Genomic DNA, 53,819 nt, shown 5'->3' with positions numbered 1-53,819 from the left:
GACTACACGCCAGGCTTCGCGGCCACCGTGGGCAAGGGCGACCTGCTGATCGGGGGCCACAACTTCGGCTACGGCCATCCGCACTACCCGGCCATGCGCGCCATGCGGCACCTGGGCGTTGCCGCGGTGATCGCCGAATCGTTCTCGCCCGGGTTCTTTCGCGGCGAGACGAGCATGGGATTCCCGCTGGTCAGTTGCCCGGGCATCCGCGCGGCCACCGCGCGCGGCGACGAGCTCACGGTCGACTGGGCCACCAACGAAGTGAAGAACCTGCGTTCGGGCCAGACGCTGATGCTGCAGCCCTTCTCCGATTCCGAGCGCGGCATGCTGGACGCGGGCGGGCTCATTCCCTATCTGAAGCGCCGCATGGGCGGCGCAGGCGGTGCGGCGGCGCACGCGGCCTGAAGCCCCGGATTCCCAGCCTTTGCTTTTTCTTGCAGCGAGTTCATGGCGCAGTGCCCACGTCGGGCCGCAGCGCCCCTTTTTCAGGAGACCTTCGATGACCTCAACACGCCAGGCGCTGCGCCAGCGCATCACCCACGGCCCGACCCTCTGGTGCGGCGGCGCGCAAGACGCGCTGTCGGCACTGCTGGTGGACCAGTCGGACTTCGACGGCATCTTCAGCACGGGCTTCGGCATCTCCGCCGCGTTGCTGGGCCAGCCCGACATGGAGCTGTACACGCTCAGCGAGAACGTCGCCACCGTGAACCGCATGGCCAACGTCGTTCGCAAGCCGATCTTCGTCGACGCGGACACGGGCTACGGCAGCGTGCTCAACGTGAGCCGGGCCGTGCGCGAGTTCGAGAAGGCCGGTGCCGCGGCGCTGCAGCTGGAAGACCAGGTCAGTCCCAAGCGCTGCCCTGCCGCCGCGCCGACGTCCACGCTGGTGTCGATGGACGACGCGATCGCGCGCATCAAGGCCGCGCTCGATGCGCGCACCGACCCCGACCTCTTGATCGTCGCGCGCACGGATGCCCAGAACCCCGCCGAAGCGCTGGAGCGCGCCGCCCGCTACGCCGAGGCCGGTGCCGACCTGATCCAGCCCATCTCGCGCACCTTCAACAGCTACGAGCAGCTCGTGCAGCTGCGCGAAACCTGCGGGCGCAGGCTCTCGCTGATGCTGATGGCCGGCACCTGGATGACCGCGCTGACCCGCGAGCAGATCGAAAGCGTGGCGGCGATCGCGAGCTATCCGATTGCGGGCCTCTTGACCACCGTGCACACGGTGCAGGCCAACCTGCGCGAACTGGCGCGCCGCCGCTCGGGCGATTTCGCCGACCTGCCTTTCGCGCAGACGCCGATGGCCGATTTCAAGGACCTCATCGGCTGGCATGCGCTCGAAGAACGGCAGGCCCGGTACGAGACCGGCGGCTCCCGCTGAGTGCGCCCCCCCTTTTCGTTTCCCCTAGAAAAACCAGGAGCAAAACCGTGCGTACTCTCACCCTCATCGGCCGCGCCGCCGCGGCAGCAACACTGGCCCTGGGCCTGGGCACTTTCGCCATGGCGCAAGACGGCGCCGGCGCCTACCCGACCAAGCCGATCCGCCTGGTCGTGCCCTACCCGCCGGGCGGCGCCACCGACGTGGCCGCGCGCATGCTGAGCCCGCGCCTTCAGGAAGAGCTGGGGCAGACCGTCGTGGTCGAGAACCGGCCCGGCGCGGGCGGGAACATCGCCATGATCAACGTGGCGCAGAGCAGTCCGGACGGCCACACCCTGGCGGTGACGCTCACGGGCATGCTGTCAATCAACCCGGTCATCTACAAGAAGGCGGGCTTCCAGGCCTCGGACTTCGTGCCCGTGTCGCGTGTTTCGCTGGCGCCGCTCTTGCTGGTGGTGCCCGAAAAATCTCCGTACAAGAACGTGCAGGAGCTGCTGGCCGCAGGCAAGAAGGCCGGCAAGGGCGGCATGCCGTACGGATCGGCCGGCGCGGGAGGCCTCTCGCACCTGGCGTCTGAAGCCTTCAATGCCAACGCCGACGGCAACTTCACGCATGTGCCCTACAAGGGCGGTGCGCCGCTGGTGCAGGCATTGATGGCCAACGAAGTGACCTGGGGCCTGCTGGGGACCGGCGACGTGCGCAGCTTCATCCAGTCGGGCAAGCTCAAGGCGATCGGCCAGCTGCGAAACGGCCGCTCCGAACTGTGGCCCGACGTGGCGACCCTGACCGAACAGGGCGTGCCCGGCGGCGTGGACTTCGATGTGTGGTTCGGCGTGGTGGCCCCCGCGAAGACGCCCGCCCCGGTCGTCAAGCTGCTGGGCGAGAAGATCGCCAAGATCACAGCCGAGCCGGCTTTCCGCAAGCGGCTCAACGAGCTGGGCGGCGTGGCGCCGGCGACCGGCAACACGCCCGAGGCTTTTGCCGAGGTGCTCAAGCGCGAACTGGCCGTGCTGCCCAAGGCGGCGCAGGACGCTGGATTGCAGCTCGACTGAGCCCTGGCCGATCCCTGGTTCGCGCTATCGCCTATCGCTTGGGCAATGCATAGGCAATCACATGGTCCCCGGTCCGCGTGCCGAGGGACCCGTGGCCCCCAGCCGCCACCAGCACGTATTGCCGCCCATCCCTGCCGCGATAGGTCATCGGCGTGGCCTGCCCCCCGGCCGGCAGGCGGCTGCGCCACAGTTCCTTCCCATTGCCGACGTCATACCCGCGCACGTACTGGTCGAGCGTTCCAGAAAGAAAAGCCACGCCGCCGGCCGTCATGACGGGGCCACCCAGGTTGGGCACGCCCATCGCGAAGGGCAGCGGCAGCGGCGAGCTGTCGCGCACCGTGCCGTTCTTGTGCTTCCAGATGACCTTGCCGCTGCGCAGGTCCGCAGCCGCCACATGCCCCCAGGGCGGCGCCTGGCACGGCAGGCCGAAGACCGAAGTGAATGCGCTGAGCTTGACCGCGAACGGCGCGCCGAAGTTCTCGTTGAGCGCGGGCAGGCTGTCGTTCGGCCGGCTCTTGCCCTGCACATACAGCGAGGTGGCGTCCGCGCGCGGCACGAGCTTGGACACGAAGGCCAGCGACGCCGGCGTGGTGAAGGCGATCTGCCGCTGCGGATCGACCGCGATGCTGCCCCAGTTGAAGACGCCGAAGTTGCCCGGATAGATGAGCGAGCCCTGTGTCGACGGCGGCGTGAAGCGGCCTTCGTAGCGCAGCCGGTGGAAGGCAATGCGGCAGGCGAGCTGGTCGAAGATCGTGCCGCCCCACATGTCGGATGGCTTCAACGCGGGCGGATCGAAAGACAGGCCCGACACCGGTTGCGTCGGCGCGGTGCGGTCGCCCGCGGCCGCGCCCTGCGGCGCGGGCCGCTCGTTCACCGGCACGATGGGCCGGCCGTTGCGGCGGTCCAGCACGAAGAGCTCGCCCTGCTTGGTCGGCTGCACGAGCGCGGGAATGGTCTCGCTGCCCACGCGCAGGTCGATGAGGCTGGGCTGCGAAGGAACGTCGTAGTCCCAGAGATCGTGGTGCACCGTCTGGAAGCTCCAGCGCACGCGGCCGCTCGCCAGATCGAGCGCCACCACCGACGACGAATAGCGCTCCGCGCCCTCGGTGCGCTTGCCGCCCCATTGGTCGGGCGGCTGGTTGCCCGTGGGCACGTAGACCAGGCCCAGCGCCTCGTCCACGCTCGAGATGGACCAGCTGTTCGGCGAGTTGACGGTGTAGGTGCGGTCGGCCGCGATGGGGGCGGTCTCTTCGGGGTTGCCCGAATCCCAGTTCCATACCAGCGCGCCGGTGTTCACGTCGAAGGCGCGGATCACGCCCGAGGTTTCCTGGGTCGAGACGTTGTCGAGCACCGTACCGCCCACCACGATGAGCGAGCGCGTCACCACGACCGGCGAGGTGGAGTAGTAGGAGCCCGGCTTCACGTTGGGCATGTTCTTCCACAGGTCGATCTGGCCAGTGCCGCCGCCGAAGGCCATGCATGGCTTGCCGGTGTCGGGGTTGAGCGCGAGGATGCGGCCGTCGGCGGTGGGCATGAAGAGCTTCGCATTGCAGTCGCCGCCGACCGGCGCGGCCGGCTGTCCGGACGCAGGCGCCGGAACAGCCGATGCGGTCACCGGTGCGGCTGATGCCGCCGCGCCGCCCGCGTGGTACGAAAGGCCCCGGCAGGTCAGGTGCTGCAGCGCGAGCGATTTCCGGACCTCGGGCGTGTAGCGCCAGATCTGCGCGCCCGTGGTCGCGTCGAGTGCGATCACCGCCTGGTGCGGTGTGCAGAGGAAGAGCCGCTCGCCAATCTTGAGCGGTGTGACTTCGAAGGTGGTTTCCTCCGGATCGCCAGGTTGGCCGCGCACGTCGCCGGTGCGGAAATGCCACGCCTCCTCGAGTTGGGCGACGTTGGCCGGCGTGATCTGGTCCAGGGCCGAGTAGCGCTGGCCGAATGCGGTGCCGCCATAGGCGGTCCAGTCGTCCTTCGGGGGTGGCGGACTCGCGAGTGCGGCGGCTGCATTGACCTGCGCCCCAACCGGTGCGTCAGCCAGCGGTGCGATGCCTTCGATGCGGCCCGGCTCGCGCGTCCACGAGAACACCGCGGCCACCAGGAAGGCCGCGAGCACCACGCCGAGCACAGCGCGCGTGCCGCCGATGCCTGTTGCATCGCGGCGCGCGAGCGCACGCGCCACCCAGGGCGAGAGCAGGAACAGGCCGAACACGAAGAACACATCGCCGCGCGCGGCCAGCGGCCACCAGTCGAAACCCACTTCCCACAGTGCCCACACCAGCGTGAGCAGGACCACCGCCGCATAGAACAGCAAACCGATGCCGCCGCCACGCCTGAGCAGCAAGGCCGAGGCGATGAGCCCGAGCCCCGCGACAAGGTAGTACCACGAGCCGCCGAGCGCGATGAGCCAAGCGCCCGCGATGGCGAGCGCAAGGCCCGCGAGACCGAGCACCACGGCGGTGACGACAAGCAATACGGAGGGCGACGACGAAGATTCGGCCGGCTGGGTGAAGGAACGCTGCATGACTGGACTCCGGGGTCGGAGTCCAGACGTTAGGCCATCAACGGCGCGCCGCGCGTAGGCCGATGGCTCAGGCCGCGGCGAAAACTTGTGCAGCGCGCGCCCGGCGCGTCCTCGCATCGGGTTGCAGCGGCCTTAAGTATTCGTGCAATGCCAGCGCCGCGGCGCCGACCGCGGGTGCGAGCGCTTCATAGCGCGCGATGCGCAGCGCGGGCGCCGGCATGCCGGCGCCATCGGCATGGCGCTTGACCGCTTCGAACGCGGCCTGCACGAAGCCGCGATGCGCCGCGCACGACTTGCCGCCCAGCACGATCGCTCGCGGATTGAAAGTCACCCAGAGGTTCTGCAGCAGCACGCCGAAGAAAGCCGAGGCGCGCCGCATGTCCACGCCCTCGCGCTCCAGCGTGCGCGAGCCGAAGAAGGCCTCGGCGCAACCGCGCCGGCCGCAGGAACACAGCGGCCCGTCGAGTTCGAGGATGGTGTGGCCGATCTCGCCGGCCATGCCCTGCGCGCCGGTGAAGAGGCGATCGTTGAGCACCACGCCCGCGCCCACGCCGACGTCGCAGCTCACGAAGATCAAGGGGTCTTCGCCCTCGCCCGCGGCGAATTCGTATTCGCCGAGCACGGCCGCATCGGCATCGTTCTGCAGTTGCACCGTGACGCCGGGCAGGCCCGCGGCGGCGAAGGCCTCCTCGAGCGCCGGCAGCAGGCTCACGTTGCGCCAGCCGAGGTTGGGCGCGAAGCGGACCACGCCGGTGCAGTCGTCCACCGCGCCCGGCACGCAGACGCCGATGCTCGAGAGGCGCAGGCCCAATGCTTCGAGCTGCCTGTGCGCGGCCGAGGCCATGCGCGCGACCTGCGCGCACACGCCGGCGGGCGAGCCGTCGGTGAGCGCATGGGTGTTGGAGTACAGCACCTCGCCCTGCAGCGAGACGCACACGAGGCGCACGGTCTCCACCGCGATCTCCACGCCCATCAACGCGCGCACGCCGACGTTGATCTGCAGCGGTGTCGAAGGCCGGCCGAGGCCGTCGTTCACCGCCGCATCGGATTCCTTCAGCCAACCTTCGTCGAGCAGTTCGCGCACCAGCAGGCTCACGGTGGATTTCGTGAGGCCGCTTTCGATGGCCAGGCGCGCACGCGACAGGCCGGGCTGCGCGCGCAGCAGCCGCAGCAGCACGCTGCGGTTCATGCGCTTGAGCAGCTGCTGGTCGCCGATGGTTTTCATGTGGCGCGCAGCGTCAGGCGGCCACTGCGGCGGTCGCGGCGTGATGCGCCTGCGCTTTGCCTTCGGGGCGCTTGCCCGCGATGATCATCCCGAGCACTTCGTCTTCGGTCACGTCTTCGGTGCGGTAGGTGCCCACGAGCTTGCCGTTCTTCATCACCGCGACACGGTCGCTCAGCGAGAACACGTCGGGCATGTCGTGCGTGATCAGGAAGATGCCCACGCCATCGGCCTTGAGCTGCTTCACGAGGCCGCCGACCATCGCGGTTTCTTCGGGACCGAGCGCGGCGCAGGGCTCGTCCATGATGAGGATGCGCGCGTTGAAATACAGCGCACGCGAGATCGCCACCACCTGCCGCTGGCCGCCCGAGAGACGGCGCACCGGCACGCGGATGTTGGTGAAGTTCTTGTTGAGGCGGTGGAACACCTTGCGCGCCTGCACTTCCATGAAGTGGTCGTCCAGCGTGTTCCAGCGCGTCATCTTCTCGCGACCAAGGAAGAGGTTGGACACCGAGTCGAGGTTATCGGCGAGCGCGAGCGTCTGGTAGATGGTCTCGATGCCCTGCGCCTGCGCTTCGGCGGGCGTGCGGATGTTGACCTTCTCGCCCGCGATCAGCGTGTCGCCCGAATCGATGGGGTAGGCGCCCGCGAGCATCTTCATGAGCGTGGACTTGCCCGCGCCGTTGTGGCCGAGCAGCGCGACCACTTCGCCGGGGTAGAGGTTGACGCTCACGCCATCGACCGCTTTCACGCCGCCGAAGGACTTGCGGATTTCCTTCAGTTCGACAAGGGGTTTGGAGGTGTCGATGGTCATCTCAGTTCTCTCCGAACTTGCGGCGGTAGAGCACGTCGAACACCACCGCCACGATCAGCACCTGGCCGATGATGACCATGCGCTTGCCGATGGGCACATCGAGCAGCAGCATGCCGCTGTCGAGCGACTGCATGATGAGCGCGCCCAGCACCGAGCCGAAGATCGAGCCGCTGCCGCCTGCGAGTGCGGTGCCGCCGATGACGGCCGCCGCGATCACGTAGAGCTCCATGCCGGTGCCCAGCGAATTGGTGCCCGCGTTGAGCCGCGCGATCGACACGATGGCCGCGATGGTGACCAGCACCGCGAGCAGCGCGAACAGCATCAGCGTCACGCGCTTGACCGGAATGCCCACGAGCGCCGCCGCATCGGGGTTTCCGCCCATCGCGAACACATAGCGCCCGAAGCGGGTGCGGTGCACGATGAACGACAGCACGATCGCCACCACCGCCCAGATCAGCACCGGGATCGGAATGCCCTGCGGCTCCGACTTGGAGGAGATCTGGTAGTTGTTCATGACCGCCGCGAAACCGAACACCACCGCCACGGGCACGGCCGTGATGAGCACGTCGAGCCAGAGCGGCTCGGTGGGCATCTCGTAGCGCTGGCGCGCGCGGCGCTTCTGCACCATGCGCCCGAAGAGCACGATCGCCACCAGCGCCGCGATCACCCAGCTCGCGGTGGTGCCGACGCCGCCGTCGTAGCCGCCGCCCAGGCGCTGGAAGAATTCGTCGTTCACCGGCTGCGTCTTGCCGTCGGCCACGAGAAAGGCCGCGCCGCGGAACGACATCAGGCCGCCGAGCGTGACCACGAACGAGGGCACGCCGAGCACCGCGGTGAGCCACCCCTGGTAGATCGACACCAGCAGCGCCACCGCCAGGCCAGCGAGGCAGGCCGTGGGCCACGACCAGCCCGAGGTGTATTGCAGGTACGCGATGAGCACGCCCACGAAGCCCATCACCGAGCCGACCGAAAGATCGATGTGGCGCGCCACGATGATCAGCACCATCACGGTGGAGACGATGCCCACCACGGCGGTCTGCTGCGCGACGTTGTAGAGATTCTCGGGCGAGAGAAACACGCCGCCCGACATGATGCTGAAGGCCACCGCCATGGCGACCAGCAGCACGCACATCAGGATCAGGCGCAGGTCGACGCCCGTGCGGCGCCACCATCCCGGAGTTTGGTTGCTCATTTTCTGGATACCCCTCGAAGCGGGTGCGCGACCGCGCCCCGGCCGGGCCTGCAAAGGCCGGCCTGGCGCAGCATCGCGCGGATGGACGACTGTCGGCTGGCTTGCTTACTTGCAGGCCGCGGGCGCGCTGGCGGCCTGGACGCCCTTGCAGAGCTCGTCCTTCTTGATCCAGCCGGCCTTGACGATCACGTCGAGGTTGTCGCGCGTGATCGGCACCGGCGTGAGCAGGCGCGAGGAGAGCGAGATCTTCTTGGCGCCGCCGGCCCACGGTGCGGCCTTGTCGACCGGCTTGCCGCCCGCGAGTGCGACGGCGGCGCTGGCGGCTTCGCGGCCGAGTTCGCGCGAGTCCTTCCAGATGGTGGCGGTCTGCGTGCCGAGCGCCACGCGGTTGAGCGCGGCGAAGTCGGCGTCCTGGCCCGACACCGGCACGCCGCGCAGGCCCTTGGCCGTGAGCGCAGCGACCGCGCCGCCGGCGGTGCCGTCGTTGGCAGCCACCACCGCGTCGACCTTGTTGGCGTTCTTGGTGAGGATCTGCTCCATGTTCTTCTGCGCGACCTCGGGCTTCCAGCCTTCGGTGTATTCGTCGCCGACGATCTTGATGTCGCCCTTCTTGATGGAGGCCTCCAGCACTTCCTGCTGGCCCGCGCGCAGGAAGTCGGCATTCGGGTCGCTCGGCGAGCCCTTGATGATCACGTAGTTGCCCTTGGGCTTGACCTTGAGCACCTCGCGTGCCTCCATGCGGCCGACCTCGACGTTGTCGAAGGTGATGTAGAAGACGCCGGGCGCCTCGATCAGGCGGTCGTAGGCGACGACGGGCACCTTCTGGCGCGTGGCCTTGGTGACGGCCGGCAGGATCGCGTCCTTGTCCATCGCAAGCACGATGAGCGCCTTGGCGCCCTTGGACATCAGGCCCTCGATGTCGCCCAGCTGCTTCTCGGGCGAACCGCCCGCGTCGGCGCTGATGTACTTGGCGCCCAGCTTTTCGAGTTGCGCCTTGATGGCGGCTTCGTCGGTCTTCCAGCGTTCTTCCTGGAAGTTCGACCAGCTCACGCCGACCACGGTCTGGGCCAGAGCGCTCACGGCGGTCAGGCCGAAGGCCATGGCGGCCAGTGTGTGTTTGAGTTGCATCGGTGTCTCTCCTGCCGTGTAAGAAATTAGTTAGTTTGAAAGGCGAACTAACTATCCCATCTGGCACAGAGGATTGGCATCGGGGAATTCCCCGAGCGCCGGAATGCAGCGAATCAGTGCGGAGCAGGCGTCGATGGCGGGGCGGTGGCCACCCGGAGCCAGCCCAGTGCGCGGCCCGCCACCGTCCAGCGGCCATCGATGCTCTCCAGCGCAAAGCGGGCCCGGCTGCCCGAGAACGGGCCGGGGTTCTGCTGGACGATCTCGAGTTCGCGCTCGTTCACTCCGGCCACGATGGCGACGTGGCCGTACGGGTTGAAGAGCGTGGGCGGAAACACGATGAGGTCGTCCACCTGCGGCTTCTCCGATCCGGCGTTGCGGTACTGCACGAGCGCCCGCTTCGGATTCAGCGCGCCCTGCGCCGTGTCGGCGTCGAAGAAGTCCCTGGCGTTGCCGAAGGCGTCCGGCATGCGGTGGCCAAAGCGCTCGAAGTAGTAGCGTTTGACGAACTCCACGCACTGGTACTTGATGCCCAGGTTGTAGCCGTCGCGCGAGAGGTTGCGGCCTTCGGAGTTGTTGACGCCGCCGTTGTAGTAGACCTTCACGCCGTTGAACTCGTCGACCACCGCGCCCACCTCCTGGCCGGGGTTGAGGTTGGTGTAGGTCGCGACGCGGTAACCGGCAACGGCCAGCACGGCGGCCCCGGCGAGGGAAAGAACAAGAGTGCGCAGGCGAATCATGGGGCCCGAGGTTAGCGCCCCGCGGCAGCGGGTATCGTCCCATGGACTGCCTCGCCGCCGGTCCTCGGGCATGATCGCGTGCACAAAAAAGAGCACTGGAGACAACCGATGGACCCGAGCATTCCCCCCGGCGCCGGCGAGGCGCTGTACCGGACGATGGTGCGCATCCGCGCCTTCGAGAACGCCGCCGAAACGGCGAGCCAGGGCGGCGTGAGCGCCTATGGCCAGCAGGCCGGCGGCGCCGCCAAAGTGCGCGGCCCGCTGCACCTGTCGACCGGGCAGGAAGCCGTGCCCGCCGGCGTGTGCGCGCACCTGCGCACCAGCGACTACCTCACCTCCACCCATCGCGGCCACGGCCACACGCTGGCCAAGGGCGCGGACCTCACCCGCATGATGTGCGAGCTGTTCGGCAAGGCCACGGGCTTCAACGGCGGCAAGGGCGGCTCGATGCACATCGCCGATTTCTCGGTCGGCATGCTGGGTGCCAACGGCGTGGTGGCGGCAGGGCTGCCGATTGCAGTAGGCGCGGCGCATGCGCAGAAGCTGCTCAAGAAAAGTGACGACATCACGGTTTGCTTCTTCGGTGATGGCGCGATCAACCGCGGGCCCTTTCTCGAAGCACTGAACTGGGCGCGCGTGTACGAACTGCCGGTGCTCTTCGTCTGCGAAGACAACCGCTGGAGCGCCACCACGGCGAGCGGGCCGATGACGGCGGGCGAGGGCGCATCGGCGCGCGCCATGTCGACGGACATCGCGGCCACGCAGGTTGACGGCAACGACGTGTTCGCGGTGCACGAGGCCGCCGCGCGCCTCGTGAAGGAAGTGCGCGGCGGCGCCGGACCGCGCCTGCTGCATGCGCTGACGTATCGCGTGAAGGGGCATGTGTCGGTCGATCTCGCGGCGTACCGCGACCCGGCCGAACTGGCCGCGGCGCTGGAGACCGACCCGATCGCGCGCACGCGCGGCCACCTGCTCTCCATCGGTGTGACCGCGGCCACGCTCGATGCCATCGAGAACGCGGCGCGCGACGAAGTCGACACCGCATTGGCAGTTGCCGACGCGGCGCCCTGGCCCGATGCCGGCGCCGCATTCACCGACGTGCAGACCATCGGAGCAGGCCAATGGCATTGAGCAAGGAACTGAGTTACGCCGAAGCCGCCGTGCTCGCCGTGCAGCGCGAGATGGAAGCCGATGCGCGCGTGGTCGTGCTCGGCGAAGACGTGGGCCGCGGCGGCATCTTCGGCCAGTACAAGGGACTGCAGCAGACCTTCGGTGAAGAGCGCGTGATCGACACGCCGATCAGCGAGGCCGCGATCATGGGCGCGGGCGTGGGCATGGCGCTCGCAGGGCTGCGCCCCGTGGTCGAGATGCGCGTGGTGGACTTCGCGCTCTGCGGCATGGACGAGCTGGTGAACCAGGCCGCCAAGAACCGCTTCATGTTCGGCGGCCAGGGCCGCGTGCCGCTGGTGGCGCGCATGCCGGGCGGCATCTGGGACGCCTCGGCCGCGCAGCATTCGCAGTCGCTCGAAGCCTGGTTCGCGCACCTGCCGGGCGTGGTGGTGGTGAGCCCGTCGACGCCGCAGGACAACTACGGCCTGCTGCGCGCCGCGCTGCAATGCGGCGACCCGGTGGTCTACATCGAGCACAAGACGCTGTGGGGGCTGCGCGGTGAGGTCGATGAAGACATCGCGGTGCCGCTCGGCAAGGCGGCGCGCGTGCGCGAAGGCAATGCGCTCACGCTCGTGAGCTGGAGCCGGCAGATGCAGGCGTGTACCGCGGCGTGCAACGCGCTCGCGGCCGAAGGCATCGCGGTGGACCTGATAGACCTGCGCACGCTGTGGCCGTGGGATCGCGAGACGGTGCTCTCCTCATGCGCGCGCACCGGGCGATTGCTGGTGGTGCACGAGGCGGTGCAGGCCGCGGGCTTCGGCGCGGAGATCGCGGCCTGCACCGCGGAAGCGACGGGTTGCCGCATCGCGAGGCTCGGCGCGCCGCGCATTCCAGTCGGCTATTCGCCGGTGCTGGAGGCGCAGTCGCGCATCGGCGTGGAGGCCGTCGTGGCCGCCGCGAGGAAGCTGCTGGGCTGAGCCCGCGGGGCTGAGCTTGCGGGCCTGCTTTCAGGCGGCGAAGCCGCCGTCGATGTTCAGGCTCGCACCGGTCACGAAGGCCGCTTCGGGGCTGGCCAGGTACGCGACCATGCTCGCGATTTCGTCAGGATGGCCGTGGCGGGGCAGCGCCATCAGGCCGTGCATCGCAGCGGCGTTCGGGCCGTCGACCGGGTTCATGTCGGTGTTGACCGGGCCGGGCTGCACGTTGTTGACGGTGATGCCGCGCGGGCCGAGGTCGCGTGAAAGGCCTTGCACCAGGCCCTTCAATGCCGACTTGCTCATGGCGTAGGCCGCACCGCCGGGCCAGGGCATGCGCTCGGCGTTGGTGCTGCCGATGTTGATGATGCGGCCGCCCTCGCCCATGTGGCGCGAGGCGGCCTTGGCCGCGACGAACACGGCGCGCACGTTGACATTGAGCGTCTTGTCGAAGTCTTCGAGCGAGAAGTCGTCCAGGGCACCGCCGAGGAACACGCCGGCGTTGTTCACCAGGATGTCGATCTTGCCGAGCGTGCGGGCCGCTTCGTCGATGCCGGCGGTGAGGGCGGCTGCGTCGGCGCTGTCGATCTTCAGCGCGAGCGCGCGGCCGCCTTCGGACTGAATGCTGCGCACCAGTTCGTCGGCCGGAGCTGCCGCGCTGCTGTAGCTGAAGGCGACGGCGGCGCCATCGCGCACCAGGCGGCGCACGATGGCCGCGCCGATGCCGCGCGAACCGCCGGTGACGAAGGCGACCTTGCCGGCCAGGACGGGGGAAGAAGAAGTGGTGAAAGCCATGATTTTTCCGTTGTCGAGTGGAGGAATGACTTCAGTGTCGGGATTCCACTCCTTGTCCGGTAGCCATCAATAGGCCCAATCAAATTCAACCCGAAGTTGAAGATGAGATCGAAAATGTGCGCATGGAACCGCTCAATCACCTCGAATCCTTCGTGCAAAGCGCCGAAAGCGGCAGTTTCTCGGCGGCCGCGCGGCGCCTCGGGCTCACGCCGGCGGCGGTCAGCAAGAACGTCGCGCGGCTGGAGGCCCGGCTGGGCGTGCGGCTGTTCCAGCGCAGCACGCGGCGCCTCACGCTCACCGAGGGCGGGGAGCGCTTCCTGGCGCAGATCGGCGGCCCGCTCGCCACGCTGCAGGAGGCGGTGGCAGGCTTGGCCAAGGACGACGGCCAGCCCGCCGGCACGCTGAAGATCAGCATGGGCCAGGCCTTCGGGCGCGAGCATGTGCTGCCGATGATGGGCGACTTTCTGGCGCGGTATCCGGCCATCGTTCCCGACTGGCATTTCGACAACCAGCAGGTCGACCTGGTCGGCGAGGGCTTCGATGCGGCCATCGGCGGCGGCATCGAGCTGTCGCCAGGCGTGGTGGCGCGGGAGCTGTCGCGCATCCATGTGGTGGCGGTTGCATCGCCGGCCTACATGGCGGGGCGTGCGCTGCCCGTGCAGCCCGCCGACCTGGCACAGCTGGACGTGCTGCTGCGCCGCTCTTCGCCCACCGGGCGCCTGCGCAGCTGGACGCTACAGCATGCCAACGGCCAGCAGGCCACGGTGGAACTGCCGCGGCCGCGCGCCATCTTCAACGACCCCGAGGCGATCGCGCATGCCGCGCTGCTGGGGCTGGGCGCGGCGATGCTGCCGATGCCTTTCGTCGAGCGCGGCCTGCGCAGCGGCGGGCTGGTGCGGCTCCTGCCCGAATGGCATTTCGATGCGGGGGTGGTGTGGCTCTACTACCCGAGCAAGAAGCTGCTGCCGCCCAAGACGCGCGTGTTCATCGACTTCGTGCTGGAGCGCTTTCGCAGCGAGCGGTTCGCCGAGCGGATGCAGGTGGCTTGAAAGCGGCGATTCCCGGGGTTTTCACTCGCGGCGGCGGGTGCGGTTCGCCTGTAAAAAGACGCGCATGAACTTATCTTTCAAAACGAATCGCCGGGCCGCGCTGACGGCGTCCGCCGCGGCTGCCATTGCGCTGATGGCGCCCACCGCGTGGGCCCAGGGCACTTGGCCGACCAAGCCTGTGCGCATCGTCGTGCCCTTCGCGGCCGGCGGCACTACCGACATCCTGGCGCGCGCGGTCGCGCCCGAACTCTCCAAGGCCTTCGGCCAGCAGTTCATCGTGGACAACCGCGCGGGCGCGGGTGGCAACGTCGGCGCCGAGCTCGTGGCGCGCGCGCCGAACGACGGCTACACGCTCCTCATGGGCACGGTGGGCACGCACGGCATCAACCGCGCGCTGTATCCCAAGCTGCCCTTCGATCCGATCAAGGACTTCGTACCGATCACGCTGGTGGCAGCGGTGCCGAACGTGATGGAAATGAACGCAGAGAAGGCCAAGGCGCTGAACATCCACAACGTGCAGGACTTCATCAAGTACGCCAAGGCGAACCCCGGCAAGCTGAACATGGCATCGAGCGGCAGCGGCACCTCGATCCACCTGGCGGGCGAGCTCTTCAAGAGCATGACGGGCACCTTCATGGCGCACATCCCGTACAAGGGCTCGGGCCCGGCGCTGCTGGACATGGTGGGCGGCAATGCCGACGTGATGTTCGACAACCTGCCTTCGTCGATGGCGCAGATCAAGGGCGGCAAGCTCACCGCGCTGGCGGTGACCAGCGCGCAGCGCTCGCCTGCGCTGCCCGACCTTCCGACGGTGGAAGAAGCGGGCGGGCCAACGCTCAAGGGTTTCGAGGCGAGCTCATGGTTCGGGCTGTTGGCGCCGGCCGGCACCTCGCCGGAGATCGTGAACCGGATTCAGCAGGAAGTGGCCAAGTCGCTCGGCACGCCCGCCATCAAGGAGAAGATGCTTGCCCAGGGTGCGATCCCGAGCGGCAATTCGCCGGCCGACTTCACGAAGCTCATCGCGAGCGAGCACGTGAAGTGGGCGAAGGTCGTGAAAGACTCCGGCGCAAAGGTGGACTGATGACGACCTGCTTCAGGTGCTCCAGGTCACGTCCTTGCCGTCGGCCTGCGAGTCCTTGAGCATGTGAAGCAGGGGGGCTGCACGCTGGTGCAGTCCGACATGCTGCTTCTCGGCATCGCTGGTGTGGCCTTCGACGGCGTAGTCGTCGTTGTTGTGGGCATTGCTGCCCTCGCGCGCCAATGCGGCCTCCAGCGCGGCAATGGCGCTGGGAATCTGCTCGACCGTGATGATGCCTTGCGGCGCCGGGGATTTGCCGACGATGTCGAGCAGCTGGCGCGCATGGATTTCGAGCATCACGAAATCAGGAGCGGCCCGGGACTTGAAACGATAGAGCATGGTTTTTTTCACTCACTTGTAGATGTAGTCACGGGCAAAAGGGTACACCGATTGCGCGCCGCGCAAGACGCCCGCGCGCCCTACATTGCCGTCAGGCTTTGTCGACAACATCTGGTGCAGGGAGATCCATCCCTGCTCGAAACTCATGGCCGAGCCGGCGAGGTACAGGCGGTAGGCGCGCAGCACGCGCTCGGCGTTCTCGGCCTGGCGGCCGCCGTTGCGCTGCAGCACTTCGAGCGCCGCGTCGAGCTGCGCTTCGAGCGCGTCGGACCAGGCCCAGAGCGTGCGCGCATAGTGCGGGCGCAGGCTCTCGGTATCGACCATCTCCAGGCCGGCCGCCGCCGTCTCGCGCAGCACGTGCGTGACGTGCAGCAACTCGCCGCCGGGAAAGATGTACTTCTCGATGAAGTCGCCCATGCCCGCGCCGAGCTGGCGGTAGTTGAGCTCGCCCGAGGTGATGCCGTGGTTCATGACCAGGCCGCCGGGCTTGAGCAGCGCATGGATCTTGCGGAAGTAGGTCGGCATGTTGGCCGCGCCCACATGCTCGAACATGCCGACCGAGGAGATCTTGTCGAAGGGCTGGTCGGCCGAGAGCTCGCGGTAGTCGCGCAGCTCGACGCGCACGCGGCCCTGCAGGCCCTTCTCTTCGATGAGACGCTGCACGTATGCATGCTGGTTCTTCGACAGCGTGATGCCGGTGGCATCGACCCCGTAGTGCTCCGCAGCCCACAGGAGCAGCGCGCCCCAGCCGGAGCCAATGTCGAGATAGCGCTCGCCCGGCTGCAGCATCAACTTGCGGCAAATGTGGTCAAGCTTGGCTTCCTGCGCCTCTGCCAACGTGAGGTCGGGCGTGCGGAAGTAGGCGCATGAATAGACGCGGCGCGCATCGAGCCACAGCGCGTAGAAGTCGTCGGAGACGTCGTAGTGGAACTCGATCTGCGCCGCATCCTTGCGCAGCGAATGCGCGCCATGCGACTTGGCGCGGTGCTGCAGGCGGCTCCACCAGCCGGTGTCGGTTTCGGCCGGGTTGCCGGGCAGCATGCCGACGGTGGCGTCGATCAGGTCGCGCATGGCGCCTTCGATCTGCACCTTGCCCTCGACATAGGCCTCTCCGATGGCCCCCACCTGCCGGGCGGCCAGCTTGGCCAGCACCGCCCACTCCTTGAAAGCCAGCGTGACGCGGGCCCCCGCCTGGGCAACGCGCCGGCCATCCGGCAGTTCCAGCGCGATGGGGACAGGCAGCGAAGCCAGCTGCGACTCGATCTTGGGTATCAAGTTTTGCATGGGGCCCATGGTATTGATTTTTGCAAGTGTTTGCATCACTACCGGCACCAGCCCCCTCGGGCCCCGTTACGAAACCAGCATTGACAGTAGATTGTTTATGTCTAAACTATTCAACCATGAACAGCATCAGCCCGGCCAAATCCGCTCCCGCCTCGGACCTCCAGCGCATCCTGTGCATCGGCGGCGGTCCGGCAGGCCTGTATTTCGCGCTCTTGATGAAGGCGCGCAACCCCGCGCTACAGATCACGGTGGTGGAGCGCAACCGGCCGTTCGACACCTTCGGCTGGGGCGTGGTGCTGAGCGACCAGACGCTGGGCAACCTCAAGGCCGCCGATGCCGACACCGCGGCGCTGATCGGCAACGAGTTCCATCACTGGGACGACATCCAGGTCTTCTTCAAGGGCCGCCAGGTGCGCTCGGGCGGCCACGGCTTCTGCGGCATCGGACGCAAGCGCCTCCTGAACATCCTGCAGGAGCGCTGCCTCGCGCTCGGCGTGGACCTCGTGTTCGAAACCGACGCGACGGATGACCAAGCGATCGCCGCGCAATACAAGGCCGACCTCGTGATCGCGAGCGACGGTCTCAACAGCCGCATCCGCCAGCGCTACGCCGATGTGTTCAAGCCCGACGTCGACCTGCGCAACTGCCGCTTCGTGTGGCTGGGCACGCATCAGACCTTCGACGCCTTCACCTTCGCCTTCGAACAGACCGAGCACGGCTGGTTCCAGGCGCACGCCTACCAGTTCGACGACAAGACCTCGACCTTCATCGTCGAGACGCCCGAAGCCGTGTGGAAGGCCCACGGCCTCGACCAGATGGAGCAGCCAGAAGCCATCGCCTTCTGCGAGAAGCTGTTCGCCAGGTACCTGGGCGGCCACGCGCTGATCAGCAACGCCACGCACCTGCGCGGCTCGGCCAACTGGATCCGCTTTCCGCGCGTGGTGTGCGAACGCTGGACGCACCGCATCGACGTCGAAGGCCGTTCGGTGCCCGTGGTGTTGATGGGCGATGCGGCGCACACGGCGCACTTCTCCATCGGCTCGGGCACCAAGCTCGCGCTCGAAGACGCGATCGACCTCGCGAACGAATTCGAGCAGGGCGGCACGCTCGACCATGTGCTCGAAGGTTATGAAGCACGCCGCAGCGTCGAGGTGCTGAAGATCCAGAATGCCGCGCGCAATTCCACCGAGTGGTTCGAGAACGTGCCGCGCTACACCGGCATGCAGATCGAGCAGTTCGCCTACTCGCTGCTCACCCGCTCGCAGCGCATCAGCCACGAGAACCTGCGCGTGCGCGACACGCAATGGCTCGGCGGCTACGAGCAATGGCTCGCGGGCGGCAAGGCGATGGCGCCGATGCTCATGCCCTACAAGGTGCGCGGCCTCACGCTGAAGAACCGCATCCTGGTCTCGCCGATGGCGACCTACAGTGCGGTCGACGGCGTGCCGCAGGATTTCCTGCTGGTCCACCTGGGCGCACGCGCGCTCGGCGGCGCGGCGATGGTGTTCGTCGAAATGACGAGCCCGACGCCCGAAGGCCGCATCACCCCCGCCTGCACCGGCCTCTACAACGACACGCAGCAAGCGGCCTTCAAGCGCATCGTCGATTTCGTGCACACCCAGTCGAGCGCGAAGATCGCGATGCAACTCGGCCACAGCGGACCCAAGGGCTCCACGCGCGTGGGCTGGGAGGGCACCGACGAGCCGCTCGAAGACGGCAACTGGCCGGTGCTCGGCGCCAGCGCATTGCCCTACGGCGAGCAGAACCAGCTGCCGGCCGCAATCACGCGCGACCAGATGGACACGCTGCGCGACCAGTTCGTGGACTCCACCCGCCGCGCCGCCGAATGCGGCTTCGACTGGGTCGAACTGCACTGCGCGCACGGCTACCTGCTGTCGGCCTTCATCAGCCCGCTCACGAACCAGCGCACCGACGAATACGGCGGCGATATCGAGGCGCGCTGCCGCTATCCGCTGGAAGTGTTCCGCGCGATGCGCGCCGTGTGGCCGCAGGACAAGCCGATGAGCGTGCGCATCTCCGCGCACGACTGGGCACCCGGCGGCAACACCGACGCGGATGCCGTCATCGTCGCGCGACTCTTCAAGGAAGCCGGTGCCGATTTCATCGACGTGTCGTCAGGACAGACCACGCGCGCCGCCAAGCCGGTGTATGGCCGCATGTACCAGACGCCGTTCTCCGACCGCATCCGCAACGAGGTCGGCATCGCGACCATCGCGGTGGGCGCGATCACCGAGGCGGACCAGGCCAACAGCATCATCGCGGCCGGCCGCGCCGACCTCTGCGCCATCGCGCGCCCGCACCTCGCGGACCCCGCATGGACGCTGCACGAAGCGGCCAAGCTGCAGAGCCGCGATGTCGACTGGCCCAAGCAATACCTGAGCGGCCGCGACCAGATGTACCGCGAGATCGCCAAGCAGCAGCAGATCGCCGCGGCCAACGCCGCGATGGCCGCCGCACCGAACCCCGAGGAGACACACTGACATGGACCTCGAAGCGCGCGCGCACAGCGAACACCCCGAAGCCTTGAGGCTCTGGCTGCGGTTGCTCACCTGCACCCAGCTGATCGAGAAGCAGGTGCGCAATGAATTGCGCGCCCAGTTCGCCACCACGCTGCCGCGCTTCGACCTGATGTCGCAACTCGAGCGCTCGCCCGACGGGTTGAAGATGAACGAACTCTCGCGCCGGATGATGGTGACGGGCGGCAACGTCACGGGCATCACCGACCAGCTCGTGACCGAAGGGCTGGTCGAGCGCATCAACGTCGAAGGCGATCGCCGCGCCTGGCGCGTGCGGCTCACCGCGCGCGGCCGCAAGCTCTTCCACGAGATGGCGCAGCAGCACGAAGACTGGATCGTCGGGGCCTTCGCGGGCCTCAGCAGCAAAGAGATCGCGCAGCTGCACAAGCTGCTCGGCAAGGTCAAGCAACACTCACACAACCAATCGATGGCGGAGACCGAATGAAGCACTACATCGGCGCAGGCAATCCCATGCGCGCGCAATTCGAAGCGAAGGCAACCTACAAGGCCGAGCACTTCGCATGGAGCTACGAGGCCGGGGTCGGCACCGTCACGCTGAACCGTCCCGAACGCAAGAATCCGCTGACCTTCGACTCGTACGCCGAACTGCGCGACCTGTTCCGCGCGTTGAACTACGCAACCGACGTGAAGGCGATCGTGGTCACCGGCGCGGGCGGCAACTTCTGCTCGGGCGGTGACGTGCACGAAATCATCGGCCCGCTCACTGGCATGCGCATGCCCGAGCTGCTCGAGTTCACGCGCATGACGGGCGACCTGGTGAAGGCGATTCGCGCGTGCCCGCAACCGATCGTGGGCGCCATCGACGGTGTGTGCGCCGGTGCCGGCGCGATGATCGCGCTGGCTTGCGACCTGCGCTACGGCTCGCCGGCCACGCGCACCGCATTCCTCTTCACCCGTGTGGGCCTCGCTGGTGCGGACATGGGTGCGTGCGCACTGCTGCCGCGCGTGATCGGGCAGGGCCGTGCATCGGAGCTGCTTTTCACCGGCCGCGCGATGACGGCGCAGGAAGGCCACGCCTGGGGCTTCTTCAATGCGCTGCACGAAAGCGATGCACTGCTCGAAGCCGCCACCAGGATGGCGCGCGAACTGGCCGAAGGCCCGAGCTTCGCGCACGGCATGACCAAGACGATGCTGGCGCAGGAATGGTCGATGACCATCGACCAGGCGATCGAGGCCGAAGCGCAGGCGCAGGCGATCTGCATGCAGACCGAGGACTTCAAGCGCGCCTACGAAGCCTTCGCGGCCAAGCGCAAGCCCGTGTTCGGTGGGGACTGAAGTCATGATGACGAAGATCCCCGCACCGCCTTCGACGGCGCACCTCGCGCTGCCGTTCTTCGACGAAGCCCATCGCTCGCTCGCGCGTGACCTGCTGCCCTGGTGCGCAGCGCAGGAGATCGACGAGCGCGATGACCGCGCGGCTTGCCGCGAATGGGTGCGGCGCCTCGGCGACGGCGGCTGGCTGCGTTACGCCGTGCCCGGCAGCGCGGGCGGTGCGCTGGAGCGCCTCGATTCGCGCGCGCTGGTGCTGCTGCGCGAGACGCTCGGCTACCACTCGCCGCTGGCCGACTTCGCCTTTGCGATGCAGGGCCTGGGCAGCGGTGCGATCACGCTCGCGGGCACGCCGGAGCAGCAATCGCAGTATCTGAATGCAGTCGGCAAGGGCGACAAGATCGCAGCCTTCGCGTTGAGCGAACCCGACGCGGGCTCGGACGTGGCCGCGATGGCCATGCGCGCCGAGCCGACGGCCGATGGCTGGCTGCTGAATGGCCAGAAGACCTGGATCAGCAACGGCGGCATCGCCGACTTCTATTGCGTGTTTGCAAAGACCGATCCGACGGGCGGCACGCGCGGCATCACGGTGTTCATCGTCGATGCGACCACGCCCGGCCTCGACACTTCCGAGCACATCGACGTGATGGCCCCTCACCCGCTGGCCACGCTGCGCTTCGAGAACTGCGTGGTGCCGCGCACTGCGCAGCTCGGCGAACTCCACGGCGGCTTCAAGCTTGCGATGCGCACGCTAGACATCTTTCGCGCCTCGGTCGCCGCGGCTGCACTCGGCATGGGACGCCGCGCACTGGCCGAAGCCATCGCGCAGGCGAAGAGCCGCCGCATGTTCGGCCAGACGCTCGCGGACTTCCAGCTCACGCAAGCCAAGCTCGGCGAGATGGCCGCGCTGATCGACAGCGCCGCACTGCTCACCTACCGCGCCGCATGGATGCGCGACGACGCCGAGCAACGTGGCGCAGCAGCCGTGGGCGATGTATCCGCAGCCGCGGCGATGGCCAAGATGTGCGCCACCGAGAACGCGAGCCGCGTGATCGACATGGCATTGCAGATGCATGGCGGCCTCGGCGTGAAGGTTGGCACGAAGATTGAAAGCCTCTACCGCGACATCCGCTCGCTGCGCATCTACGAAGGCGCGACGGAAGTCCAACAACTGATCATTGGCAAATCCGTTCTGCGGGGATAAATACCGTGTCTGCCCAAGTCGACCGCTTCGTTCACGACCGCCTGCCGCCCGCCGAGCAGTTGCCGGTGTTTCGCTATGACCTGCCCGAGTTGCAGCTGCCCGACCAGTTGAACCTCGTGGAGGAACTGCTGGACAAGGCCGACGCCAAGGGTTTTGGCGACAAGCCGATGCTGCGCTCGCCGGGCGGCACGCTCACGTACAACCAGGCCGTTGTCGAGGTCAACCGCATCGCGCAGGTGCTGATCGAAGACCTCGGCCTCGTGCCGGGCAACCGCGTGCTGCTGCGCGGCGGCAACTCGGTGGCGATGGCGCTCGCTTGGCTCGCAGTGGTGAAGGCCGGCTTGATCGCGGTGGCGACGATGCCGCTGCTGCGTGCGAAGGAGCTCGGCGAGATCATCGAGAAGGCGCGCCCCGTGGCCGCGCTGTGCGACGGTCGTCTGCTCGACGAATTGGCGACGGCGCAAAAGGAGCATCCGGTGCTTGCGACGGTGATCGCATTCAACAAGCCGGACGCAAAGGATTCGCTCTCCGCACGCGCGGCCGGCAAGAGCGGCGTGTTCGCTGCATGCCCCACCGCAGCCGACGACATCGCGTTGCTCGCATTCACATCGGGCACGACGGGCAAACCCAAGGCTCCCGTCACCACGCACCGCGACGTGCTCGCGATGTGCGAGACCTGGCCGCGCCACGTGCTCAAGGCGCGCAGCGACGACATCGTGGTGGGCTCGCCGCCGCTGGCCTTCACCTTCGGGCTTGGCGGGCTGCTCGTGTTTCCGATGTGGGCCGGCGCGTCCGTGTATTTCGCCGATGCGCCGTTCACCCCCGAAGGCCTCGTGAAGCTCATCAACGAGATCGGCGCGACCATCTGCTACACCGCGCCCACGTTCTATCGCCAGATGGCGCCTTTCGTGCGGCAGCACGGCATGCCGAGCCTGCGCATCAGCGTGAGTGCGGGCGAGGCGCTGCCGGATGCGACGCGCCAGCTGTGGAAGGAAGCAGCCGGCATCGAGATGCTCGACGGCATCGGCGGCACCGAGGTGTTTCACATCTACATCTCCGCCGCGGGCGACGATGTGCGCAAGGGCGCGGTTGGCAAGGCGGTGCCGGGCTTCACCGCGAAGGTGGTGGACGACAAGGGCAACGAGGTGCCGCACGGCACAGTCGGCAAGCTGGCCTTGCAAGGACCTGTCGGCTGCCGCTACCTCGACGATCCGCGCCAGACCGACTACGTGAAGAACGGCTGGAACTACCCCGGCGATTCCTTCGTGCAGGACGACGACGGCTACTTCTTCTACCAGGCGCGCGCCGACGACATGATCATCACCGCCGGCTACAACGTCGGTGGGCCGGAGGTCGAGGACGCGCTGCTCAAGCACCCCGCGGTGGCTGAATGCGGCGTGATCGGCAAGCCCGACGCCGACCGCGGCATGATCGTGAAGGCCTTCTGCGTGCTCAAGCCCGGCAACGAAGGCGACGCAGCCCTCGTGAAGGCGCTGCAGGACCATGTGAAGGCCACCATCGCGCCCTTCAAATACCCGCGGGAGATCGAGTTCGTGACGGTGCTTCCGCGCACCGAGACCGGCAAGCTCCAGCGATTCAGACTGAGACAACTCAACAGCACACCATGATCAACAAACTCCTGCAGCCCGAGGGCTGGTTGCCTCCCAAGGGCTATGCGAACGGCGTGGCCGCGCGCGGCACCATGCTGTTCGTCGGTGGCCAGATCGGCTGGAATGCGCAGCAGCAATTCGAGTCGGACGACTTCATCGAGCAGTGCGGCTTGGCGCTGCGCAACATCGCCGAGGTGCTTCGCGCGGGCGGCGCGGGCCCGGAGCACATGGTCCGCATGACCTGGTATGTGACTGACCGCGACGAATACAGCCGCCGGTTGGCCGAGCTGGGTCCGGTCTATCGCGATGCGATGGGGCGCAACTTTCCAGCGATGACCTGCGTGCAGGTGGCGGCGCTGGTCGAGCATCGGGCGAAGGTCGAGATCGAGGTCACGGCGGTCATTCCGGACTGATCGCTTTCTTCGCCGTGCCGTCAGCCGACGGCGTGCGCGTAGCGCTTGCGGTACTCCGCCGGCGTGATGCCGACCTGGCGCTGGAATGCGCGCCGCAGCGTGTCGGCATCGGCAAATCCGCATTGGGCTGCCACCTGTTTCGGTGCGGCATCGCCGGCCTCGAGCAGACGGCGTGCGGCGGAGACGCGGATGCCTTCCACCCAGGCCGCGGGTGTGGCCCCGACCTCTTGTGCGAACAGCCGTGCGAAGTGGCGTGGGCTCAGGCTCATGCGCCCGGCAAGGTGGGCGACGCTGTGGTCTTCCGCGGGGTTTGCCACGATCCAGCGCTGAACCTCCTGCAAGGCCGATCGACCGGTGGGCGCGGCTTCGCCCTTGCGGCTGAACTGCATCTGGCCACCCGGGCGCTTGAAGAACATCACGAGCTGGGCGGCGACCTTCATGGCGATTTCCCGGCCAAGGTCTTCCTCCACCAGCGCCAGCGAAAGGTCGAGGCCCGCGGTCACGCCGGCTGCGGTGCGCAGGCGGCCGTCTCGCACGTGGATGGCATCGGCATCGACGTGCACCGCAGGGAAAGCCTGCGCCAACTGATCGGCCACCGCCCAGTGCGTCGTGACTCGCCTGCCGCTGAGCAACCCCGCCTGCGCCAGCACGAAGGCGCCGCTGCAGACCGAGCCGAAACGGCGCGTCTTGGGAGCGAGCTTGCGCAGCCATGCGGTCACGTCGAGGTTGGTCGCCGCGGTCGCGGCATGCGGCATGCCGGCCACGAGAAGCGTGTGGATTGGCTCGCCGATGTCCTCGCCGATGACGGCGTCAGGCATGAGCCGCACACCCGATGAACTGCGGATCGCGCCCGGCTGGCTCGCGATGACGCGCAGCCTGTAAGCCTCGGTACGCGCCTGCACATTCGCTTCAGCGAACACGTCGAGTGGGCCGGAGACGTCCAGCAACTGGACGCCGGGCATGGCAAGGATCGCGATGGTCTTCGTGGTGCGCATGACTGTTCTCAGTGTCTCTTTCAGAGTCGCAATGGCAGCATTTGCCGCATCACGTCTGTTGAAGACACTGTAGTCGACTCCTAAAGTTGTTCTCACACTCACAGGAGAAATACACATGGCTTTGACGACGATGATCGAAGGGGTCCGCATCCCCGACAGCAAGCTTGCGGGAGAGATCACTGAGTTGGTCCGGGACACGGCGCCCTCGCTGCTCTTCCACCACTCCAGCCGCGTCTACTACTTCGGCGCACTGGCCGGCAAGCACCGTGGCCTGACCTTCGACCCCGAGCTGCTCTACGCGGGCGCGATGTTCCACGACTTGGGGCTGGTGAAGGCGCACAGCAGTGCCAACGAACGCTTCGAAGTCGATGGAGCGAATGTGGCGCGAGATTTCCTGCGCAGTCGCGGGATCTCGCAGCGGGACGTCGACCTGGTCTGGACGGCGATCGCGCTGCACACAACGCCGGGGATTCCGCAGCACATGCACCCGGTCGTTGCGCTCGTGACGGCCGGCGTCGAGATGGACGTTCTGGGCCTGAGCTACCCGGAGTACAGCGACGCCGAACGCACGCAGGTCGTGCATGCACACCCGCGCACCGAACACTTCAAGGAGGACATCATCCAGGCCTTCTACGACGGCATCAAACACAAGCCGGAGACCACCTTCGGCAACGTGAAGGCCGATGTGATCGCGGACAAGGAGCCGCATTTCCATCGCGGCAATTTCTGCAGCGTGATTCGCTGCTCGGCCTGGCACGGCTGAGAAATCAGGGAAGTAAAAAAGCCCTCATTGCGAGGGCTTGATTCATTCAATTCACCGACCCAAGAAAAAAGGCCCTTTGAAATTCAAAGGGCCTTTTAAATTGGTTGCGCGAGCAAGATTTGAACTTGCGACCTTTGGGTTATGAGCCCAACGAGCTACCAGGCTGCTCCATCGCGCGGCAAGATGGAATTATACCTTATTCAGCAGCGCCTTGCTCGGCATCTGCTTCTTTAATTTCAGGACGGTCAACCAGTTCGACCAGAGCCATCGGCGCGTTGTCGCCCACGCGGAAACCCATTTTCAGGATGCGCGTGTAGCCGCCCGGACGTGCCGCGAAACGCGGGCCCAGATCGGCGAAGAGCTTGACGACGCTGTCGCGGTCGCGCAGGCGGTCGAAGGCCAGGCGCTTGTTGGCGAGCGTGGGCTTCTTGGCGAGCGTGATCATCGGTTCGATGACGCGGCGCAGTTCCTTGGCCTTGGGGACCGTGGTCTTGATGACTTCATGCTCGATGAGCGAATTCATCATGTTCTGCAGCATCGCAAGGCGGTGCGAGCTGGTGCGGTTGAGTTTGCGAAGTCCGTGTCCGTGACGCATGGTGCTTTTCCTTTACTTTATTAAACAGGCAGCCGTATCAGGTACTGCCCGGGCACGAGCCCTCAGGGGCTCAATTCAAAACAAAAATCAACGCTTGTCGAGACCGGCCGGCGGCCAGCTTTCAAGCTTCATACCCAAGGTCAGGCCGCGCGAAGCGAGGACTTCCTTGATTTCGTTGAGCGACTTGCGACCCAGATTCGGGGTCTTGAGCAGCTCGTTCTCGGTGCGCTGGATCAGGTCACCGATGTAGTAGATGTTCTCGGCCTTCAGGCAGTTGGCCGAACGCACGGTGAGCTCGAGTTCGTCGACAGGGCGCAGCAGGATCGGATCGAATTGCTGTGCGCTGCGCGGTGCGGGTGCATCGAATGCAGCCAGTTCGCCGCCTTCGAGTTGTGCAAACACTGCGAGCTGCTCGACCAGGATTTTAGCCGAGGCGCGAACCGCATCTTCAGCGGTGATGGCACCGTTGGTTTCGATTTCGACCAGCAGCTTGTCCAGGTCCGTACGCTGTTCAACACGGGCGCTTTCGACCGTGTAGCTCACGCGCTTGACGGGCGAGAACGATGCGTCGAGGACGATGCGGCCAATCGACTTGGTCGGCTCGTCGGCGTAGCGGCGCATCGTACCGGGCACGTAGCCGCGACCCTTTTCGACCTTGATCTGCATGTCGAGCTTGCCGCCTTGCGACAGGTGCGCGATCACGTGGTCAGGGTTGATGATCTCGACGTCGTGCGGGGTCTGGATGTCCGATGCCAGGACCGGGCCTTCGCCATCCTTGCGCAGGCTCAGCGTGACTTCATCGCGGTTGTGGAGCTTGAACACCACGCCCTTGAGATTCAGAAGGATGTTGACTACATCTTCCTGCACGCCGTCGATCGACGAGTACTCATGCAGAACGCCAGCGATCGTGACTTCGGTGGCCGAATAACCGACCATGGACGACAGCAGAACGCGGCGCAGCGCGTTGCCGAGCGTGTGGCCGTAGCCGCGCTCGAAAGGCTCGAGCGTCACCTTGGCCTTGTTGGCGGCAAGTTGCTCGACCTGGATGGTCTTGGGTTTCAGCAGGGTGGTTTGCATGCAGACTTCCTCTCAATACCCCCGGCTCGTTACACCGGTAAGGCTGGTGAAGCACCTGACCCGCAACAAAGCACGGGGCAGGAACGTGAACAACAAAAACTTGTTTCCCACACACGCGAGGTGTGCGGGAACAAAAAAATCAACGCGAATAGAGTTCGACGATCAGCGATTCGTTGATGTCGGCTGCGAATTCGTCGCGATCGGGCACCTTCTTGAAGGTGCCTTCGGCCTTGTCGGCATTCACTTCGACCCAAGCCGGGATACCGACTTGCTGGGCCAGCTGGAGCGCTTCGGCAATGCGGGTCTGCTTCTTCGACTTGTCGCGCACGGCGATCACGTCGCCGGTCTTGACCAGGTACGACGGGATGTTGACCGACTGGCCATTCACCGTGATCGCCTTGTGCGACACGAGTTGACGTGCTTCGGCGCGGGTCGAGCCGAAGCCCATGCGGTAGACGACGTTGTCCAGGCGCGATTCGAGAATGAACAGCAGGTTGGCGCCGGTGTTGCCACGGCGGCGGTCGGCTTCTTCGAAGTAGCGGCGGAATTGCTTTTCCAGCACGCCGTACATGCGCTTGACCTTCTGCTTTTCACGCAGTTGCAGACCGTAGTCCGACGTGCGCTGACCCGAAGTACGACCATGCTGGCCGGGCTTGGAGTCGAACTTGGCCTTGTCCTGAATGGAGCGGCGGGCGCTCTTCAGGAACAGGTCGGTGCCTTCACGGCGGGAAAGTTTGGCCTTGGGGCCGAGGTAGCGTGCCACGAGTATTCCTTTGTGTATCTGCCGCAGTTGCCTGCGGGAGCCATCAGCGGGACGCGGATGGCGGTGGGCTTAGTTAAAAAACAAATGCGCAGCCGCTCGAAAGCTGGCTGCGCCTTGCGGACTGACGATCAGATGCGGCGACGCTTCTGGGGACGGCAGCCGTTGTGCGGAACGGGCGTCACGTCGGCAATGGAATTGATCCGGATGCCGAGCGCAGCCAGTGCGCGCACCGACGATTCGCGACCGGGGCCCGGGCCCTTGATCTCGACGTCGAGGTTCTTGATACCTTGTTCGACAGCAGCACGGCCGGCCACTTCGGAAGCGACCTGCGCAGCGAACGGGGTCGACTTGCGCGAGCCCTTGAAGCCCTGGCCACCCGACGAAGCCCACGACAGGGCGTTGCCCTGGCGATCGGTGATCGTGATGATGGTGTTGTTGAACGAGGCATGCACGTGGGCGATACCGTCCGCAACGTTCTTGCGAACCTTCTTGCGAACGCGCTGTGCGGCGTTGTTTGCAGGTGCTTTAGCCATGCTGGTCTATCCTTATTTCTTCAGGGACTGCGCAGCCTTGCGCGGACCCTTGCGGGTGCGGGCATTGGTGCGCGTGCGCTGGCCGCGCATCGGCAGGCCGCGACGGTGACGGAAGCCGCGATAGCAACCGATGTCCATCAAACGCTTGATGTTCATCGTCGTCTCGCGACGCAGATCGCCTTCGATCGTGAACAGAGCGATCTGGTCGCGGATCTTCTCGAGATCGGCGTCGGTCAGATCCTTGATCTTCTTCGAATATTCGATGCCGCTCGCTTCGCAGATTTGACGGGCGCGGGTGCGACCGATACCGAAAATGGCGGTCAGGCCGATTTCAGCGTGCTTGTGCGGCGGAATGTTGATGCCAGCAATACGTGCCATGTGCGTCCTCTAATACTCTTCAATCAACCCTGGCGCTGCTTGTGGCGCGGGTCGGTGCAAATCACACGCACCACACCTTTACGGCGGATGACCTTGCAATTACGGCAGATGGTTTTGACCGAAGCCGAAACTCTCATTTCATTCTCCTAAAACTGTTTAACGTGGCGGTCTACCGCCCGATCTCAATACTGAACCACAGCCCTACGATGTCTTGAAGTTCGCCTTCTTCAGCAGCGATTCGTACTGCTGGGACATCATGTAGTTTTGCACCTGGGCCATGAAGTCCATCGTGACGACCACGATGATCAGCAGGGAGGTACCACCGAAGTAGAACGGCACGTTGTACTTCAGGATCAGGAACTCGGGCAGCAGGCAGACGAAGGTGATGTACACCGCGCCGGCCAGCGTCAAGCGAACCAGAATCTTGTCGATATAGCGAGCGGTCTGGTCACCCGGACGAATGCCCGGAATGAATGCACCACTCTTCTTCAGGTTATCGGCCGTTTCCTTGCTGTTGAACACGAGTGCCGTGTAGAAGAAGCAGAAGAAAACGATCGCAGCAGCGTACAGCAGCACGTAGATCGGCTCGCCCGGACGCAGCGCGCCGGCAATGTCCTTGATCCAGCGGAAACCACCTTCACCGGTGCTGAACCAGCCGACCACCGTTGCGGGCAGCAGGATGATCGACGAGGCGAAGATCGGCGGAATCACGCCGGCCATGTTCAGCTTCAAGGGCAGGTGCGACGACTGGCCGCCATAGACCTTGTTGCCGACCTGGCGCCGCGCATAGTTCACGAGGATCTTGCGCTGGCCGCGTTCCACGAACACCACGAAGTAGGTCACCAGGACGACGACCGCGATGATGAACAGCGCGACGATCGGGTTCATGGCACCGGTAGTCACCAGCGAACCCAGACCTGCGACGGCACTCGGCAGACCTGCCGCGATGCCTGCAAAGATCAGGATCGAGATGCCGTTGCCCAAGCCACGTTCGGTGATCTGCTCGCCGAGCCACATCAGGAACATCGAACCTGCCGTCAGGCTCACCATGGCGGTCAGGCGGAAGCCGAAACCGGGGGTGATCACCAGGCCGGCCGACGATTCGAGGGCCACCGCGATGCTGAACGACTGGAACAACGCCAAGCCAAGCGCGCCATAGCGCGTGTACTGCGTGATCTTGCGGCGACCGGCCTCGCCTTCCTTCTTCAATTGCTCGAAGGTCGGAAGCACGTAGGTCATCAGCTGCATGATGATCGACGCCGAGATGTACGGCATGATCCCCAACGCGAACACAGTGAAGCGCGACAGCGCCCCGCCCGAGAACATGTTGAACAGGCTCAGAATGCCGCCCTGCTGGCCCTGGAAGAGCGCCGCCAGCTGGTCCGGGTTGATACCCGGCACAGGAATGTGCGCGCCAATCCGGTAGACCACGAGCGCGAGCAGCAAAAAGACGAGCCGACGACGAAGGTCGCCGAACTTGCCTGTTTTTGCGATCGTTGCCGCGTTAGTTGCCACGAAGAACTTCTTTCAGTCCGATGGTGATCAGGCGACGCTGCCGCCGGCTGCTTCGATAGCAGCCTTGGCGCCAGCGGTTGCACCCACGCCCGTCAGCTTGACGGCCTTGGTGAGTTCACCGGTCTTGACGATCTTGACGACCTTGGCGAGCTGGCCCACGAGGCCGGCCTGCTTGAGCGCCAGGATGTCCACTTCGGCCAGGCCGAGCTGCTCGAGGGCAGTCAGCGTGACTTCGGCGTTGAACTTCAGCAGGTGCGACTTGAAACCACGCTTGGGCAGGCGACGTTGCAGCGGCATCTGGCCGCCTTCGAAACCAACCTTGTGGAAACCGCCTGCGCGCGACTTCTGGCCCTTGTGACCGCGACCTGCGGTCTTGCCGATGCCAGAGCCGATACCACGGCCAACGCGACGCTTGGCGTGCTTGGCGCCGGCTGCCGGCTTGATGCCATTGAGTTCCATATCAGTCTCTCTTACAGAACTTTGACCAGATAACTGATCTTGTTGATCATGCCGCGCACCGCCGGGGTGTCTTGCAGCTCGCTCACGCTGTTGAGCTTGCGCAGGCCGAGGCCACGCACGGTCGCGCGATGCGATTCCTTGGTGCCAATCGGGCTCTTGACCAATTGCACCTTGAGGGTTTGTTGTTGCGTCGTCATTTGAATACTTCTTTCAGGCTTGCGCTTAAGCGAAGATTTCTTCGACGGTCAGGCCACGCTTGGCAGCCACTGCGGACGCAGTCGTCGAGTTCTTCAACCCGTCGAGCGTGGCGCGAACCATGTTGTAGGGATTCGACGAACCATGGCTCTTGGCCACGATGTCGGTGATGCCCATGACTTCGAACACGGCGCGCATCGGGCCGCCGGCGATGATGCCGGTACCCTTCGGGGCGGGGATCATGACGACCGAAGCGGCGCCATGGTGACCCGTCACGCGGTGATGCAGCGTGCCGTTCTTGATCGAGATCTTGGCCAGGTTGCGACGGGCTTCTTCCATCGCCTTTTGCACGGCAGCAGGCACTTCCTTCGACTTGCCCTTGCCCATGCCGACGCGGCCGTCGCCGTCGCCCACGACGGTCAGTGCTGCGAAACCGAGGATACGACCACCCTTCACCACCTTGGTGACGCGGTTGATCGCGATCATCTTCTCGCGCAAACCGTCTTCAGGGCCTTCGTTCTGCGTTCTTGCTTGAATCTTTGCCATTTTGAATCTCGTGTCCGGTTAGAACTGCAGACCGGCTTCGCGAGCCGCCTCGGCCAGCGCCTTGACGCGGCCGTGGTACGCAAAACCTGCGCGGTCGAAGGCGACCTTCTCGACGCCGGCAGCCTTCGCCTTTTCAGCGATGCGCTTGCCGACGGCGGTGGCTGCAGCGGCGTTGCCGCCCTTGCCCGAGCCGCCGAGCGAGGTACGCACTTCGGCTTCGGCCGTCGATGCGGTTGCAATCACCTTGGTGCCGTCGTCGGAGATGACGGTGGCATAGATGTGCAGGTTGGTGCGGTTCACCGTCAGACGGGCCACGCCCTGCGTCGCGATGCGAATGCGGGTCTGGCGCGAGCGGCGAAGACGCTGTGCTTTTTTGGTCAACATCATTTTGCTGCCCCTTACTTCTTCTTGGTCTCTTTGATCACGATCTTCTCGTCCGAATAACGGATGCCCTTGCCCTTGTAAGGCTCAGGCGGACGAACAGCGCGGATCTCAGCGGCGATTTGACCAACGCGCTGACGGTCAGCACCCTTGATCACGATTTCGGTCGGGGTCGCGGTGGCCACCGTGATGCCTTGCGGCATGTCGATGTTGACCGGGTGCGAATAACCGACTTGCAGGTTCAACTTGTTGTTGGACGCTGCGGCCTTGTAGCCGACGCCGACCAAGTTGAGCTTCTTCTCGAAGCCCTTGGTCACGCCAACCACCATGTTGTTCACCAGCTGACGGATCGTGCCGCTCATCGCATTCGCTTCACGCGATTCGTTGGCGGGTTCGAAGTTCAGCTTGCCGTCATTGCTGACGACCTTGACCAGGGGGTTGCGTGCAAGGTTGAGCGTGCCGCCCGTGCCCTTGACGCTGATCTGGTCTTCCTTGATCGACACATCCACGCCTGCGGGGATGGTGATCGGCATTTTTCCTACTCGGGACATTTCAGTGACTCCTCGATGTCTCGGTTAGGCGACGTAGCACAGAACTTCGCCGCCGACACCGGTGGCGCGAGCCTTGCGGTCGGTCATCACGCCCTGGGGGGTCGTGACGATCGCAACGCCGAGGCCGTTCTGGACTTGCGGAATGGAAGCACTGGCCTTGTAGACACGCAGGCCAGGACGGCTCACGCGCTCGATGCGCTCGATGACGGGACGGCCAGCGTAGTACTTCAGGACGATTTCAAGTTCGCTCTTGCCGGCTTCGGTCTTGACCTGGAAGCCGTCGATGTAGCCCTCGTCCTTCAGGACTTGTGCGATCGCGATCTTCACCTTGGAAGATGGGACCGACACGGTGGGCTTCGCCACCATCTGCGCGTTACGGATACGCGTCAGCAGGTCGGCAATGGGATCACTCATGCTCATGTTGTTTGCTCCTGCCTGGCTTACCAGCTGGCCTTGGTGACACCGGGGATGTCGCCATTGAAAGCCAGTTCACGGATCTTGGCGCGAGCCAGACCGAATTGACGGAAGGTGCCACGCGGACGACCGGTGATGGCGCAACGGTTGCGCTGACGGGTCGGGTTCGCGTTGCGCGGAAGCTTCTGCAGGCCCAGACGGGCGGCTGCGCGTTCTTCGTCGCTCTTCTTCAGGTCGTTGGAGGCCGCCTTCAGTTCGGCGTGCTTCGCAGCGAACTTGGCAACCAGCTTGTCGCGCTTGAGTTCGCGCTGGATCAAAGATTGTTTAGCCATGGTTCGCCTCAGTTCTTGAACGGGAAACGGAAACCAGCGAGGAGTGCCTTGGCCTCTTCGTCGGTCTTGGCCGTCGTCGTGATGCTGATATTGAGACCGCGCAGGGCATCGACCTTGTCGTACTCGATCTCAGGGAAAATGATCTGTTCCTTGACGCCGATGTTGTAGTTGCCACGGCCGTCGAACGCACGGCCGGAGATGCCGCGGAAGTCGCGAACACGCGGCAGCGCGATGGTCACGAAACGGTCCAGGAACTCATACATCTGCACGCCACGCAGCGTGACCATGCAGCCGATGGGCTGGTTTTCGCGGATCTTGAAACCGGCGATAGCCTTCTTCGACTTGGTGACCACGGGCTTCTGGCCGGCAATCTTGGTGAGGTCGGCGACAGCGTTGTCGAGGACCTTCTTGTCGGCAACCGCTTCACCCACACCCATGTTCAGGGTGATCTTGGTGAGACGGGGGACCTGCATCGGCGACTTGTAGCCGAACTTTTCCGTCAGGTCTTTCGCGATCTTTTCGCGATAGTGTTGTTGGAGACGTGCCATGTGAGTACCTCTTAGGCGAACTTGATTTCGTCGCCGCTGGACTTGAAGACGCGAACAGCCACGCGCTTGCCGTCAGCACCCTGGGAGATCTTGATGCCCACGCGATCGGCCTTGCCGGTCGCGGCATTGAAGATCGCCACGTTGGATTGGTGAATGGGCATGGACTTCTCGACGATGCCACCGGTCGTACCCTTGAGCGGGTTCGGCTTGGTGTGCTTCTTGACGAGGTTCAGGCCTTCGATGACGACGTGCGAGTCGTCCTTGCGAAGCGAGACGGTGCCGCGCTTGCCCTTGTCACGACCGGCCAACACGATGACCTGGTCGCCTTTGCGAATCTTGTTCATGGCGTTGTTGTCCTTACAGAACTTCGGGTGCCAGCGACACGATCTTCATGAACTTCTCGGTGCGCAGCTCGCGCGTCACCGGTCCGAAGATGCGGGTGCCGATAGGCTCCAGCTTGGCGTTGAGCAACACTGCTGCGTTGCCGTCGAACTTGACGAGCGAACCGTCGGCGCGACGGATGCCCTTGGCGGTACGGACCACCACTGCACTGTAGATCTCGCCCTTCTTGACGCGACCACGTGGAGCGGCTTCCTTGATGCTGACCTTGATGACGTCGCCCACGCTGGCATAACGCCGCTTGGAGCCACCGAGCACCTTGATACACAGGACGGATTTCGCGCCCGTGTTGTCGGCCACTTCGAGCCGGGATTCAGTTTGGATCATTTCTTGATATTCCCAACTTGTACCAATGAGCCTCCAGGAGGGAGACACCGTGGTCAGTCTTGGGCCCGTCGTCGGCACCTCGAACCACTCGAGGCACTTCCGCTTTGGGCTGAAAGCTTCGCCTTTTGGAAGCGAAGCCCGCGATTATTGCAGGCACTTCTGCCGATGTCAACCGACTCATTACACCATCACGCGCTGGCACTAGACTCCGGGGCGTGCGCGTCACTGCCAGAACCCACCTTTCGCCCCCGCTTTCTACCCGTCGCAGCTTCCTTGGAGGCGCAGCGGCCGCGCTGGCACTGGGCATCGCCGGCTGCGGGAGCGCAGCGCCGATTCCGGGCACCGCGCGCCTGCGGCGCCTCGCCGAGACGAGCTGGGCGCACCGTCTTCATATAGAAGACACCACGGCGGGCGGCCTCTCCGGCATCGACTACGACCCCGCACGAGGTGAGTACCTGCTTATCAGCGACGATCGATCAGACCTTGCTCCCATTCGCTACTACATGGCCCGCTGGCCCCTGCCGCATGCCGCCCAACCGACGCCCACGGGCGTTGTTCAGCTGCAACGCCCCGGCGGCGGCCCCTGGCCCGACCGGCGGCACGCGGTCAACGGGCTCCCGGTTCCCGATCCCGAAGCCATCCGCCTGCGCCCGTCCACCGGCACCTTGCTCTGGACCAGCGAAGGCGATATCGCGCGCGGTTTCGGCCCCGCCCTGTACGAATCGGCGCGCGACGGCCGCTTTCTGCGCGAATTCGCCCTGCCAGCGATGTTCACGCCCGATCCAGCCCAGCGTCGCGGGCCGCGCGACAACCTGACTTTCGAGGGCATCGCGCTCACGCCCGACGGCCGTTTCGCGTGGTTGTCGATGGAAAACGCCCTGATCCAGGACGGCCCCATCCCCACCACCCGGGCGTCCGGTGGCCCTTGCCGCTTCACCCAGGTCGACCTGGAGACCGGCCAGGCCACCCGCCAGATCGCCTACGTTCCCGACGCCATCCCCCTGCGCCCCCTCATCCCCGGCACCTACGCCGACAACGGCGTGAGCGAGGTGCTGATGCTCGATGCGCACCGCATGCTGGTGCTCGAGCGCGCCTATGCCGCCGGCACCGGCAATTCGCTGCGCCTCTACGAAGTCGACACCCGCGCCGCCGACGACGTGCTCGCCATCGATACGCTGGCAGCAGGCAACCACCAGCCGGTCGCCAAGACCCTGGTAGCCGACTTCGCCACGCTCGGCCTCTCCCGCCTCGACAACACCGAGGGCATGTGCTGGGGGCCGCCCCTGCCCAATGGCAATCGCCTGCTGGTGGTCGTGAGCGACGACAATTTCAATCCGCTGCAAGTGACCCAGTTCGCCGCCTTCGAATACATCGACCGACCATGACCATCGCCGTGACCTTCCTGCCCCGCACCGCCCCCGCGCCGCTACCGCCTATTGCCTTCATCGGCGGCGGCAACATGGCCAGCGCCATCATCGGCGGACTGATCCAGCAGGGTACCCCCGCCGATTCGTTCGAGGTCGTCGAGCCCTTCGAGGCGGCGCGCACGAAGCTCGCGCACTCTTTCGGCATCACGGCGCAGGCGGAGGCCAGCGAGGCGCTTTCGCGCTGCGCCGTCGTGGTGTGGGCCGTCAAGCCGCAGACCTTCGCCGAAGCCGCCAAGCCGGTGCGCGCATTCGCCGGGGACGCGCTGCACCTGAGCGTGGCCGCAGGCATCCCGTCGGACAGCATCGCCCGCTGGGTCGGCACCGAACGCGTGGTGCGCGCCATGCCCAACACGCCTGCGCTGGTCGGCCAGGGCATGACCGGCCTGTTCGCGCGGCCGGACGTCAGCGGCGCCGATCGCGCACTCGTCGCGCAACTGCTGACGCCCACGGGCGAGCTGCTCTGGGTCGATACCGAACCCGCGCTCGATGCGGTCACCGCCATGTCCGGCTCGGGTCCGGCCTATGTGTTCTATTTCATCGAGGCGATGACGGAGGCCGGCATCGAGATGGGCCTCACGCCCGACCAGGCCCAGCGCCTGGCCATCGGCACCTTCACCGGCGCCTCGGCGCTGGCGCACAGCGCGACCGAGCCGCCTTCGGTATTGCGTGAACGCGTGACCTCCAAGGGCGGAACGACCTACGCGGCGATCACCTCGCTCGAAGGCGCGGACGTCAAGGCGCAGTTCAAGACCGCTATCCGCGCCGCGCAGAAGCGGGCCGCCGAGTTGGGCGAGGAATTCGGGCGCGGCTGAGCCCGATCAAGCAGGCAATGCGCGCGGTCCGAGAAAGAACAGCCACTCGGCCGCCAGCGTGACGGTGCCGTCCTCGAGTTCGAGCAGCACCTCTTCCTTCAGCAGAAAGCCATCTTCTCCCTTGGGCGTCGCGCCAAGAATGCGCACCCGCGCCCGGAAGCGCGCGCCCACCGGCATCGGCCTGACAAAGCGCAGGCGGTCGAAGCCGTAGTTCAGCGCGTGGTTCGAATCGAACGGCAGCAAGGTGCGCATCGCCTCGCCGGTCAGCCGGATCAGGTGCGAAACCTGGAAGAAGCCCGGCACGATCGTTCCGCCGTAGTTCGCCTCGCGGGCCGCGCGCTCCGGATCGAGGTGGATCCATTCGCCTTCGCCATCGCCCGAGAGCACCGCGTACTGGTCGACCATCTGCTGCGTGATGACGTGCCATTCGGACAGGCCCTCCTGGCCGATCTTCTGCGTCAGTCGTTCGAGCATGCGCGTCCTCTTTCTTTTTATCGGATGGCGTAGCCGGCCACGACACCAACGAACACCGCGAAGCCCAGCCAGTGATTTAGCCGGAATGCCTTGAAGCAACCATCGCGGGTCCGTTCGCGAATCAAGCGCCAGTGCCAGAACGCCTGCCCCGCCGCGATGGCGATCCCCGCGAAGAACAACACGCCCAGCGACCGGCTGGCACCGGCCCACGCCCAGACCGCGAGGAAGATCGCGTAGCTCAGCATCACTGCCGCCACGTCGAAACGGCCGAAAGTGATGGCCGAGGTCTTCATGCCGATCTTGAGGTCGTCGTCGCGGTCGACCATGGCGTACTCGGTGTCGTAGGCCAGCACCCAGAACAGGTTGCCGGCCAGCAGCCACGCGGCGAACACCGGGACGGTGGACTGCACCGCCGCAAAGGCCATCGGGATGCCGAAGCTGAAGGCAATGCCCAGCACCGCCTGCGGGATCGAAACGAAGCGCTTGGCAAAGGGATAGACGAGCGTGATGGCCAGCGCCGCGAACGACCACAGCACCGTCACCCGGTTGGTGGTATGCACCAGCCCGAAGGCCGCGAGCGCCAGCATGGCGCCGAGCGAGAGCGCCTCCTTGACCGAGATCGCGCCGCTGGTCACCGGCCGCTGCGCGGTGCGCTTGACGTGGCGGTCGAAGTCGCGGTCGGCCACGTCGTTGACGCAGCAGCCTGCGCTGCGCATGAGGAAGGTGCCAAGCGTGAACACCACGACCAGCTGCCAGCCCGGCCAGCCATCGGCTGCGAACCACAGCGCGCCCAGGGTGGGCCAGAGCAACAGCAGCCAGCCGGCAGGCCGGTTCCAGCGGATCAGGTCGAGGTAGAGCGCAAAACGGCGGGCGAGCATGCGGCAGCAGTAGAGACGGACGAAAAAAGAGCGGCCATTGTGCCGCTCTCGGTTTCGTGTCCCGGATTCCGGGATCGCAGCGAGCTCAGTCCTCGAGCAGCGAGCGCAGCATCCAGGCCGTCTGGTCGTGCACCGTGCAGCGCGCGGTCAGCATGTCGGCAGTCGGGTCGTCGCCGGCCTCTTCCGCCACGGGAATGAATTCGCGCGCGATGCGCGAAACCGTCTCGTGGCCCTTGACCAGGATGCGCACCATCTCCATCGCCTTGGGCGGGTTCTGGGGCACATCGGGCACGGTGGAGATCTTGCTGAACTCGGCATACGAGCCCGGCGCGTAGTGGCCGAGGGCGCGGATGCGTTCGGCGAGCACGTCGGTCGCGGTCCAGAGCTCGGTGTACTGGCCCATGAACATCGCGTGCAGCGAGTTGAAATGCGGGCCCGTCACGTTCCAGTGGAAGTTGTGCGTCGTGAGGTACAGCGTGTAGGTGTCGGCCAGCACGCGGCTCAGGCCTTCGGCGATGGCCGCGCGGTCCTGGCGCTCGATGCCGATGTTGATGATCGGCGCATTGCGGCTGCCCGACTCCTGCGCGACGACGGCGCCGCCCTTCTTGGGCACCTTGCCCGAGGAGGGCGTGGACGCTGGCTTGGTTTTCTTTGGAGCTTTGGCCATGGCGAGTGGTCTTTCTTCAAGTTGGGAGGAACGTGTCGATTCTCGAAGCCGGCGGGCGGCTTCGCAACAGCGTCACTCTATCCCAGCGATCAACGATTCAGAACAGCCGGCGCGTAGGCCAAGGTCGCGAATATCGCTATGACAGGCGCTTGACGCCCGGCAGCTCGCAGGCATAGATCGCATTGCGCAACGCGGCGATGGCCTCGTAGCGCGTGAAGGTGCGCCGCCATGCGAGCACCACGCGCCGCGTGGGCGGATCGCGGTCGTGTGCATCGCGTACGGGCAGGTAGCGCACCATCTGCTCGGAGTCCTTGCGGCCTTTGCCCTTGGGCTTGAGCGCCTCCGCCGGCACCGACAGGCGCGGCACCAGCGTCACGCCCATGCCCGAGGCCACCATGTGCTTGATGGTTTCGAGCGACGAGCCCTCGAAGCTCTTGCGGATGCCTTCGGCATTGCTGGAGAAGCGCGCGAACTCGGGGCACACCTCGAGCACGTGGTCGCGAAAACAGTGGCCGGTGCCCAGCAACAGCAGGGTCTCGTTCTGCAGCTCGTCTGAGGTGATCGACTCGCGGCTGGCGAACTTGTGATTGATGGGCAGCGCGGCCATGAAGGGCTCGTCGTACAGCGGCGCCATCGCAAGGCCCGTGTCGGGAAAGGGCTCGGCCATGATCGCGCAGTCGATCTCGCCGGCACGCAGCATCTCAAGCAGCTTGGCGGTGAAGTTCTCCTGCAGCACCAGCGGCATCTGCGGCGTGCGCGCGATCACCTGGCGCACCAGGTCGGGCAGGAGGTACGGGCCGATGGTGTAGATCACGCCCAGGTTCAGCGGGCCGGCCAGCGGGTCCTTGCCGCGCTTGGCGATCTCCTTGATGCTGGCGGCCTGATCGAGCACGCTTTGCGCCTGCTGCACGATCTGCTCGCCCAGCGGCGTGACGGTCACTTCGCCGGCGCTGCGCTCGAAGAGCTTGACCTCGAGTTCATCCTCGAGCTTCTTGATGGCCACCGAGAGGGTCGGTTGGGAGACGTAGCAGGCCTCGGCCGCCTTGCCGAAGTGCCGTTCGCGGGCTACTGCGACGATGTATTTGAGTTCTGTGAGAGTCATAGCTTGCGTCAATTATGCGCAAGCCTCCGTGACCCGGCGTCGTCAGAGGCGGGAACCCGCACGAAACGGATGGACGACGCCCGCTTTTCATCTGCCGTTCATCCAGAGGCCCGCATTGCGCCGCTAAAGTGCCGCATGTTCCGTCTTCGCCTCTCCCTCGCATTCGCCGTTCTCGTCGCGCTGGTCTGCATCCAGGCCGGTTTTGTCTACTGGGGATCGAACCGGGTCAACGACTACGCCCAGCACAGCCGCCTGGCCAGCGACATCCTGTCGGAACTGCTGGAGCTGTCGGCCAGCAAGCAAAGGCTGCGCGTCTGGGCCTCCCAGCAGCTGATGGACGCCGACGCCTCGCCCGAGGTGCGCGCCAGCCAGCTGGCGCGCATGCAGGCCAGCACCGAAACGCTCCGGCAGCTTGCGCGGCGCGACCTGTCGCTGTGGGGCGAGATCGCGGCGCGCGAAGACGTGCCCATTCCGCCCGAAATCGACCAGCTCGTCGCCGTCAGCGACCTGCTCGACGACAACATCGCCGCGGTGCGGGCCCGGCTGGTGAAACTCGCACCGCTGGAGCGCGGTGCCGAGTTCGCCAGCGTGTGGCAGGAACTGAACGAAGTGTTCGACAAGGCGCGCGGCCGCGACCTGCGCGAGCTGATCAACGGCGCCATCGAACGCCAGCGCAGCGTCGTGCCCGTGGCCCGCGCGGCGACCGAGCGCGGGCTGGACCGGCTGCGCCTGCAGACCATCGGCCTGGCGCTCGTGACACTGGCCGCGGCCGTGGTGCTCGCGCTCTACCTGAACCAGCGGCTCAAGCGCCCGCTGGACCGCCTGCTCGAAGGCACGCGGGCACTGCGGGCTGGCGCGCTCGAGCACCGCATCGCGATCGGTTCGCACGACGAGTTCGATCACGTCGCCGAGCACTTCAATGCGATGGCCGCCGAACTGCAGCGCCACCGGCGCGACGCCGACGCCGCGCGCCGCCGGCTCGAAGAGGCGGTGCTGGAGCGCACCAGCGAACTGAGCGCCGCGCACCAGACGCTGCAGCAGGTCGACCAGCGGCGGCGCCAGCTGCTGGCCGACCTGAGCCACGAACTGCGCACTCCCGCCACGGCGATCCGGGGCGAGGCAGAAATTGCCCTGCGCGGTGCGGACAAGCCGCAGGCCGAGTACCGCGAGACGCTGACCCGCATCGTGGGCGGCGTGAAGCAACTGGCCGGCGTGATCGACGATCTGCTGCTCGTCGCCCGGGCCGAGGCCGATCAGCTGGCGATGCGCTTCGGCGAGGTCGACCTGTCCGAGCTCCTTGGCGACGTCACCGACATGGCCAGCGCGCTGGGCGCGCGGCACAACGTTCGCGTGCAGCTCGACGCTGCTGGCGCCGACCAGCCTGCGGTCATGCTGCAGGCCGACGCCGACCGGCTGCGCCAGGCGCTCGTGATCGTGCTCGACAACGCGGTGCGCTATTCGCGCCACGACGGCACGGTGCGGGTGAGCTGGCAGCTGGAGATGGACGCACCGGATGGCCGCCGCGTGCAGGTGCGCGTGACCGACGAGGGCATCGGCATCGACGCGGACGAACTGCCGAAGGTGTTCGACCGCTTCGTGCGCGGCCGCCGTGCGCGTATCCACCGGGCCGACGGCACCGGCATCGGCCTGTCGATCGCGCAGGCCATCGTGCATGCGCACCATGGCAGCATCCGGATCGAGAGCACCCCGCTGCAGGGCACCACGGTCCGGGTCGAGTTGCCGTGCCATTTTTCCACCCAGACACAAGAAACATGAACATCCTGGTTGTCGAAGACGACGCGCGCGTCGCCGACTTTCTGCTGCGGGGCCTCGGCGCCGAAGGCTACCGCGTGCAGCTGGCGCGCACCGGCCCCGAAGGCCTGGCCCTCGCGCGCAACAGCGACCTTTCGCTGCTGCTGCTCGACCTGATGCTCCCCGGCCTGAGCGGCCTGGAGCTGTGCCAGACGCTGCGCGCCGAGGGCCATCAGGTGCCGGTGCTGATGCTCACCGCGCTCAGCAACACCCAGGACAAGGTGAGCGGCCTGCGCCTGGGCGCCGACGACTACCTCACCAAGCCCTTCGCCTTCGAGGAGCTGCTCGCGCGCATCGAGGCCCTGCTGCGCCGCGGCCGCGAACTGCGGCCCCGGGCCAGCACGCTGCAGGTGGCCGACCTCGTGCTCGACCGCGAGCGCATGGAGGTGACCCGCGCCGGCAAGCTCGTGGCGCTGACCGCCAAGGAGCTCGCCTTCCTGGAGCTCCTGATGACCGCGCCGGGCCGCGTCTACAGCCGCGAGCGCATCCTCTCCAACGTGTGGGGGACCAACGAAGACCCGCTGACCAACATCGTCGATGTGTACGTGCGGCGCCTGCGCGGCAAGATCGACGACGGTCATCCCGTGGCTCTGCTGAAGACGGTGCGCGGCCTGGGCTACCGGCTGGACGCCGCACCCGGCTGAGTGCGCACGTCCGTCCCTCAGGCTTTCAGGTACTCGGCCTTGGTGCCGAGCCAGCGATCGATGTGCCGCTGGGCAAGGTCGGGGTGTTTCTCGAGCATCACGGGCGCCAGCTCGCGGGCCCAGTCGAGCAACAGCGTGTCGGTGGTGAGGTCGGCGAAGCGCAGCAGCGGCGCACCCGACTGGCGCGCGCCCAGGAATTCGCCGGGGCCGCGAATCTCCAGGTCGCGCCGCGCAATCTCGAAACCGTCGCCCGTCTCGGCCATCGCCTTGAGCCGCGCGCGCGCCGCCTCGCCCACGCGGCCGCTGTCGCCCGGTGCGTAGAGCAGCACGCAGGCCGACGCCGCGGCGCCGCGCCCCACGCGGCCGCGCAGCTGGTGCAGCTGCGAGAGCCCGAAGCGCTCCGCATGCTCGATCACCATCAGCGAAGCGTTCGGCACATCGACGCCCACCTCGATCACCGTGGTGCTCACCAGCACCTGGATCTCGTTGGCGGTGAAGGCCGCCATCACCGCCTGCTTCTCGGCCGTCGGCATGCGCGAGTGCAGCAGGCCGACGTGGATGGCCTCGCCGAGCGTTTCGGCCAGCTCGTCGCGCGTCTCGGTGGCATTGCGCAGGTCGACCGCTTCGCTCTCCTCGATCAGCGGGCACACCCAGTAGACCTGCCGGCCCTGCGAGATCTGCGCCTGGATGCGGTCGATCACCTCGTCGCGCCGGTGGTCGGCCACCAGCTTGGTGACGATGGGCGTGCGGCCCGGCGGCAGTTCATCGAGCGTGGAGACGTCCAGGTCGGCGTAGTAGCTCATCGCAAGCGTGCGCGGGATGGGCGTGGCGCTCATCATCAGCAGATGCGGTTCTAGATGGCCCACGGCCTTGCCGCGCAGCGCGAGCCGCTGCGCCACGCCGAAGCGGTGCTGCTCGTCGATGATCGCGAGCGCGAGGTTCTTGAAACGCACCTTCTCCGAGATGACGGCGTGCGTGCCGATGACCAGCGCGGCCTCGCCGCTCTCGACCGCGGCCGACATCGCATCGCGCTCCTTCTTCTTCTGGCTGCCGGTGAGCCAGGCCACGCGCAAGCCGCGCGCGGCGAGCAGCGGATCGAGCCAGCCCACGAGCTTGCCGAAGTGCTGCGCCGCAAGGATTTCGGTCGGCGCCATCAGCGCGCACTGGAAGCCCGCATCGATGGCGCGCGCCGCCGCCAGCGCCGCCACCACGGTCTTGCCCGAGCCCACGTCGCCTTGCAGCAGCCGGTGCATCGGAATCTCGCGGCCGAGGTCGCGCGTGATCTCTTCGCCCACGCGCTGCTGCGCGCTGGTCAGGCCGAAGGGCAGCACGACGAGCAGCTGCGTATGCAGCGAAGTCGCCACGGGTTCCGGCGATGAAGGCAGCACCGGTGCACGCTGCGCCGCGCGTTCGAGCCGCGCCTGCAGCTGCGAAAGCTGCTGCGCGAGCAGTTCCTCGGCCTTGATGCGCTGCCAGGCCGGGTGGCTGTGGTCTTCGAGCGTCGCCATCGCCACATCGGGCGTCGGATAGTGCAGGAAGGTCAGCGAACTGCGCAGGTCCCACGCGCCCCGCAGGCCGATCTGCACGGGAATCGTCTCGTCGAGCACCGCGCGTGCAAGGCCCGAGCGCACCTCGCGCCGCAGCACCGGTTGCGCGAGACCCGCCACAGTCGAATAGACCGGCGTGAGCGCCTCCGGCAGCGAAGTGCCCGCGGCCTTGACCGTGGGATGCATGATCTGCCGCCCCACGAAGCCGCCGCGCATCTCGCCCCGCACGCGCACCCGCGCGCCGACCGCGAGCTGCTTTTGCTGCGAGGGATAGAAGTTGAAGAAGCGCAGCTGGCAGGTGTCGCTGCCGTCGTCGATGGTGGCGATCAGCTGGCGCCGCGGGCGGAACACCACCTCGCACTCGGTGACCACGCCCTCGACCTGCGCCATGTCGCCGTCGCGCGTGTCGGCGAGCTTCACGATGCGGGTCTCGTCTTCGTAGCGCATTGGGAGGTAGAGCGCGAAGTCGATGTCGCGCACGAGGCCGAGCTTGCGCAGGGCGCGCTGCACGAGGCTCAGGCCGGTGCCGGGCGGCTGCGGTGGCGACGGCGCGATGGCGGCGTCCGCGGACGTGGAGGGGGCTTTCTTGGCGGGCACGGACAAGGCTTCTATCGCGGCCGGCAAAGGTCCGTCAAGGCGCTGCGGGCGTCGGGGAACGCGAAGCGGAACCCTGTCTGCAGCAGGCGGGCCGGCACCACGCGCTGGCCTTCGAGCAGCAGGTCGGCCTGTTCGCCGAGCAGCAGCTTGACGGGCGCGGCGGGCGTCGGCATCCAGAAGGGGCGGTGCATGACGCTCGCGGCCACACGCGTGAAGTCTTCCTGGCTGAGCGCGCCGGGTGCGGTGAAGTTGACGGCCTGCGCGGTCGCGGGGCCGCCGGTTCCCGCCTGCTCGGCAGCACTCCACACATGCGCCATGGCACGGATGACGTCGTGTACGTGCACCCACGACAGCCACTGGCGCCCGCTCCCCAGTCGGCCGCCCATGCCCAACGCCACGGGCAGCAGCAGTTGCGGCAACGAGCCCTGGTGGCCGAGCACGAATCCGAAGCGCATGCAGGCCACGTGCACGCCATGCGCCGTCGCGGCCTGCGCCGCTTTCTCCCACCGCTGGCACAGCGTCGACATGAAGATGTCCTGCGGCGCCGCGTCTTCGGCCAGCTCGGCGGTATCGCCTTGCGGCTGCACGCCGTAGTAGCCGATGGCCGAGCCCGAGAGCAGCAGCCAGGGCTTGCGCGGACGGGTAGCGATCCATGCGACCAGCGTGCGGGTGAGCCCCTCACGGCTTTGCAGCAACTGCTGCTGGCGCCGCTCGCTCCAGCGCTGGCCGAGGATGCGCGCACCTGCGAGGTTGATGACCACATCGCACGGGTCGGTCTCGGGAATCTGGTCTAGCCGCTGCACGCAGCGCACCGCGCCACCGAAGCTCCATGCGGCTGAGCGCGCGTCGCGCGTCCAGACCGTCACGGCATGGCCGTCGGCCAGCAGGTGGCGCACGAGGATCTGACCGATGAAGCCGGTGCCGCCGGTCACCAGCACGCGCTGCGGCCGCGTGCCGAAATGCACCGGCGCCTCGGCGGCTCGCGTTTCTTCCTGCGCCGTGCGTCGGAACAACGCACGTGCCGCAAGCCCGTCGCGCAGCCCGGAGATGCCGACACCCACACCGCACAGCGCGAGAAAAGCGCCCAACCAGCCTTGCGGCTGCCACACCAGCGCCGTCGGCTGTGCCGCCCAGTCCACCGCGTTCATTGCCAGCAGCGCGATGAACGCGCCGGCGTTGATGGCCAGCACCGTGTGCGTGACACGCTCGGTCGGCGGCAGGAGGCGGCTGCCGTCCTCGACCACGAAGTCCCACAGCGTGAGCACGATCTCCACGCCGAACACCGCCAGCAGCACCCACGCCCACGCGCCGTGCCAGGCCCAGGAAGAGAGGCCGATGAACATCGCGCAGTAGATCGACGAGCGCACCGCATGGATCGCCAGTTCGCGCCGCGCCGTGTTGCGTTGCGCGAGCGCCTCGGTGCCCTCGTGGTGATAGAGCGTGTCGAAAGCGCCCATCAGGCCCTGCGCGGCCATGAGCTGCAGCGCGAGCAGGTGCGTGTCGATCATGCGGCCACCCCCGGGTCGGCCACTTCCTCGAACACGCCGACCTGCGTGAAGGTCGTGCCCATGAGCCAGTGCCGGATCTCGATGCGGATGTTGAAGCGCTCGGGCGTTTCGTTGTGGTGCCAGAGAAAAGTCTTGCCAGGCGTGAAGACGCCGGGCAGCGGAATGCGCCAGCCGAACACGTCCCAGAAATACCCGTCGCTCTGGAAATGCAGGCTGCCGTTCTCCACGCTCAGCACCAGCTTCATGCCGAGGCCCATGCCCACGTACTCCAGCACTTCTCCGCGCGCGCTCTCGCGCATGAAGCTGGTGAACTGGATCGGCTTGCGGCCGTGCAGGCGGTAGATGCGCTGTTTGTAGATGGCCGGGTCGTCGGGCTTGGCGTAGACCTGGATCTCGACCGGGAAGTGGCTGTCGCTGTACGGAATCAACGCGCCCTGGATCAGCGGCTGCGTCAGGTGCCCCAGCAGCTTGCCGAAGCGCGAGCAGCGCAGCTCGCTCAACGCACCCAGGTAATGCAGCGCCTTGCCGGGCGAGGGGTTCTTGTCGAAGCGCCGGCGGATGTCCGGGTGCAGGCCCTGCCAGGCGCTTCCGAGGATCTTCTTGAAGAGCTCGCCTTCGGAGGGAGGAGGCGCCAGCGGGACGCGCGCGACGGATGAATCGACCATCTGTCGATTCTGCCTCGGCAACCCCGCGCCGCAGACCGGATTCCGGGCATGGGAGAATCGCCGCCTTCCCGCGGTTTCTTCCCTTTCCCCATGCCTCCTTGGCACGGGCCCGTCCGGCCCTCAAGCACCATGCGCGCCTTCACGCTCTCCGATTTCGATTTCGACCTGCCACCCGAACTGGTGGCGCAACACCCGGCCTCCGAACGTACCTCCTCCCGCCTGCTCGACGGCACGGGCGACGCACCGGCCGACCGCATCTTCAAGGACCTGCCCTCGCTGCTGCGCGCGGGCGACCTGCTGGTCTTCAACGACACGCGCGTGGTCAAGGCGCGACTCTTCGGCGAGAAGCCGACCGGCGGCAAGCTCGAACTGCTGGTCGAGCGCGTGCTGCAGGGCCAGGAGGTCGTGGCGCACATGAAGGTCAGCAAGAAGCCGCCGGTGGGCACCACGCTGGAGATGGTCGGCGGCTTCCGCGCCACGCTGCTGGGTCGCTGGCCCGAGGAAGACGGCGCGCTGTTCCGCTTCGCCTTCGAGAGCGACACGGGCGAGAACCCCTACATGCTGATGGAGCGCTGCGGCCACGTGCCGCTGCCGCCCTACATCACCCACACCGACTCGGCCGACGACGAGAGCCGCTACCAGACCGTGTTCGCGCGCGTGCCCGGCGCGGTGGCCGCGCCGACTGCTGCATTGCACTTCGACGAAGGCCTGCTGGCCGCACTCGAAGCGCGCGGCGTTCAGCGCGCGAACGTCACGCTGCACGTGGGCGCCGGCACTTTCCAACCTGTGAAGACCGAGAACATCGCCGAGCACACGATGCATGCCGAGCGCTACGAGGTGCCCGAGGCCACGCAGCGCGCGATTGCCGAGTGCAAGGCGCGCGGCGGCCGCGTGGTCGCGGTTGGCACGACCACCGTGCGCACGCTCGAGTCGTGGGCCAGGAGCGGCGAAGCGACGGGCGACACACGCATCTTCATCACGCCGGGCTTTGCCTTCGCGCATGTCGATGTGCTGGTCACCAACTTCCATTTGCCCAAGAGCACGCTGATGATGCTGGTCTCGGCCTTCGCGGGCTATGAGCGCGTGATGGCGCTGTATGCCCACGCCATCGCGAACCACTACCGCTTCTTCAGCTATGGCGACGCCATGCTGCTGGCACGACAAAAAGATTGAAGACGACCACCATGCTGAACTTCGAACTCCTCAAGACCGACCCCGACAGCCACGCGCGCCGCGCCACGCTCACGCTCAACCACGGCAAGGTGCAGACGCCGATCTTCATGCCCGTGGGCACCTACGGCACCGTCAAGGGCGTGATGCCGCGCAGCCTGGAAGAGATGGGCGCGCAGATCATCCTGGGCAACACCTTTCACCTCTGGATGCGCCCGGGCCTCGACGTGATGCAAAGCTTCGGCGGGCTGCACCAGTTCGAGAAATGGAACAAGCCCATCCTCACCGACTCGGGCGGCTTCCAGGTGTGGTCGCTGGGCGCGATGCGCAAGATCAGCGAGGAGGGCGTGAAGTTCGCCTCGCCCGTCAACGGCGACAAGCTGTTCCTCACGCCCGAGGTCTCGATGCAGATCCAGACCACGCTGAACAGCGACATCGTGATGCAGTTCGACGAATGCACGCCCTACGACACCAAGGGCCACATCACGACCGAGGCCGAGGCGCGCACTTCGATGGAACTGAGCCTGCGCTGGGCCAAGCGCTGCCAGGCGGAATTCGCGCGGCTCGAGAACCCGAACGCCCTCTTCGGCATCGTGCAAGGCGGCATGTTCGAGAACCTGCGCGAGGAATCGCTCGCAGCGCTCGTCGACATGGACTTCCCCGGCTACGCCATCGGCGGCGTGAGCGTGGGCGAGCCCAAGGAGGAGATGCTGCACATCATGGGCCACACGCCGCACCGGCTGCCCGCGAACAAGCCGCGCTACCTCATGGGCGTGGGAACGCCCGAAGACCTGGTGCAGGGCGTGGCCGACGGCGTGGACATGTTCGATTGCGTGATGCCCACGCGCAATGCACGCAACGGCACGATGTTCACGCGCTTCGGCGACCTGAAGATGCGCAACGCCCGCCACAAGAGCGACCCGCAGCCGGTGGACCCCAGCTGCACCTGCCACGCGTGCGCGGGCACCTCGGGCGTGTCGTGGAACGATGGCGGACGCGAAGGCTTCAGCCGCGCCTACCTGCACCATCTGGACCGCTGCGGCGAAATGCTCGGGCCGATGCTGTGCACCATCCACAACCTGCACTACTACCTGAACCTGATGACCGAGATCCGTGCGGCGCTCGACGCGGGCACGTTCACGGAGTTCCGCGCGCGGTTCAAGGCCGAGCGCGCGCGCGGCGTCTAGCCGGCGGCCCTGTCCGCGCCCTACTTCGCGGCGCCCGGCGCCTTGATCGCCAAGGCCGTGGTGTACGGCTCGATGCGCAGCAGCTCGTTCTTGAACACCACGATCTGCCGCAGCGGCGCCTGCACCAGCGCGCCACCCTCGCCGTGCTGCGAGGCGTATTGCCACAGCGTGAGTTGCCCCTTTTCGGCCAGCATCGCGGCCAGGCGCTGAACGGGCGGCGTGGCGCCGGCACCCAACTGAGCCGCCTCGATGCCGACCACGACGTCGTCGTGCGGCGAGACCACCTTGAACAGCAGAATGGGCGCCGCGGCCTGGGCACGCACCTGCCGCACCACGAGGAAGGCCGGGAGAAGCGCGAAGCTGACAAGGGCGCGGCGGTTGAACGAGTTCATGGCCGCAAGGCTATCCATGCGAAGCCTTCCTGCCCACATGCCGGAAGCCATACGCCAGGTGGAAGCCCGCGTTTCCCCGATGTCGGCGGCATCCGGTACGCTCGTGCCCTGTCGCCATTGCCGTCGTCCTCATTCTCATGACCACAGCCACTCTTTCCTCTTACACCGCCCGCTATCCGTCACTCGCCGGGCGCACCGTCTTCATTTCGGGCGGTGCCAGCGGCATCGGCGAGGCGCTGGTGCGGGCCTTCCATGCGCAGGGCGCGAAGGTCGGCTTCTGCGACCTCGACACCGCCGCCGGCACGGCGCTCGCAGCCGAACTGCAGGGCGAGACGCCCGCGCTGTTCAGCGTCTGCGACGTGACCGACACGGCCGCGCTGGCCGCCACCATCGCTGGTGTACGCGCCCATTTCGGGCCCATCGGCGTGCTGCTGAACAACGCGGCCAACGACCGGCGCCACGAGATGGCCGACGTGACCAGCGAGGATTTCGACCGCCTCGTGGCCGTCAACATCAAGCACCAGTTCTTCGCCGCCCAGGCCGTGGCCGACGACATGCGCGCGCTGGGCGGAGGCTCGATCGTCAACTTCGGCTCGATCAGCTGGCTCATGAAGGGCCGCGGCTACCCGGTCTACCAGGCCTGCAAGGCGGGCGTGATCGGCCTCACGCGCTCGCTGGCGCGCGACCTGGGCAAGCAGAACATCCGGGTCAACACGATCATGCCGGGCTGGGTAATGACCGAGCGGCAGATCAAGCTGTGGGTCAAGCCCGAATCCGCTGCCGAGATCGATGCGGCCCAGTGCCTGCCGGGCCGGGTGATGGCCGAGGACATCGCGGCGATGGCGCTGTTCCTGGCCGCCGACGATTCGCGCATGTGCACCGCGCAGGACTACGTGGTGGATGCGGGCTGGACCTGAAGCCTTCCTCCTTCAGAAAGCAAAAAACCCGGCATGCCGGGTTTTTTGTTGAGCGTCGTACCGCGGATCAGTCGCGCAGTTCGGCTGGCAGCGTGCCGCCATTGGCTGCGATGCGGGTCATCACCTGCTTGTGCAGGCCGATGTTCCATTCGGCCGAACCGGGCTCGCCGTCGCTGTAGAGAATTTCGCTGGCCAGTTCCTTGCGCGCGGCGAGGCTGCTGTCCAGGCCCAGCAACTTGAGCAGGTCGACGATGGAGGTGCGCCAGTTCAGGGCGGCGGCACCGGGCATCGCGTCCAGGATGGCGGGCACGTCGCCCAGCGGGATCGAGGGCGGCGGTGCCGCAACGGCCGGTGCGCCCGGTGCAGCCGCCGGCGGTGCGGCGACGACTTCAGCGGCGTTGGCCGACGGAAAAATCTTGGAAAAAATCTTGCCGAAAAAGCTCATGGGAGGTCCTCGTCGTGCGTGGTGGAGGCCGGGCGATGCATGAAAGTGAACGCCGGCTGCGTGCGAAATGCAGCGCAGGCCAAGGTTCTAACACTTTGCGGCGACAGCTTCGCCAAAGTTGGCCACGCAGCGTGCGGAATACCCGCTTGCAGTGGAAAGTGCAGCGCCTCCACGCGCGGCTCAGGCTAGCGCTGTGCCGCTACCGGGCCCCGCATGCGCCGAGGTGCCGCAGGCGTGGCAGAACTTCGAGAACGCGCTCTTGCGCGCCTCGCACACGCCGCAGTGGTCGAACAGGCCGATGCCGCAATGCGGGCAGAAATCGATCTCGCCGTTCTTCAGGTCCACCGGCCGCTCGCAGCCGGGGCACACGCCCTTGCCGAGCCGTGCGAGCGCAACGTCGTAGCTCAACTCTTCGCGGCGCACCTGGTCGGGCTGCTGCTCGGCGAGCTTCTGGCGCGCGAGATACGCGTTGAGCGCAACGATGGCGTAGCGCCCCACCAGCACCGTGAGCACGATCCCCACCACGTAGCGCACATAGCCGCCGTAGCTTGGCAGGTACGGCACCAGCTCAACGAAGAACGCGAACAGCGCGAAGAAGATGAAGCCCCAGACGAACGGCCAGTAGGTGCTCTTGCGCTTCTTCGCGAACAGCCAGCCGGCCACGACCAGCAGCGGCAACGTGAGCGCCAGGCGGTAGGCGAACACGCGCAGCTCGATGCGGCGGTACTCGGCATCGAGCTTCACCTGCGCATCGCGCTCCAGTTCCGCGAGCGTCGTGCGGGCGCGCTGCTCGGCCTGGCGCGCGTCGAGCATGATCTTCTGCTGCGCATTGACCTGGCGCTGGACCGCATCTTCCTTCTGCTTGAACGCATCGAGCGCCTTGGTGCGCGCGATGAGCTCGGTGTCCTGGTCGGGCTGCGCGGTCGCGCGGCGAGTGGCGATCCAGTTGCCGAAAGTCTCACGCGCATTGGCGCTGGCCTGCTGCGCGGCATTGAGCTGCAGGCGAATCTGGTCGAGGTCGCGTGAGGCCTGCAACTCCGCGGCTTCCGACGCCTTGATGGTGTCGCGCAGCGGCTCGGCCGCGCGCAGGTCGATGAAGTCGTCGATGCCGCGCACGCGCTCGACCTGCGGCAGGTCGCCGACGACCGTGCTGCCCAGGCCGATCAGGAAGCTCGCGAACACCAGCGCCACGAGCCAGAGGCCGCGGCGAAACCATTTTTCGGACAGGCGCAATGACTTGCTCATTCGATGCTTTCTTCTGGATTTGTAGTTACTGCAGCTTGAACGCCACCGGCGCCGAACCCAGCCCCGCGCGCGGCATCCACGCAAAGACCGAGTCGACCGTCACTGTCTCGATGCGGTCCGAAAACCGCTTTTCGTTCGGATGATCGTCGAAGGCAATGTTTGCCGAGCCCACGCGGCCGCCCAGCCGGGTGAGCGGGCCGAGCTTCAAGGTGGTCGGTTCGTAGCCCTTGAACTGCATCCACGCCTGTGCCTGCGCGCGGTTGTTGATGGTGGCGGGCTCCATGGCCGCAGCCAGCGTCTCGATGGCCCATTGGTTCGACTGCTGGTATTTCTGGCCCCAGGCGTAGCTCACGATGCTGTAGGGCGCCACGTTGAGCCGCACGATGCGCGAGGGCGACTCGTTGAGCGCGGCCAAGAGCTGCGTCTGTACCTGCGGCGTGGGCACGATCCAGGCGGCTTCGTAGCGCCACAGGTCATCGAGGAAGAATTCGCCGAGCCCCTGCCGGTAGACCGCAGCCACCGCGGTGCCGCACTGGTTGAGCTTGTGCACCACGCGCCACGGGCCTTCGTCGGTCTTGTAGGCAATGCCCAGGTGCGAGTAGCGCAGGCCGTACTTGCTCAGGTCCTGCCCGGCGCGCGCCAGCAGCACGACGCGCGCGCCGCTCGTATCGAGCTGCTGCGACGTGCGCTCGGCCAACTGCATGCCTTTGACGATGAGCGCCGGACTCGGCTTGACCTGCTCGCACGAGCGGCCGGCCTGCGCCTGCAGTGCCACGAGCGCGAGCAGGCACACCGCGAGCGCGCGCTTCATGACAGCCTCTCGTTGTGCAACAGCGCACGGCCGATGGCATTCGGCACGAAGGCCAGCACCTCGCCCGCGGCCGACAGCACGATGCCGCTGCCGATCACGCTGACCACGACGGCCGTGCCGACCGAGGCGGCCGCGCCGTTGGCGGCGCGCCCCATCACCTTGACGCTGGCGCGCGCGCCGTCCGATGCGCGTTCCAGCACATAGACGGTGCCGTCGGCCGACGCCTCGACGGCCACCACGGCGAGCGTGGAGCCGCCCACCGACAGTGCCGCGGGCACCGCAACCACCGCCATGGCGGAAGCGCCGACGACGGACGCCGCGCCGATCACCGAGGCGACGGGCAGCAGCGAGAGCGCGGCCGATGCATCGCTCTGGGCCTGCGCGTGAAGCGGAGCCGCGACACCCGCGAACGCGGTGCAGACGGCGAGAGCAAGCGTGGCCATGGACTTTTTCATGACGTTCTTTCGTTGGCTGACGGTGGACGGAATACGGCGGCTCATGCGGCCGAGGCGGAAGCAGCGGCTTCCTGGCGGGCGGCGCGGCGGCCTTGCAGGCGGGCGTCGATCAGGTCGGCTTCATGGCGGTCGCGCAGCGTCTTGGCCAGCGTGAACGCCGAGCTGATGAGGAACAGCCAGCTCACGCCCAGGAAGGCCTTGTAGGCGTCGTTGATGTCCATTCGGACCAGACCCCAGCCGGTCAGGCCTATCGCGGTGAAGAAGCTGCCCCAGACCACGAGGCGCCACATGGGCACGTCGCGGCTGGCGGCGCCTTCGGCCTGCCGGCTGTCGCGGATGAACTTCGCCAGCACGAAGGCGGTGCTCAGGCAGAACACGTAGCCCATCACCATGAACGCCCGGTCCAGCGCCTCGCCCGGCAGCCAGCTCAAGCCGGTGGCGCAGAGGAAGACGGCGACTGCGAAGGAGGCCCAGGCCTGGAACTGCCAGGCCCGCGTGTCGCGCTGGATCGAAACGGTGGTGGATGAGAAGGGTTGCATGAGTGCCTCGCGGCGTTGTGAAGGTGGGCG

61 protein-coding genes and 1 tRNA gene (1 of these 62 running past the window's edge) are annotated in these 53,819 nt (G+C 66.5%); 21 read left to right on the top strand and 41 right to left on the bottom strand.

The features are described 5' to 3' along the window. The 3 genes from M2282_RS12855 to M2282_RS12845 form a co-directional block, all read left to right on the top strand. Positions 1 to 405: the 3' portion of a 3-isopropylmalate dehydratase gene (locus tag M2282_RS12855; RefSeq protein ID WP_280809152.1), read on the top strand. Its footprint begins 132 nt before the window's first position; the window shows 405 of its 537 coding nt (coding positions 133-537); its start codon lies beyond the left edge, outside the window; its stop codon occupies positions 403 to 405. 94 nt (positions 406 to 499) lie between these two features. After that, positions 500 to 1,381, top strand: a complete 882-nt coding sequence (locus M2282_RS12850; protein ID WP_280809151.1) for an isocitrate lyase/PEP mutase family protein — start codon at positions 500 to 502, stop codon at positions 1,379 to 1,381. A gap of 47 nt (positions 1,382 to 1,428) precedes the next feature. Next, a complete protein-coding gene (locus M2282_RS12845) occupies positions 1,429 to 2,430 on the top strand; it encodes a Bug family tripartite tricarboxylate transporter substrate binding protein (RefSeq protein WP_280809150.1) in 1,002 nt (333 codons plus the stop codon). A gap of 31 nt (positions 2,431 to 2,461) precedes the next feature. On the opposite strand, the gene M2282_RS12840 is transcribed toward M2282_RS12845, so the two are convergent. From M2282_RS12840 to M2282_RS12815, 6 genes are all read right to left on the bottom strand, one after another. Then, positions 2,462 to 4,948, bottom strand: a complete 2,487-nt coding sequence (locus M2282_RS12840) for a glucose/quinate/shikimate family membrane-bound PQQ-dependent dehydrogenase (RefSeq protein WP_280809149.1) — start codon at positions 4,946 to 4,948, stop codon at positions 2,462 to 2,464. A gap of 67 nt (positions 4,949 to 5,015) precedes the next feature. After that, on the bottom strand, positions 5,016 to 6,173 hold the full coding sequence (locus M2282_RS12835) for an ROK family transcriptional regulator (RefSeq protein WP_280809148.1): 1,158 nt from the start codon (positions 6,171 to 6,173) through the stop codon (positions 5,016 to 5,018). Between the two features lie 13 nt (positions 6,174 to 6,186). Further along, positions 6,187 to 6,984: an ATP-binding cassette domain-containing protein gene (locus M2282_RS12830; RefSeq protein ID WP_280809147.1), complete on the bottom strand. Its 798-nt coding sequence runs from the start codon at positions 6,982 to 6,984 to the stop codon at positions 6,187 to 6,189. Between the two features lies 1 nt (position 6,985). Then, positions 6,986 to 8,176, bottom strand: coding sequence for a sugar ABC transporter permease (locus M2282_RS12825; RefSeq protein WP_280809146.1), 1,191 nt, complete (start codon positions 8,174 to 8,176; stop codon positions 6,986 to 6,988). 105 nt (positions 8,177 to 8,281) lie between these two features. Continuing rightward, entirely contained in the window at positions 8,282 to 9,304 is a 1,023-nt protein-coding gene (xylF, locus tag M2282_RS12820) for a D-xylose ABC transporter substrate-binding protein (protein WP_280809145.1), read from the bottom strand. A 113-nt stretch (positions 9,305 to 9,417) separates the two neighbouring features. Further along, positions 9,418 to 10,041 carry a CHAP domain-containing protein gene (locus tag M2282_RS12815; protein WP_280809144.1) on the bottom strand — a complete coding sequence of 208 codons (624 nt, stop codon included), beginning with the start codon at positions 10,039 to 10,041 and terminating at the stop codon, positions 9,418 to 9,420. A gap of 108 nt (positions 10,042 to 10,149) precedes the next feature. Between M2282_RS12815 and M2282_RS12810 the strand changes: the two genes are divergently transcribed. Both M2282_RS12810 and M2282_RS12805 read left to right on the top strand, forming a co-directional pair. Further along, on the top strand, positions 10,150 to 11,172 hold the full coding sequence (locus M2282_RS12810; RefSeq protein ID WP_280809143.1) for a thiamine pyrophosphate-dependent dehydrogenase E1 component subunit alpha: 1,023 nt from the start codon (positions 10,150 to 10,152) through the stop codon (positions 11,170 to 11,172). Beyond that, positions 11,163 to 12,128, top strand: coding sequence for an alpha-ketoacid dehydrogenase subunit beta (locus M2282_RS12805; RefSeq protein ID WP_280809142.1), 966 nt, complete (start codon positions 11,163 to 11,165; stop codon positions 12,126 to 12,128). The genes M2282_RS12810 and M2282_RS12805 overlap by 10 nt, the downstream gene beginning before the upstream one ends. Positions 12,129 to 12,158: 30 nt before the next feature. Here M2282_RS12805 and M2282_RS12800 read toward each other — a convergent pair whose 3' ends face one another. After that, positions 12,159 to 12,920 carry an SDR family oxidoreductase gene (locus tag M2282_RS12800; RefSeq protein WP_280809141.1) on the bottom strand — a complete coding sequence of 254 codons (762 nt, stop codon included), beginning with the start codon at positions 12,918 to 12,920 and terminating at the stop codon, positions 12,159 to 12,161. A gap of 122 nt (positions 12,921 to 13,042) precedes the next feature. Here M2282_RS12800 and M2282_RS12795 point away from each other — a divergent pair, with 122 nt between their 5' ends. After that, a complete protein-coding gene (locus tag M2282_RS12795) occupies positions 13,043 to 13,969 on the top strand; it encodes a LysR family transcriptional regulator (protein ID WP_280809140.1) in 927 nt (308 codons plus the stop codon). 64 nt (positions 13,970 to 14,033) lie between these two features. After that, complete coding sequence (locus M2282_RS12790; protein WP_280809139.1) at positions 14,034 to 15,050, top strand: Bug family tripartite tricarboxylate transporter substrate binding protein; 1,017 nt, start codon at positions 14,034 to 14,036, stop codon at positions 15,048 to 15,050. Between the two features lie 12 nt (positions 15,051 to 15,062). Here M2282_RS12790 and M2282_RS12785 read toward each other — a convergent pair whose 3' ends face one another. Together M2282_RS12785 and M2282_RS12780 are read right to left on the bottom strand one after the other, a co-directional pair. Further along, positions 15,063 to 15,386 carry a DUF1840 domain-containing protein gene (locus tag M2282_RS12785; protein ID WP_280809138.1) on the bottom strand — a complete coding sequence of 108 codons (324 nt, stop codon included), beginning with the start codon at positions 15,384 to 15,386 and terminating at the stop codon, positions 15,063 to 15,065. 12 nt (positions 15,387 to 15,398) lie between these two features. Then, positions 15,399 to 16,670, bottom strand: a complete 1,272-nt coding sequence (locus M2282_RS12780) for a cyclopropane-fatty-acyl-phospholipid synthase family protein (RefSeq protein ID WP_280809137.1) — start codon at positions 16,668 to 16,670, stop codon at positions 15,399 to 15,401. Positions 16,671 to 16,786: 116 nt separating this feature from the next. On the opposite strand from M2282_RS12780, the gene M2282_RS12775 reads away from it, so the two are divergent. Genes M2282_RS12775 through M2282_RS12750 form a run of 6 tightly spaced genes read left to right on the top strand, consistent with a single transcriptional unit; the run spans position 16,787 to position 23,724 of the window. Continuing rightward, positions 16,787 to 19,171 (top strand): bifunctional salicylyl-CoA 5-hydroxylase/oxidoreductase, encoded by a 2,385-nt coding sequence (locus M2282_RS12775; protein ID WP_280809136.1) that lies wholly within the window; start codon positions 16,787 to 16,789, stop codon positions 19,169 to 19,171. Position 19,172: 1 nt separating this feature from the next. Further along, the gene (locus tag M2282_RS12770; protein WP_280809135.1) at positions 19,173 to 19,652 is read left to right on the top strand and encodes a MarR family winged helix-turn-helix transcriptional regulator; all 480 of its coding nucleotides are present in this window, start codon (positions 19,173 to 19,175) and stop codon (positions 19,650 to 19,652) included. Next, positions 19,649 to 20,503 carry an enoyl-CoA hydratase family protein gene (locus M2282_RS12765; RefSeq protein ID WP_280809134.1) on the top strand — a complete coding sequence of 285 codons (855 nt, stop codon included), beginning with the start codon at positions 19,649 to 19,651 and terminating at the stop codon, positions 20,501 to 20,503. Before M2282_RS12770 ends, M2282_RS12765 begins: the two co-directional genes overlap by 4 nt. A 4-nt stretch (positions 20,504 to 20,507) precedes the next feature. Then, complete coding sequence (locus M2282_RS12760; RefSeq protein ID WP_280809133.1) at positions 20,508 to 21,701, top strand: acyl-CoA dehydrogenase family protein; 1,194 nt, start codon at positions 20,508 to 20,510, stop codon at positions 21,699 to 21,701. Between the two features lie 5 nt (positions 21,702 to 21,706). Continuing rightward, the gene (locus M2282_RS12755; protein WP_280809132.1) at positions 21,707 to 23,329 is read left to right on the top strand and encodes an AMP-binding protein; all 1,623 of its coding nucleotides are present in this window, start codon (positions 21,707 to 21,709) and stop codon (positions 23,327 to 23,329) included. Continuing rightward, entirely contained in the window at positions 23,326 to 23,724 is a 399-nt protein-coding gene (locus tag M2282_RS12750; RefSeq protein WP_042577483.1) for a RidA family protein, read from the top strand. The genes M2282_RS12755 and M2282_RS12750 overlap by 4 nt, the downstream gene beginning before the upstream one ends. A gap of 20 nt (positions 23,725 to 23,744) precedes the next feature. On the opposite strand, the gene M2282_RS12745 is transcribed toward M2282_RS12750, so the two are convergent. Continuing rightward, positions 23,745 to 24,719 (bottom strand): GlxA family transcriptional regulator, encoded by a 975-nt coding sequence (locus tag M2282_RS12745; RefSeq protein ID WP_280809131.1) that lies wholly within the window; start codon positions 24,717 to 24,719, stop codon positions 23,745 to 23,747. Positions 24,720 to 24,834: 115 nt separating this feature from the next. Between M2282_RS12745 and M2282_RS12740 the strand changes: the two genes are divergently transcribed. Continuing rightward, positions 24,835 to 25,482, top strand: a complete 648-nt coding sequence (locus tag M2282_RS12740; protein WP_432422895.1) for an HD domain-containing protein — start codon at positions 24,835 to 24,837, stop codon at positions 25,480 to 25,482. 101 nt (positions 25,483 to 25,583) lie between these two features. On the opposite strand, the gene M2282_RS12735 is transcribed toward M2282_RS12740, so the two are convergent. The 18 genes from M2282_RS12735 to rplN all read right to left on the bottom strand — a co-directional run bounded on the left by M2282_RS12735 (position 25,584) and on the right by rplN (position 34,495). Continuing rightward, a tRNA-Met gene (locus M2282_RS12735) sits at positions 25,584 to 25,660 on the bottom strand. 18 nt (positions 25,661 to 25,678) lie between these two features. Continuing rightward, a complete protein-coding gene (gene rplQ / locus M2282_RS12730; protein WP_013544103.1) occupies positions 25,679 to 26,077 on the bottom strand; it encodes a 50S ribosomal protein L17 in 399 nt (132 codons plus the stop codon). Between the two features lie 87 nt (positions 26,078 to 26,164). Then, positions 26,165 to 27,154 (bottom strand): DNA-directed RNA polymerase subunit alpha, encoded by a 990-nt coding sequence (locus tag M2282_RS12725; RefSeq protein ID WP_009124827.1) that lies wholly within the window; start codon positions 27,152 to 27,154, stop codon positions 26,165 to 26,167. Positions 27,155 to 27,293: 139 nt separating this feature from the next. Continuing rightward, positions 27,294 to 27,917 (bottom strand): 30S ribosomal protein S4, encoded by a 624-nt coding sequence (gene rpsD / locus M2282_RS12720; RefSeq protein ID WP_013544104.1) that lies wholly within the window; start codon positions 27,915 to 27,917, stop codon positions 27,294 to 27,296. Positions 27,918 to 28,045: 128 nt separating this feature from the next. Next, the gene (gene rpsK / locus M2282_RS12715; protein ID WP_009124825.1) at positions 28,046 to 28,450 is read right to left on the bottom strand and encodes a 30S ribosomal protein S11; all 405 of its coding nucleotides are present in this window, start codon (positions 28,448 to 28,450) and stop codon (positions 28,046 to 28,048) included. 12 nt (positions 28,451 to 28,462) lie between these two features. Further along, a complete protein-coding gene (gene rpsM, locus M2282_RS12710; protein WP_013544105.1) occupies positions 28,463 to 28,828 on the bottom strand; it encodes a 30S ribosomal protein S13 in 366 nt (121 codons plus the stop codon). A 23-nt stretch (positions 28,829 to 28,851) separates the two neighbouring features. Next, on the bottom strand, positions 28,852 to 28,965 hold the full coding sequence (rpmJ, locus tag M2282_RS12705) for a 50S ribosomal protein L36 (RefSeq protein ID WP_013544106.1): 114 nt from the start codon (positions 28,963 to 28,965) through the stop codon (positions 28,852 to 28,854). A gap of 64 nt (positions 28,966 to 29,029) precedes the next feature. Then, positions 29,030 to 30,343 carry a preprotein translocase subunit SecY gene (gene secY / locus M2282_RS12700; protein WP_280809130.1) on the bottom strand — a complete coding sequence of 438 codons (1,314 nt, stop codon included), beginning with the start codon at positions 30,341 to 30,343 and terminating at the stop codon, positions 29,030 to 29,032. A gap of 27 nt (positions 30,344 to 30,370) precedes the next feature. Then, positions 30,371 to 30,802: a 50S ribosomal protein L15 gene (gene rplO / locus M2282_RS12695; protein ID WP_015867794.1), complete on the bottom strand. Its 432-nt coding sequence runs from the start codon at positions 30,800 to 30,802 to the stop codon at positions 30,371 to 30,373. An 11-nt stretch (positions 30,803 to 30,813) separates the two neighbouring features. Then, complete coding sequence (gene rpmD / locus M2282_RS12690) at positions 30,814 to 30,999, bottom strand: 50S ribosomal protein L30 (protein ID WP_009124818.1); 186 nt, start codon at positions 30,997 to 30,999, stop codon at positions 30,814 to 30,816. Positions 31,000 to 31,024: 25 nt separating this feature from the next. Next, positions 31,025 to 31,543 (bottom strand): 30S ribosomal protein S5, encoded by a 519-nt coding sequence (gene rpsE / locus M2282_RS12685; protein ID WP_198789695.1) that lies wholly within the window; start codon positions 31,541 to 31,543, stop codon positions 31,025 to 31,027. Between the two features lie 18 nt (positions 31,544 to 31,561). Next, positions 31,562 to 31,927 carry a 50S ribosomal protein L18 gene (rplR, locus tag M2282_RS12680; RefSeq protein ID WP_042672913.1) on the bottom strand — a complete coding sequence of 122 codons (366 nt, stop codon included), beginning with the start codon at positions 31,925 to 31,927 and terminating at the stop codon, positions 31,562 to 31,564. Between the two features lie 14 nt (positions 31,928 to 31,941). Continuing rightward, on the bottom strand, positions 31,942 to 32,475 hold the full coding sequence (gene rplF, locus M2282_RS12675) for a 50S ribosomal protein L6 (protein ID WP_013544111.1): 534 nt from the start codon (positions 32,473 to 32,475) through the stop codon (positions 31,942 to 31,944). 24 nt (positions 32,476 to 32,499) lie between these two features. Then, the gene (gene rpsH, locus M2282_RS12670; RefSeq protein WP_013544112.1) at positions 32,500 to 32,895 is read right to left on the bottom strand and encodes a 30S ribosomal protein S8; all 396 of its coding nucleotides are present in this window, start codon (positions 32,893 to 32,895) and stop codon (positions 32,500 to 32,502) included. A gap of 20 nt (positions 32,896 to 32,915) precedes the next feature. Continuing rightward, positions 32,916 to 33,221 (bottom strand): 30S ribosomal protein S14, encoded by a 306-nt coding sequence (gene rpsN / locus M2282_RS12665; RefSeq protein WP_013544113.1) that lies wholly within the window; start codon positions 33,219 to 33,221, stop codon positions 32,916 to 32,918. An 8-nt stretch (positions 33,222 to 33,229) separates the two neighbouring features. Further along, positions 33,230 to 33,769, bottom strand: coding sequence for a 50S ribosomal protein L5 (gene rplE, locus M2282_RS12660; RefSeq protein WP_013544114.1), 540 nt, complete (start codon positions 33,767 to 33,769; stop codon positions 33,230 to 33,232). A gap of 11 nt (positions 33,770 to 33,780) precedes the next feature. Next, on the bottom strand, positions 33,781 to 34,113 hold the full coding sequence (gene rplX / locus M2282_RS12655; RefSeq protein ID WP_130427180.1) for a 50S ribosomal protein L24: 333 nt from the start codon (positions 34,111 to 34,113) through the stop codon (positions 33,781 to 33,783). A 13-nt stretch (positions 34,114 to 34,126) separates the two neighbouring features. After that, positions 34,127 to 34,495, bottom strand: coding sequence for a 50S ribosomal protein L14 (rplN, locus tag M2282_RS12650; protein ID WP_009124801.1), 369 nt, complete (start codon positions 34,493 to 34,495; stop codon positions 34,127 to 34,129). Between the two features lie 215 nt (positions 34,496 to 34,710). On the opposite strand from rplN, the gene M2282_RS12645 reads away from it, so the two are divergent. After that, positions 34,711 to 35,880, top strand: coding sequence for an esterase-like activity of phytase family protein (locus tag M2282_RS12645; RefSeq protein ID WP_280809129.1), 1,170 nt, complete (start codon positions 34,711 to 34,713; stop codon positions 35,878 to 35,880). Next, on the top strand, positions 35,877 to 36,734 hold the full coding sequence (gene proC, locus M2282_RS12640; RefSeq protein WP_280809128.1) for a pyrroline-5-carboxylate reductase: 858 nt from the start codon (positions 35,877 to 35,879) through the stop codon (positions 36,732 to 36,734). Before M2282_RS12645 ends, proC begins: the two co-directional genes overlap by 4 nt. Positions 36,735 to 36,740: 6 nt before the next feature. Here the strand turns inward: proC and M2282_RS12635 are convergent, their stop codons facing one another. The 4 genes from M2282_RS12635 to M2282_RS12620 form a co-directional block, all read right to left on the bottom strand. Further along, positions 36,741 to 37,208 carry a MaoC/PaaZ C-terminal domain-containing protein gene (locus M2282_RS12635; protein ID WP_280809127.1) on the bottom strand — a complete coding sequence of 156 codons (468 nt, stop codon included), beginning with the start codon at positions 37,206 to 37,208 and terminating at the stop codon, positions 36,741 to 36,743. A gap of 17 nt (positions 37,209 to 37,225) precedes the next feature. After that, positions 37,226 to 38,086 carry a 4-hydroxybenzoate octaprenyltransferase gene (gene ubiA, locus M2282_RS12630; RefSeq protein ID WP_280809126.1) on the bottom strand — a complete coding sequence of 287 codons (861 nt, stop codon included), beginning with the start codon at positions 38,084 to 38,086 and terminating at the stop codon, positions 37,226 to 37,228. A gap of 85 nt (positions 38,087 to 38,171) precedes the next feature. After that, positions 38,172 to 38,753, bottom strand: a complete 582-nt coding sequence (locus M2282_RS12625; protein ID WP_280809125.1) for a Dps family protein — start codon at positions 38,751 to 38,753, stop codon at positions 38,172 to 38,174. Between the two features lie 136 nt (positions 38,754 to 38,889). Next, positions 38,890 to 39,855, bottom strand: a complete 966-nt coding sequence (locus M2282_RS12620; RefSeq protein ID WP_280809124.1) for a LysR substrate-binding domain-containing protein — start codon at positions 39,853 to 39,855, stop codon at positions 38,890 to 38,892. Positions 39,856 to 39,990: 135 nt separating this feature from the next. On the opposite strand from M2282_RS12620, the gene M2282_RS12615 reads away from it, so the two are divergent. Both M2282_RS12615 and M2282_RS12610 read left to right on the top strand, forming a co-directional pair. Then, positions 39,991 to 41,631, top strand: a complete 1,641-nt coding sequence (locus M2282_RS12615; RefSeq protein WP_280809123.1) for a sensor histidine kinase — start codon at positions 39,991 to 39,993, stop codon at positions 41,629 to 41,631. After that, a complete protein-coding gene (locus M2282_RS12610) occupies positions 41,628 to 42,311 on the top strand; it encodes a response regulator transcription factor (RefSeq protein WP_280809122.1) in 684 nt (227 codons plus the stop codon). The genes M2282_RS12615 and M2282_RS12610 overlap by 4 nt, the downstream gene beginning before the upstream one ends. 17 nt (positions 42,312 to 42,328) lie before the next feature. Here M2282_RS12610 and recG read toward each other — a convergent pair whose 3' ends face one another. The 3 genes from recG to M2282_RS12595 are packed head-to-tail and all read right to left on the bottom strand — an operon-like array spanning position 42,329 to position 46,628. Continuing rightward, positions 42,329 to 44,455: an ATP-dependent DNA helicase RecG gene (recG, locus tag M2282_RS12605; RefSeq protein ID WP_280809121.1), complete on the bottom strand. Its 2,127-nt coding sequence runs from the start codon at positions 44,453 to 44,455 to the stop codon at positions 42,329 to 42,331. Positions 44,456 to 44,466: 11 nt separating this feature from the next. Then, positions 44,467 to 45,963: a TIGR01777 family oxidoreductase gene (locus M2282_RS12600; RefSeq protein ID WP_280809120.1), complete on the bottom strand. Its 1,497-nt coding sequence runs from the start codon at positions 45,961 to 45,963 to the stop codon at positions 44,467 to 44,469. After that, positions 45,960 to 46,628, bottom strand: a complete 669-nt coding sequence (locus M2282_RS12595) for a DUF4166 domain-containing protein (protein ID WP_280809119.1) — start codon at positions 46,626 to 46,628, stop codon at positions 45,960 to 45,962. Before M2282_RS12595 ends, M2282_RS12600 begins: the two co-directional genes overlap by 4 nt. 129 nt (positions 46,629 to 46,757) lie before the next feature. Here M2282_RS12595 and queA point away from each other — a divergent pair, with 129 nt between their 5' ends. Together queA and tgt are read left to right on the top strand one after the other, a co-directional pair. Then, positions 46,758 to 47,801 (top strand): tRNA preQ1(34) S-adenosylmethionine ribosyltransferase-isomerase QueA, encoded by a 1,044-nt coding sequence (gene queA, locus M2282_RS12590; protein ID WP_280809118.1) that lies wholly within the window; start codon positions 46,758 to 46,760, stop codon positions 47,799 to 47,801. A gap of 11 nt (positions 47,802 to 47,812) precedes the next feature. Next, a complete protein-coding gene (tgt, locus tag M2282_RS12585; protein ID WP_280809189.1) occupies positions 47,813 to 48,985 on the top strand; it encodes a tRNA guanosine(34) transglycosylase Tgt in 1,173 nt (390 codons plus the stop codon). Between the two features lie 20 nt (positions 48,986 to 49,005). On the opposite strand, the gene M2282_RS12580 is transcribed toward tgt, so the two are convergent. Further along, on the bottom strand, positions 49,006 to 49,395 hold the full coding sequence (locus tag M2282_RS12580; protein ID WP_280809117.1) for a hypothetical protein: 390 nt from the start codon (positions 49,393 to 49,395) through the stop codon (positions 49,006 to 49,008). A 119-nt stretch (positions 49,396 to 49,514) separates the two neighbouring features. Here M2282_RS12580 and M2282_RS12575 point away from each other — a divergent pair, with 119 nt between their 5' ends. After that, a complete protein-coding gene (locus tag M2282_RS12575) occupies positions 49,515 to 50,294 on the top strand; it encodes an SDR family NAD(P)-dependent oxidoreductase (RefSeq protein ID WP_280809116.1) in 780 nt (259 codons plus the stop codon). A 67-nt stretch (positions 50,295 to 50,361) separates the two neighbouring features. On the opposite strand, the gene M2282_RS12570 is transcribed toward M2282_RS12575, so the two are convergent. From M2282_RS12570 to M2282_RS12550, 5 genes are all read right to left on the bottom strand, one after another. After that, positions 50,362 to 50,739 carry a DUF3597 domain-containing protein gene (locus M2282_RS12570; RefSeq protein WP_280809115.1) on the bottom strand — a complete coding sequence of 126 codons (378 nt, stop codon included), beginning with the start codon at positions 50,737 to 50,739 and terminating at the stop codon, positions 50,362 to 50,364. A gap of 180 nt (positions 50,740 to 50,919) precedes the next feature. Next, positions 50,920 to 51,984: a zinc ribbon domain-containing protein gene (locus M2282_RS12565; protein WP_280809114.1), complete on the bottom strand. Its 1,065-nt coding sequence runs from the start codon at positions 51,982 to 51,984 to the stop codon at positions 50,920 to 50,922. 25 nt (positions 51,985 to 52,009) lie between these two features. Next, entirely contained in the window at positions 52,010 to 52,795 is a 786-nt protein-coding gene (locus M2282_RS12560; RefSeq protein WP_280809113.1) for a DUF2145 domain-containing protein, read from the bottom strand. Next, positions 52,792 to 53,250 (bottom strand): hypothetical protein, encoded by a 459-nt coding sequence (locus M2282_RS12555; protein ID WP_280809112.1) that lies wholly within the window; start codon positions 53,248 to 53,250, stop codon positions 52,792 to 52,794. Before M2282_RS12555 ends, M2282_RS12560 begins: the two co-directional genes overlap by 4 nt. Before the next feature lie 41 nt (positions 53,251 to 53,291). Next, positions 53,292 to 53,789 (bottom strand): YiaA/YiaB family inner membrane protein, encoded by a 498-nt coding sequence (locus M2282_RS12550; RefSeq protein ID WP_280809111.1) that lies wholly within the window; start codon positions 53,787 to 53,789, stop codon positions 53,292 to 53,294. Positions 53,790 to 53,819 lie beyond the last annotated feature (30 nt).

This window comes from Variovorax boronicumulans, assembly GCF_029892485.1.
GTDB classification, from domain to species: domain Bacteria; phylum Pseudomonadota; class Gammaproteobacteria; order Burkholderiales; family Burkholderiaceae_C; genus Variovorax; species Variovorax boronicumulans_B.
Note: the sequence above shows the minus strand (reverse complement) of the source record. Positions and strands in the feature narration are given on the sequence as shown.

Coding starts and splice junctions, on each gene's coding strand:
- M2282_RS12570 (WP_280809115.1), bottom strand. CDS start 50,739: ATGAGCTTTTTCGGCAAGATTTTTTCCAAGATTTTTCCGTCGGCCAAC.
- M2282_RS12775 (WP_280809136.1), top strand. CDS start 16,787: ATGAACAGCATCAGCCCGGCCAAATCCGCTCCCGCCTCGGACCTCCAG.
- queA (WP_280809118.1), top strand. CDS start 46,758: ATGCGCGCCTTCACGCTCTCCGATTTCGATTTCGACCTGCCACCCGAA.
- M2282_RS12580 (WP_280809117.1), bottom strand. CDS start 49,395: ATGGATAGCCTTGCGGCCATGAACTCGTTCAACCGCCGCGCCCTTGTC.
- M2282_RS12780 (WP_280809137.1), bottom strand. CDS start 16,670: ATGCAAAACTTGATACCCAAGATCGAGTCGCAGCTGGCTTCGCTGCCT.
- tgt (WP_280809189.1), top strand. CDS start 47,813: ATGCTGAACTTCGAACTCCTCAAGACCGACCCCGACAGCCACGCGCGC.
- ubiA (WP_280809126.1), bottom strand. CDS start 38,086: ATGCTCGCCCGCCGTTTTGCGCTCTACCTCGACCTGATCCGCTGGAAC.
- M2282_RS12740 (WP_432422895.1), top strand. CDS start 24,835: ATGGCTTTGACGACGATGATCGAAGGGGTCCGCATCCCCGACAGCAAG.
- rplN (WP_009124801.1), bottom strand. CDS start 34,495: ATGATCCAAACTGAATCCCGGCTCGAAGTGGCCGACAACACGGGCGCG.
- xylF (WP_280809145.1), bottom strand. CDS start 9,304: ATGCAACTCAAACACACACTGGCCGCCATGGCCTTCGGCCTGACCGCC.
- rplF (WP_013544111.1), bottom strand. CDS start 32,475: ATGTCCCGAGTAGGAAAAATGCCGATCACCATCCCCGCAGGCGTGGAT.
- M2282_RS12785 (WP_280809138.1), bottom strand. CDS start 15,386: ATGCTCTATCGTTTCAAGTCCCGGGCCGCTCCTGATTTCGTGATGCTC.
- rpsM (WP_013544105.1), bottom strand. CDS start 28,828: ATGGCACGTATTGCTGGCATCAACATTCCGCCGCACAAGCACGCTGAA.
- rpsK (WP_009124825.1), bottom strand. CDS start 28,450: ATGGCTAAAGCACCTGCAAACAACGCCGCACAGCGCGTTCGCAAGAAG.
- M2282_RS12555 (WP_280809112.1), bottom strand. CDS start 53,250: ATGAAAAAGTCCATGGCCACGCTTGCTCTCGCCGTCTGCACCGCGTTC.
- M2282_RS12565 (WP_280809114.1), bottom strand. CDS start 51,984: ATGAGCAAGTCATTGCGCCTGTCCGAAAAATGGTTTCGCCGCGGCCTC.
- M2282_RS12615 (WP_280809123.1), top strand. CDS start 39,991: ATGTTCCGTCTTCGCCTCTCCCTCGCATTCGCCGTTCTCGTCGCGCTG.
- rpsH (WP_013544112.1), bottom strand. CDS start 32,895: ATGAGCATGAGTGATCCCATTGCCGACCTGCTGACGCGTATCCGTAAC.
- M2282_RS12610 (WP_280809122.1), top strand. CDS start 41,628: ATGAACATCCTGGTTGTCGAAGACGACGCGCGCGTCGCCGACTTTCTG.
- rplR (WP_042672913.1), bottom strand. CDS start 31,927: ATGTTGACCAAAAAAGCACAGCGTCTTCGCCGCTCGCGCCAGACCCGC.
- M2282_RS12805 (WP_280809142.1), top strand. CDS start 11,163: ATGGCATTGAGCAAGGAACTGAGTTACGCCGAAGCCGCCGTGCTCGCC.
- rplX (WP_130427180.1), bottom strand. CDS start 34,113: ATGAACAAGATTCGCAAAGGCGACCAGGTCATCGTGTTGGCCGGTCGT.
- rplQ (WP_013544103.1), bottom strand. CDS start 26,077: ATGCGTCACGGACACGGACTTCGCAAACTCAACCGCACCAGCTCGCAC.
- rplO (WP_015867794.1), bottom strand. CDS start 30,802: ATGGAACTCAATGGCATCAAGCCGGCAGCCGGCGCCAAGCACGCCAAG.
- M2282_RS12725 (WP_009124827.1), bottom strand. CDS start 27,154: ATGCAAACCACCCTGCTGAAACCCAAGACCATCCAGGTCGAGCAACTT.
- M2282_RS12765 (WP_280809134.1), top strand. CDS start 19,649: ATGAAGCACTACATCGGCGCAGGCAATCCCATGCGCGCGCAATTCGAA.
- M2282_RS12770 (WP_280809135.1), top strand. CDS start 19,173: ATGGACCTCGAAGCGCGCGCGCACAGCGAACACCCCGAAGCCTTGAGG.
- M2282_RS12795 (WP_280809140.1), top strand. CDS start 13,043: ATGGAACCGCTCAATCACCTCGAATCCTTCGTGCAAAGCGCCGAAAGC.
- M2282_RS12635 (WP_280809127.1), bottom strand. CDS start 37,208: ATGCTCGAACGACTGACGCAGAAGATCGGCCAGGAGGGCCTGTCCGAA.
- rpsN (WP_013544113.1), bottom strand. CDS start 33,221: ATGGCTAAACAATCTTTGATCCAGCGCGAACTCAAGCGCGACAAGCTG.
- M2282_RS12625 (WP_280809125.1), bottom strand. CDS start 38,753: ATGGCCAAAGCTCCAAAGAAAACCAAGCCAGCGTCCACGCCCTCCTCG.
- M2282_RS12745 (WP_280809131.1), bottom strand. CDS start 24,719: ATGCGCACCACGAAGACCATCGCGATCCTTGCCATGCCCGGCGTCCAG.
- proC (WP_280809128.1), top strand. CDS start 35,877: ATGACCATCGCCGTGACCTTCCTGCCCCGCACCGCCCCCGCGCCGCTA.
- M2282_RS12790 (WP_280809139.1), top strand. CDS start 14,034: ATGAACTTATCTTTCAAAACGAATCGCCGGGCCGCGCTGACGGCGTCC.
- M2282_RS12620 (WP_280809124.1), bottom strand. CDS start 39,855: ATGACTCTCACAGAACTCAAATACATCGTCGCAGTAGCCCGCGAACGG.
- M2282_RS12810 (WP_280809143.1), top strand. CDS start 10,150: ATGGACCCGAGCATTCCCCCCGGCGCCGGCGAGGCGCTGTACCGGACG.
- M2282_RS12550 (WP_280809111.1), bottom strand. CDS start 53,789: ATGCAACCCTTCTCATCCACCACCGTTTCGATCCAGCGCGACACGCGG.
- rpmD (WP_009124818.1), bottom strand. CDS start 30,999: ATGACGACGCAACAACAAACCCTCAAGGTGCAATTGGTCAAGAGCCCG.
- M2282_RS12595 (WP_280809119.1), bottom strand. CDS start 46,628: ATGGTCGATTCATCCGTCGCGCGCGTCCCGCTGGCGCCTCCTCCCTCC.
- M2282_RS12800 (WP_280809141.1), bottom strand. CDS start 12,920: ATGGCTTTCACCACTTCTTCTTCCCCCGTCCTGGCCGGCAAGGTCGCC.
- M2282_RS12850 (WP_280809151.1), top strand. CDS start 500: ATGACCTCAACACGCCAGGCGCTGCGCCAGCGCATCACCCACGGCCCG.
- rpmJ (WP_013544106.1), bottom strand. CDS start 28,965: ATGAGAGTTTCGGCTTCGGTCAAAACCATCTGCCGTAATTGCAAGGTC.
- M2282_RS12750 (WP_042577483.1), top strand. CDS start 23,326: ATGATCAACAAACTCCTGCAGCCCGAGGGCTGGTTGCCTCCCAAGGGC.
- rplE (WP_013544114.1), bottom strand. CDS start 33,769: ATGGCACGTCTCCAACAACACTATCGCGAAAAGATCGCGAAAGACCTG.
- M2282_RS12840 (WP_280809149.1), bottom strand. CDS start 4,948: ATGCAGCGTTCCTTCACCCAGCCGGCCGAATCTTCGTCGTCGCCCTCC.
- M2282_RS12835 (WP_280809148.1), bottom strand. CDS start 6,173: ATGAAAACCATCGGCGACCAGCAGCTGCTCAAGCGCATGAACCGCAGC.
- M2282_RS12600 (WP_280809120.1), bottom strand. CDS start 45,963: ATGATCGACACGCACCTGCTCGCGCTGCAGCTCATGGCCGCGCAGGGC.
- M2282_RS12575 (WP_280809116.1), top strand. CDS start 49,515: ATGACCACAGCCACTCTTTCCTCTTACACCGCCCGCTATCCGTCACTC.
- M2282_RS12830 (WP_280809147.1), bottom strand. CDS start 6,984: ATGACCATCGACACCTCCAAACCCCTTGTCGAACTGAAGGAAATCCGC.
- M2282_RS12560 (WP_280809113.1), bottom strand. CDS start 52,795: ATGAAGCGCGCGCTCGCGGTGTGCCTGCTCGCGCTCGTGGCACTGCAG.
- rpsE (WP_198789695.1), bottom strand. CDS start 31,543: ATGGCAAAGATTCAAGCAAGAACGCAGAACGAAGGCCCTGAAGACGGT.
- M2282_RS12815 (WP_280809144.1), bottom strand. CDS start 10,041: ATGATTCGCCTGCGCACTCTTGTTCTTTCCCTCGCCGGGGCCGCCGTG.
- M2282_RS12825 (WP_280809146.1), bottom strand. CDS start 8,176: ATGAGCAACCAAACTCCGGGATGGTGGCGCCGCACGGGCGTCGACCTG.
- M2282_RS12760 (WP_280809133.1), top strand. CDS start 20,508: ATGATGACGAAGATCCCCGCACCGCCTTCGACGGCGCACCTCGCGCTG.